Source organism: Azospirillum picis (assembly GCF_017876115.1).
Classification (GTDB): domain Bacteria; phylum Pseudomonadota; class Alphaproteobacteria; order Azospirillales; family Azospirillaceae; genus Azospirillum; species Azospirillum picis.
Genome location: NZ_JAGINO010000006.1, coordinates 170,211 through 224,054, shown reverse-complemented (window position 1 = coordinate 224,054; position 53,844 = coordinate 170,211). Strand labels below are relative to the sequence as shown.

The 53,844-nt window shown below is 68.4% G+C and carries 60 protein-coding genes and 5 tRNA genes (2 of these 65 running past the window's edge); 37 read left to right on the top strand and 28 right to left on the bottom strand.

Annotated elements, in window-relative coordinates:
• The 7 genes from J2850_RS11445 to J2850_RS11415 all read right to left on the bottom strand — a co-directional run.
• Positions 1–219, bottom strand: the beginning of a protein-coding gene (locus J2850_RS11445; RefSeq protein WP_209981676.1) for a hypothetical protein. It extends 438 nt beyond the left edge of the window; 219 of the gene's 657 nt are visible here — the first part of the coding sequence; the start codon lies at positions 217–219; its stop codon lies beyond the left edge, outside the window.
• 78 nt (positions 220–297) lie between these two features.
• On the bottom strand, positions 298–1,497 hold the full coding sequence (locus J2850_RS11440; RefSeq protein ID WP_209981674.1) for an AAA family ATPase: 1,200 nt from the start codon (positions 1,495–1,497) through the stop codon (positions 298–300).
• Between the two features lie 175 nt (positions 1,498–1,672).
• On the bottom strand, positions 1,673–2,749 hold the full coding sequence (aroC, locus tag J2850_RS11435; RefSeq protein WP_209981672.1) for a chorismate synthase: 1,077 nt from the start codon (positions 2,747–2,749) through the stop codon (positions 1,673–1,675).
• 140 nt (positions 2,750–2,889) lie between these two features.
• Positions 2,890–2,964: transfer RNA gene (locus J2850_RS11430), tRNA-Thr, on the bottom strand.
• A gap of 36 nt (positions 2,965–3,000) precedes the next feature.
• Positions 3,001–3,075 (bottom strand) — tRNA-Thr (locus J2850_RS11425).
• A 151-nt stretch (positions 3,076–3,226) separates the two neighbouring features.
• Positions 3,227–5,176: a polysaccharide biosynthesis protein gene (locus J2850_RS11420; RefSeq protein ID WP_209981670.1), complete on the bottom strand. Its 1,950-nt coding sequence runs from the start codon at positions 5,174–5,176 to the stop codon at positions 3,227–3,229.
• Between the two features lie 36 nt (positions 5,177–5,212).
• The gene (locus tag J2850_RS11415; protein ID WP_209981668.1) at positions 5,213–6,187 is read right to left on the bottom strand and encodes a UDP-glucose 4-epimerase family protein; all 975 of its coding nucleotides are present in this window, start codon (positions 6,185–6,187) and stop codon (positions 5,213–5,215) included.
• Between the two features lie 173 nt (positions 6,188–6,360).
• Here J2850_RS11415 and J2850_RS11410 point away from each other — a divergent pair, with 173 nt between their 5' ends.
• On the top strand, positions 6,361–7,410 hold the full coding sequence (locus J2850_RS11410; protein ID WP_209981666.1) for a glycosyltransferase family 2 protein: 1,050 nt from the start codon (positions 6,361–6,363) through the stop codon (positions 7,408–7,410).
• On the opposite strand, the gene J2850_RS11405 is transcribed toward J2850_RS11410, so the two are convergent.
• The 3 genes from J2850_RS11405 to J2850_RS11395 are packed head-to-tail and all read right to left on the bottom strand — an operon-like array spanning position 7,372 to position 10,241.
• Complete coding sequence (locus J2850_RS11405) at positions 7,372–8,208, bottom strand: glycosyltransferase family 2 protein (RefSeq protein WP_209981664.1); 837 nt, start codon at positions 8,206–8,208, stop codon at positions 7,372–7,374. The genes J2850_RS11410 and J2850_RS11405 overlap by 39 nt on opposite strands.
• 23 nt (positions 8,209–8,231) lie before the next feature.
• Positions 8,232–9,236: an MraY family glycosyltransferase gene (locus tag J2850_RS11400; RefSeq protein ID WP_209981662.1), complete on the bottom strand. Its 1,005-nt coding sequence runs from the start codon at positions 9,234–9,236 to the stop codon at positions 8,232–8,234.
• Between the two features lie 21 nt (positions 9,237–9,257).
• The gene (locus tag J2850_RS11395; RefSeq protein WP_209981660.1) at positions 9,258–10,241 is read right to left on the bottom strand and encodes an SDR family NAD(P)-dependent oxidoreductase; all 984 of its coding nucleotides are present in this window, start codon (positions 10,239–10,241) and stop codon (positions 9,258–9,260) included.
• 168 nt (positions 10,242–10,409) lie between these two features.
• On the opposite strand from J2850_RS11395, the gene J2850_RS11390 reads away from it, so the two are divergent.
• Positions 10,410–10,748, top strand: a complete 339-nt coding sequence (locus J2850_RS11390) for a hypothetical protein (protein ID WP_209981659.1) — start codon at positions 10,410–10,412, stop codon at positions 10,746–10,748.
• A gap of 22 nt (positions 10,749–10,770) precedes the next feature.
• Complete coding sequence (locus tag J2850_RS11385; protein WP_209981657.1) at positions 10,771–10,917, top strand: hypothetical protein; 147 nt, start codon at positions 10,771–10,773, stop codon at positions 10,915–10,917.
• Between the two features lie 9 nt (positions 10,918–10,926).
• Here the strand turns inward: J2850_RS11385 and J2850_RS11380 are convergent, their stop codons facing one another.
• On the bottom strand, positions 10,927–11,358 hold the full coding sequence (locus tag J2850_RS11380) for a GNAT family N-acetyltransferase (RefSeq protein ID WP_209981656.1): 432 nt from the start codon (positions 11,356–11,358) through the stop codon (positions 10,927–10,929).
• Between the two features lie 162 nt (positions 11,359–11,520).
• On the opposite strand from J2850_RS11380, the gene dcd reads away from it, so the two are divergent.
• The 3 genes from dcd (at position 11,521) to J2850_RS11365 (ending at position 14,012) form a co-directional block, all read left to right on the top strand.
• Positions 11,521–12,075, top strand: coding sequence for a dCTP deaminase (gene dcd, locus J2850_RS11375; RefSeq protein ID WP_209981654.1), 555 nt, complete (start codon positions 11,521–11,523; stop codon positions 12,073–12,075).
• A gap of 46 nt (positions 12,076–12,121) precedes the next feature.
• Positions 12,122–13,414: a UDP-N-acetylglucosamine 1-carboxyvinyltransferase gene (gene murA / locus J2850_RS11370; RefSeq protein WP_209981652.1), complete on the top strand. Its 1,293-nt coding sequence runs from the start codon at positions 12,122–12,124 to the stop codon at positions 13,412–13,414.
• A gap of 79 nt (positions 13,415–13,493) precedes the next feature.
• A complete protein-coding gene (locus J2850_RS11365; RefSeq protein WP_209981650.1) occupies positions 13,494–14,012 on the top strand; it encodes a DUF2948 family protein in 519 nt (172 codons plus the stop codon).
• An 87-nt stretch (positions 14,013–14,099) separates the two neighbouring features.
• Here the strand turns inward: J2850_RS11365 and J2850_RS11360 are convergent, their stop codons facing one another.
• Positions 14,100–14,456 carry a hypothetical protein gene (locus tag J2850_RS11360; RefSeq protein WP_209981648.1) on the bottom strand — a complete coding sequence of 119 codons (357 nt, stop codon included), beginning with the start codon at positions 14,454–14,456 and terminating at the stop codon, positions 14,100–14,102.
• Positions 14,457–14,591: 135 nt separating this feature from the next.
• Between J2850_RS11360 and J2850_RS11355 the strand changes: the two genes are divergently transcribed.
• Entirely contained in the window at positions 14,592–15,164 is a 573-nt protein-coding gene (locus tag J2850_RS11355) for a type 1 glutamine amidotransferase domain-containing protein (protein ID WP_209981646.1), read from the top strand.
• 156 nt (positions 15,165–15,320) lie between these two features.
• Here the strand turns inward: J2850_RS11355 and J2850_RS11350 are convergent, their stop codons facing one another.
• Complete coding sequence (locus J2850_RS11350) at positions 15,321–15,986, bottom strand: LuxR C-terminal-related transcriptional regulator (RefSeq protein WP_209981644.1); 666 nt, start codon at positions 15,984–15,986, stop codon at positions 15,321–15,323.
• 448 nt (positions 15,987–16,434) lie between these two features.
• Between J2850_RS11350 and J2850_RS11345 the strand changes: the two genes are divergently transcribed.
• From J2850_RS11345 to J2850_RS11285, 13 genes are all read left to right on the top strand, one after another.
• Positions 16,435–17,085, top strand: a complete 651-nt coding sequence (locus J2850_RS11345; RefSeq protein ID WP_307354365.1) for a LuxR C-terminal-related transcriptional regulator — start codon at positions 16,435–16,437, stop codon at positions 17,083–17,085.
• Between the two features lie 83 nt (positions 17,086–17,168).
• Positions 17,169–18,044 (top strand): urease accessory protein UreD, encoded by an 876-nt coding sequence (locus tag J2850_RS11340; RefSeq protein ID WP_209981640.1) that lies wholly within the window; start codon positions 17,169–17,171, stop codon positions 18,042–18,044.
• A 142-nt stretch (positions 18,045–18,186) separates the two neighbouring features.
• Complete coding sequence (locus tag J2850_RS11335) at positions 18,187–18,489, top strand: urease subunit gamma (protein ID WP_209981639.1); 303 nt, start codon at positions 18,187–18,189, stop codon at positions 18,487–18,489.
• Between the two features lie 13 nt (positions 18,490–18,502).
• A complete protein-coding gene (locus J2850_RS11330) occupies positions 18,503–18,808 on the top strand; it encodes an urease subunit beta (RefSeq protein ID WP_209981637.1) in 306 nt (101 codons plus the stop codon).
• 26 nt (positions 18,809–18,834) lie between these two features.
• The gene (gene ureC, locus J2850_RS11325) at positions 18,835–20,544 is read left to right on the top strand and encodes an urease subunit alpha (protein ID WP_209981635.1); all 1,710 of its coding nucleotides are present in this window, start codon (positions 18,835–18,837) and stop codon (positions 20,542–20,544) included.
• A 144-nt stretch (positions 20,545–20,688) separates the two neighbouring features.
• Positions 20,689–21,531, top strand: coding sequence for a glutamate racemase (gene murI / locus J2850_RS11320; protein WP_209981633.1), 843 nt, complete (start codon positions 20,689–20,691; stop codon positions 21,529–21,531).
• Positions 21,531–22,013, top strand: a complete 483-nt coding sequence (locus J2850_RS11315; protein ID WP_209981631.1) for an urease accessory protein UreE — start codon at positions 21,531–21,533, stop codon at positions 22,011–22,013. Before murI ends, J2850_RS11315 begins: the two co-directional genes overlap by 1 nt.
• Before the next feature lie 88 nt (positions 22,014–22,101).
• A complete protein-coding gene (locus tag J2850_RS11310; RefSeq protein WP_246512985.1) occupies positions 22,102–22,881 on the top strand; it encodes an urease accessory protein UreF in 780 nt (259 codons plus the stop codon).
• Complete coding sequence (gene ureG, locus J2850_RS11305; protein ID WP_209981629.1) at positions 22,878–23,522, top strand: urease accessory protein UreG; 645 nt, start codon at positions 22,878–22,880, stop codon at positions 23,520–23,522. Before J2850_RS11310 ends, ureG begins: the two co-directional genes overlap by 4 nt.
• A gap of 111 nt (positions 23,523–23,633) precedes the next feature.
• Positions 23,634–24,536, top strand: a complete 903-nt coding sequence (locus J2850_RS11300) for a PRC-barrel domain-containing protein (protein ID WP_209981627.1) — start codon at positions 23,634–23,636, stop codon at positions 24,534–24,536.
• A gap of 31 nt (positions 24,537–24,567) precedes the next feature.
• Entirely contained in the window at positions 24,568–25,008 is a 441-nt protein-coding gene (locus J2850_RS11295; RefSeq protein WP_209981626.1) for a YgaP-like transmembrane domain, read from the top strand.
• A gap of 262 nt (positions 25,009–25,270) precedes the next feature.
• Positions 25,271–26,056 carry an enoyl-ACP reductase FabI gene (fabI, locus tag J2850_RS11290; protein ID WP_209981624.1) on the top strand — a complete coding sequence of 262 codons (786 nt, stop codon included), beginning with the start codon at positions 25,271–25,273 and terminating at the stop codon, positions 26,054–26,056.
• Between the two features lie 248 nt (positions 26,057–26,304).
• Positions 26,305–26,715: a bacteriohemerythrin gene (locus J2850_RS11285; protein ID WP_209981616.1), complete on the top strand. Its 411-nt coding sequence runs from the start codon at positions 26,305–26,307 to the stop codon at positions 26,713–26,715.
• 180 nt (positions 26,716–26,895) lie between these two features.
• Here J2850_RS11285 and serB read toward each other — a convergent pair whose 3' ends face one another.
• Positions 26,896–27,795, bottom strand: a complete 900-nt coding sequence (gene serB / locus J2850_RS11280; RefSeq protein WP_209981614.1) for a phosphoserine phosphatase SerB — start codon at positions 27,793–27,795, stop codon at positions 26,896–26,898.
• A 202-nt stretch (positions 27,796–27,997) separates the two neighbouring features.
• Here serB and miaA point away from each other — a divergent pair, with 202 nt between their 5' ends.
• Both miaA and J2850_RS11270 read left to right on the top strand, forming a co-directional pair.
• Complete coding sequence (gene miaA / locus J2850_RS11275; RefSeq protein ID WP_209981612.1) at positions 27,998–28,990, top strand: tRNA (adenosine(37)-N6)-dimethylallyltransferase MiaA; 993 nt, start codon at positions 27,998–28,000, stop codon at positions 28,988–28,990.
• Positions 28,991–29,007: 17 nt separating this feature from the next.
• Positions 29,008–30,219 carry an aminotransferase-like domain-containing protein gene (locus J2850_RS11270; protein ID WP_209981611.1) on the top strand — a complete coding sequence of 404 codons (1,212 nt, stop codon included), beginning with the start codon at positions 29,008–29,010 and terminating at the stop codon, positions 30,217–30,219.
• Positions 30,220–30,387: 168 nt separating this feature from the next.
• Here the strand turns inward: J2850_RS11270 and mrdA are convergent, their stop codons facing one another.
• The 5 genes from mrdA to J2850_RS11245 all read right to left on the bottom strand — a co-directional run bounded on the left by mrdA (position 30,388) and on the right by J2850_RS11245 (position 35,759).
• Positions 30,388–32,277 (bottom strand): penicillin-binding protein 2, encoded by a 1,890-nt coding sequence (mrdA, locus tag J2850_RS11265; RefSeq protein WP_209981609.1) that lies wholly within the window; start codon positions 32,275–32,277, stop codon positions 30,388–30,390.
• A gap of 18 nt (positions 32,278–32,295) precedes the next feature.
• Positions 32,296–32,808 carry a rod shape-determining protein MreD gene (mreD, locus tag J2850_RS11260; protein WP_209981607.1) on the bottom strand — a complete coding sequence of 171 codons (513 nt, stop codon included), beginning with the start codon at positions 32,806–32,808 and terminating at the stop codon, positions 32,296–32,298.
• Positions 32,809–32,848: 40 nt separating this feature from the next.
• A complete protein-coding gene (gene mreC / locus J2850_RS11255) occupies positions 32,849–33,718 on the bottom strand; it encodes a rod shape-determining protein MreC (protein WP_209981605.1) in 870 nt (289 codons plus the stop codon).
• A 93-nt stretch (positions 33,719–33,811) separates the two neighbouring features.
• Positions 33,812–34,852, bottom strand: coding sequence for a rod shape-determining protein (locus J2850_RS11250; protein WP_012974729.1), 1,041 nt, complete (start codon positions 34,850–34,852; stop codon positions 33,812–33,814).
• 367 nt (positions 34,853–35,219) lie between these two features.
• Entirely contained in the window at positions 35,220–35,759 is a 540-nt protein-coding gene (locus tag J2850_RS11245) for a TIGR00645 family protein (RefSeq protein WP_209981603.1), read from the bottom strand.
• 259 nt (positions 35,760–36,018) lie between these two features.
• On the opposite strand from J2850_RS11245, the gene phoU reads away from it, so the two are divergent.
• Together phoU and hisE are read left to right on the top strand one after the other, a co-directional pair.
• Positions 36,019–36,741: a phosphate signaling complex protein PhoU gene (phoU, locus tag J2850_RS11240; protein WP_209981601.1), complete on the top strand. Its 723-nt coding sequence runs from the start codon at positions 36,019–36,021 to the stop codon at positions 36,739–36,741.
• A 138-nt stretch (positions 36,742–36,879) separates the two neighbouring features.
• A complete protein-coding gene (gene hisE, locus J2850_RS11235; protein WP_209981599.1) occupies positions 36,880–37,209 on the top strand; it encodes a phosphoribosyl-ATP diphosphatase in 330 nt (109 codons plus the stop codon).
• Between the two features lie 53 nt (positions 37,210–37,262).
• Here hisE and J2850_RS11230 read toward each other — a convergent pair whose 3' ends face one another.
• Complete coding sequence (locus tag J2850_RS11230) at positions 37,263–38,861, bottom strand: class I SAM-dependent methyltransferase (RefSeq protein WP_209981597.1); 1,599 nt, start codon at positions 38,859–38,861, stop codon at positions 37,263–37,265.
• Positions 38,862–39,085: 224 nt separating this feature from the next.
• Here J2850_RS11230 and J2850_RS11225 point away from each other — a divergent pair.
• Together J2850_RS11225 and J2850_RS11220 are read left to right on the top strand one after the other, a co-directional pair.
• A tRNA-Lys gene (locus J2850_RS11225) sits at positions 39,086–39,161 on the top strand.
• A 24-nt stretch (positions 39,162–39,185) separates the two neighbouring features.
• A tRNA-Lys gene (locus J2850_RS11220) sits at positions 39,186–39,261 on the top strand.
• A 77-nt stretch (positions 39,262–39,338) separates the two neighbouring features.
• Here J2850_RS11220 and J2850_RS11215 read toward each other — a convergent pair.
• From J2850_RS11215 to J2850_RS11205, 3 genes are all read right to left on the bottom strand, one after another.
• Entirely contained in the window at positions 39,339–39,755 is a 417-nt protein-coding gene (locus J2850_RS11215) for a bacteriohemerythrin (protein WP_209981595.1), read from the bottom strand.
• Between the two features lie 104 nt (positions 39,756–39,859).
• Positions 39,860–41,671: a M3 family oligoendopeptidase gene (locus tag J2850_RS11210; protein ID WP_209981593.1), complete on the bottom strand. Its 1,812-nt coding sequence runs from the start codon at positions 41,669–41,671 to the stop codon at positions 39,860–39,862.
• An 84-nt stretch (positions 41,672–41,755) separates the two neighbouring features.
• Positions 41,756–42,667, bottom strand: coding sequence for a LysR family transcriptional regulator ArgP (locus J2850_RS11205; protein WP_209981591.1), 912 nt, complete (start codon positions 42,665–42,667; stop codon positions 41,756–41,758).
• A 97-nt stretch (positions 42,668–42,764) separates the two neighbouring features.
• Here J2850_RS11205 and J2850_RS11200 point away from each other — a divergent pair, with 97 nt between their 5' ends.
• Positions 42,765–43,397 carry a LysE/ArgO family amino acid transporter gene (locus tag J2850_RS11200; protein WP_209981589.1) on the top strand — a complete coding sequence of 211 codons (633 nt, stop codon included), beginning with the start codon at positions 42,765–42,767 and terminating at the stop codon, positions 43,395–43,397.
• A 9-nt stretch (positions 43,398–43,406) separates the two neighbouring features.
• Here the strand turns inward: J2850_RS11200 and J2850_RS11195 are convergent, their stop codons facing one another.
• Positions 43,407–44,327: an NAD(P)/FAD-dependent oxidoreductase gene (locus J2850_RS11195; RefSeq protein WP_209981587.1), complete on the bottom strand. Its 921-nt coding sequence runs from the start codon at positions 44,325–44,327 to the stop codon at positions 43,407–43,409.
• Positions 44,328–44,504: 177 nt separating this feature from the next.
• Here J2850_RS11195 and J2850_RS11190 point away from each other — a divergent pair, with 177 nt between their 5' ends.
• A complete protein-coding gene (locus tag J2850_RS11190; protein WP_209981585.1) occupies positions 44,505–44,954 on the top strand; it encodes an Rrf2 family transcriptional regulator in 450 nt (149 codons plus the stop codon).
• Between the two features lie 38 nt (positions 44,955–44,992).
• Here the strand turns inward: J2850_RS11190 and J2850_RS11185 are convergent, their stop codons facing one another.
• Entirely contained in the window at positions 44,993–45,349 is a 357-nt protein-coding gene (locus J2850_RS11185) for a hypothetical protein (RefSeq protein WP_209981583.1), read from the bottom strand.
• A gap of 92 nt (positions 45,350–45,441) precedes the next feature.
• Between J2850_RS11185 and J2850_RS11180 the strand changes: the two genes are divergently transcribed.
• Both J2850_RS11180 and J2850_RS11175 read left to right on the top strand, forming a co-directional pair.
• Positions 45,442–45,876: a DUF3574 domain-containing protein gene (locus tag J2850_RS11180; protein ID WP_209981581.1), complete on the top strand. Its 435-nt coding sequence runs from the start codon at positions 45,442–45,444 to the stop codon at positions 45,874–45,876.
• Positions 45,877–46,085: 209 nt separating this feature from the next.
• Entirely contained in the window at positions 46,086–48,029 is a 1,944-nt protein-coding gene (locus J2850_RS11175) for a propionyl-CoA synthetase (protein ID WP_209981578.1), read from the top strand.
• Between the two features lie 76 nt (positions 48,030–48,105).
• Here J2850_RS11175 and J2850_RS11170 read toward each other — a convergent pair whose 3' ends face one another.
• Positions 48,106–48,759 carry a DsbA family oxidoreductase gene (locus J2850_RS11170; protein ID WP_209981576.1) on the bottom strand — a complete coding sequence of 218 codons (654 nt, stop codon included), beginning with the start codon at positions 48,757–48,759 and terminating at the stop codon, positions 48,106–48,108.
• Between the two features lie 205 nt (positions 48,760–48,964).
• On the opposite strand from J2850_RS11170, the gene J2850_RS11165 reads away from it, so the two are divergent.
• On the top strand, positions 48,965–49,420 hold the full coding sequence (locus tag J2850_RS11165) for a hypothetical protein (protein ID WP_209981574.1): 456 nt from the start codon (positions 48,965–48,967) through the stop codon (positions 49,418–49,420).
• 83 nt (positions 49,421–49,503) lie between these two features.
• Here the strand turns inward: J2850_RS11165 and J2850_RS11160 are convergent, their stop codons facing one another.
• A complete protein-coding gene (locus J2850_RS11160) occupies positions 49,504–49,896 on the bottom strand; it encodes a hypothetical protein (RefSeq protein ID WP_209981572.1) in 393 nt (130 codons plus the stop codon).
• 155 nt (positions 49,897–50,051) lie between these two features.
• Entirely contained in the window at positions 50,052–50,342 is a 291-nt protein-coding gene (locus tag J2850_RS11155) for a hypothetical protein (RefSeq protein ID WP_246512983.1), read from the bottom strand.
• 183 nt (positions 50,343–50,525) lie between these two features.
• On the opposite strand from J2850_RS11155, the gene J2850_RS11150 reads away from it, so the two are divergent.
• The 6 genes from J2850_RS11150 to J2850_RS11125 form a co-directional block, all read left to right on the top strand.
• Positions 50,526–50,753, top strand: coding sequence for a hypothetical protein (locus J2850_RS11150; RefSeq protein WP_209981570.1), 228 nt, complete (start codon positions 50,526–50,528; stop codon positions 50,751–50,753).
• A 190-nt stretch (positions 50,754–50,943) separates the two neighbouring features.
• Positions 50,944–51,020, top strand: a tRNA-Asp gene (locus J2850_RS11145).
• Positions 51,021–51,334: 314 nt separating this feature from the next.
• Positions 51,335–51,703 carry an NADH-quinone oxidoreductase subunit A gene (locus tag J2850_RS11140; RefSeq protein WP_045580751.1) on the top strand — a complete coding sequence of 123 codons (369 nt, stop codon included), beginning with the start codon at positions 51,335–51,337 and terminating at the stop codon, positions 51,701–51,703.
• Positions 51,694–52,239, top strand: coding sequence for a NuoB/complex I 20 kDa subunit family protein (locus J2850_RS11135; RefSeq protein ID WP_174470176.1), 546 nt, complete (start codon positions 51,694–51,696; stop codon positions 52,237–52,239). Before J2850_RS11140 ends, J2850_RS11135 begins: the two co-directional genes overlap by 10 nt.
• Positions 52,240–52,332: 93 nt before the next feature.
• Positions 52,333–52,962 (top strand): NADH-quinone oxidoreductase subunit C, encoded by a 630-nt coding sequence (locus J2850_RS11130; RefSeq protein ID WP_209981568.1) that lies wholly within the window; start codon positions 52,333–52,335, stop codon positions 52,960–52,962.
• A gap of 107 nt (positions 52,963–53,069) precedes the next feature.
• Positions 53,070–53,844: the 5' portion of an NADH-quinone oxidoreductase subunit D gene (locus J2850_RS11125; RefSeq protein ID WP_246512999.1), read on the top strand. It continues 374 nt past the right edge of the window; only the first 775 of its 1,149 coding nucleotides appear in the window; the start codon lies at positions 53,070–53,072; the stop codon falls past the right edge of the window.

The window sequence follows — 53,844 nt, the reverse complement described above, 5'->3', positions numbered from 1 at the left end:
GGTCGACAGTTCGCACTCGACCTGCCGGGTCGCCGGCCAGATCTGGCAGTAGAGCTTCCAGGCCTTGAAGCTCTCGTCGTATTCCAGGAAGGGCCGGCCGCCGGGCGGCGCCGGCAGGGGCTGCCGGGCCGGAGCGCCGGCAGTCGCCGGACCGCTGGCGAGAAACAGCAAGGCGCCACTCAAGGCCGTGAAGGAGAGGACATGGCGCAGTCCGTCCATTCCGCTTGCTCTCGTCATCGATGTTGCGCCCCTGTTGGAAATGCAGGTGAGCCGCTCGGCAATGGCAATGTTGGAGCGCTATTCGTCATCCGCCGCAATAGGAAAATCTGGCAGCGCACGTTTCATATATTCGTCGAACAAAGGAACGGTGAATGCCGTATCTCCATGGGATGGAGAATAGATCATTCCCTTCCTTATCAGCGAATTTCGAGTGGGTGCAACTGAAGTGACTTTTACGCCCAGTTTCTCCGCGATGTCCCCCGACCTGTGCTTGCCCCGCCCGAGTTCGGCAAGCGCGCGCATGTATTTCCTCTCGGCGGGAGTGCAGCGATCAAACCGGACTTTGAAGAAGCTCTGGTCCAGTTCATCTATTGCCGGCCCGCTCGCTTTCTCGACGTCTGCCAGGCTGATGGCGTTGCCATCGGCAACGTTCCAGGACTCATAAGCCCATTGTTGCAGGAAATAAGGATAACGCTCGGTAATGTGCAGGATTTTTTCGATTGCACGTCTGTCGAATGTTACTCCCTCGGCAATTGCCGGCTTTTCGATCGCCTGGATCGCCTCTTCCGTGCCCAGTGCGCCGATTTCCGGAAACCTGAACAGGCGTTCTGAATAGGATTTGGAATTGCCAGCCAAGGCCCGGATCTGTGGAAGTCCAGCGCCGATCAGCATGAATGGGAGCTGCTTCTGGTTGATGCGGTGGATGGACATGATGAGGGCGCTGAACTCGCTCGACGCCAGATACTGCATCTCGTCCACGAACAGCGCGACGGGTCGCCCGGCGGCCTTGGCCGCTTCGCCGATGGTGGCAATCAAGACCGGAAGATCGGCTTCGATGTTCCCGCTGTCGGCCAGTCCGGCTTCACTGTCGATGCTGATGCCGAATTCGACTTCACTGATTGTGACCCGCAGGCCGTTCAGGAAGCCCTTCAATCCCATGAGGCCGCGCCGCGCCTTCTCGCGGGCGTTTTCCACCATACTCAGTGTGTAAAGTATGGATCTCAGGCTGGGCGCCAGCAGTTCCGGAAGGGAGGCGCCCTCCCGCGCTTCGATGAATGCCGTCTTGTAGTTCAGCGTTTCCGCATCGTCATTCAGCTTATTAAGCAGGACGGTTTTCCCGACGCCCCGCAACCCGACCAGGATCTGGCTCTGCGTAGGTTTGCCGGCGGCAGTTCTTTGCAGCGCCGTCTTCCCGGACACGATGATGTCCGCTCTCCCGGCAAGTTCGGGGGGAGGTGTGCCGGCGCCAGGGGCGTACGGGTTTCTGACCGGATCCATGATCAAGCGATCTTAGGGAATTATAGTGCAAAACCACTATAATTTGCGGCCTCCGATCGCGCAAGCCGCAGGTCAAGCGACCTTAGGGACTTATAGCAACTATTCCCTATAAACCGCTAAGGTCGCTATCGGTGCCGAAACCGGGGAGGGCTAGGCCTCCCTTCCATCGCCGCCGTCACTCCCGCCGCTCGGCGCGCCGGCGCAGCAGGTGGTCGGCGAGCACGCAGGCCATCATCGCCTCGCCGACCGGCACCGCCCGGATGCCGACGCAGGGATCGTGGCGGCCCTTGGTCAGGATGTCGGCGTCGTGGCCCTGGGTGTCGACGGTCCGGCGCGGCGTCAGGATCGAACTGGTCGGCTTCACCGCGAAGCGGACGACGACATCCTCGCCGGAGGAGATGCCGCCCAGGATGCCGCCGGCCTGGTTCGACAGGAACTGCGGCCGCCCGTCCGGGCCCATGCGCATCTCGTCGGCATTCTGCTCGCCGGTCAGCTCCGCGGCGGCGAAGCCGTTGCCGATCTCGACGCCCTTCACCGCGTTGATGGTCATCATCGCGCGGGCGAGATCGCTGTCCAGCTTGTCGTAGAGCGGGTCGCCCAGCCCCACCGGCACGCCCGAGGCCACCACCTCCACCACTGCCCCGACCGAGGAGCCGTTCTTGCGGATGCCGTCGAGGTAGGCGGCCCATTCGCCGGCGGCGACGGGGTCGGGGCAGAAGAAGGGGTTGTTGCCGGTCTCGGCCCAGTCCCAGCGGCTGCGGTCGACCTTGTGCGGGCCGATCTGCACCAGCGCGCCGCGCACCTGGATGGCGCTTCCCAGGACCTTGCGGGCCACAGCGCCGGCGGCGACGCGGCAGGCGGTCTCCCGTGCCGAGGAGCGGCCGCCGCCGCGATAGTCGCGGATGCCGTATTTTTCCCAATAGGTGTAGTCGGCATGGCCGGGCCGGAACTTGGATGCTATGTCGCTGTAGTCCTTGGACCGCTGGTCGGTGTTCTCGATCAGCAGTGAGATCGGGGTGCCGGTGGTCCTGCCCTCGAACACCCCCGACAGGATCTTCACCTGATCCGGCTCCTGGCGCTGGGTGGTGTAGCGCGACTGGCCGGGCCGGCGCTTGTCCATCCAGGGCTGGATGTCCGCTTCCGCAAGGTCGAGCAGCGACGGGCAGCCGTCGACGACGACGCCGATGGCCGGGCCGTGGCTTTCACCCCAGGTGGTGAAGCGGAAAAGCGTGCCGAAGCTGTTGCCGGCCATGAGACATCCTCCCAAGACGATCCGCCTTTGCAGGGCGGCGCCGTTTCTTGCGGCCTTTCGGCGGCAAGGTCAAGGAAGCGATGCGCCGATCGTCGTCGGATCGCCGGCGGGGATTCTCGGAGGGAATTTTTAAAGGGGAATGGTGCTGCCAGAGAGGATTGAACTCTCGACCTCTCCCTTACCAAGGGAGTGCTCTACCACTGAGCTACGGCAGCGACCGGTTGCCCGTTCCGGGGCGGGGATCGGAGGAATGGTGCTGCCAGAGAGGATTGAACTCTCGACCTCTCCCTTACCAAGGGAGTGCTCTACCACTGAGCTACGGCAGCCCCGAAAGACCGATCATCGCCTGGGCGATGCGTCCGGGTGAGGCGTCCAGGCTGGCCGCCCCCCCGAAGTGGCGCGGGTTATGCCACAGGCTTTTCGGGGATGCAAGCGCTTAAAGTCACCCCCGCCGCCACTTTTTTTCCGCGGCTGGTTTCACGCTCCCGTGCCCTGGATCTGCGCCTCGGCCGGGGGCAGCACGGCCTCGGCGCGGAAGTCGGGAACCACGGTGCCGAGGATCGCCAGCACCCGCTCGCCGTCACCGGCACGGGCCGCCGCCTCCACCTCGCCGACGGCGCGGTTGACCAGCGCGTAGTCGATCAGGCGGGGGGAGGCGAGGAAGACGCCGTCGGCCTCGGTGCGGCTCGGCGCCTCGGCGGCGGTCAGGATTTCCTCGAACAGCTTCTCACCGGGGCGCAGGCCGGTGTAGGCGATCTCGATGTCGACCCCGGGGCGGTAGCCGGCCAGCCGGATCATCTGGCGGGCAAGGTCGGCGATCTTCACCGGCTCGCCCATGTCCAGCACCAGGATCTTGCCGCGGTCCTCGGTCCGCGTCACGCCGTGGGCGGACGCCTGCAGCACCAGCTCCACCGCCTCGCGCACCGTCATGAAGTAGCGGCGCATCTCGGGGTGGGTGACGGTCAGCGGCCCGCCCTTGGCGAGCTGGCGGGTGAAGAGCGGGACCACCGATCCGGAGGAGCCCAGCACGTTGCCGAAGCGGACGGTCATGTAGCGGGTCGCCGTCTCCCCCGCCTCGCGGGCTGGCAGCACGTCGAGTGCCTGGCAATAGGTCTCGGCGAAGCGCTTGGCCGCGCCCATGACGCTGGTCGGCCGGATGGCCTTGTCGGTTGAGATCAGCACCATGGCCAGGCAGCCGGCGCCGCGCGCCGCGTCGGCGACGTTGCGGGTGCCGACGACGTTGGTCAGCACCCCTTCGCAGGGATTGGCCTCGACCAGCGGCACATGCTTCAGGGCGGCGGCATGGAAGACCAGGGCCGGACGTTCCTCCTGGAACAGGCGCAGGATGCGGTCGCGGTCGCGCACGTCGGCGATGACCGCGCGGACGTCCAGGGCGGGGAAGCGCTCCCGCACCTCCATCTCGATGCTGTAGAGGTTGAACTCCCCGGCATCGAGCAGGATCAGCCGCTCGGGCCCCAGCGCCGCGATCTGGCGGACCAGTTCGCTGCCGATGGTGCCGCCGCCGCCGGTGACGATCACCCGCCGGCCGCCGACCAGGCCGGAGATGGCGCCGCGGTCCAGCGCCGCCTGCGGCCGGCCCAGCAGGTCCTCCAGCGCGATCGGCCGCACGTCGATGCCCTTGCCCTCGCCGAGCGCCGACTTGAACTCGGTGAGGCTCGGCAGCCGCGACAGCACCAGCCCCAGCGCCTCCGCCCGGTCGAGCAGGGTGCGCAGGTCCGGTCCCTTGATCTCGCCGGTCGGCTTGGTGACGATCAGCCGCTGCGGCCGCTCGCCCTTGCGCTCCAGCGTGCTGACCACCTGTTCCAGATCGTCGGGTCCGCCCAGCACCGGAACGCCGCGCACGGCATGGCCGACCCGCCGGCCCTTCTCGTCGAGAAGGCCCACCACCCGGTAGGCCGACTGGCCGGGCTGGTCGAGCGAGCGGATGAACAGCTCCGCGGCATCGCCGACGCCCAGCAGCAGCACGGGGATGCGCGGCACCCCTTCCACCGCCTCGGCCCAACTGAAGCGCCGGTCCTTCATGAAGCGGTAGGCAAAGCGCGGGCCGCCCAGCAGCAGCATCTGCACCAGCCACAGGATCGGCGGCAGCGAGCGCGGCAGCAGTTCCGCCCGCGTCAGCAGGAACATCGTCAGCACGAAGCACAGCACCGCCACGGTGACCGCGCGCACCACCTGGATCAGGTCGGGGATGGAGGCATAGCGCCAGATGCCGCGGTACAGCCCGAACAGCACGAAGACCAGCGCCGACAGTGCCACCAGCACCGGCAGGGCGATCGTCAGCGCCTCGGAATACAAGGGAAAGGTTGAACCGCCCACCCGCAGGTAGAGGGCGACGACCAGGGCGATCCCGGTCATCACCAGATCATGCAGGAACACCAAGAACGCCCGCGCGGACGGGATACGCATGCCGCTGAACCCTGTTGTCGTTCGACCGCCCGTGCCTCAGGGCAGCGGGGCTCGGCCGCGTGAAGAATTGAACCATTCCGCCGTGGCGCGCAACCCGGACGCAAGATCATGGGGCGGGCGCCAACCCAGCCTCTGGCGGATCGGCCGGTCGTCCACCGTCAGCGTTCCGGCCAGCCGGTCGAACACCGGCCGCGTCCCGGTCACCGTGGCCGCCAGCGCCATCAGCCCGCGCGGCACCGGCAGCAGGCGGGCGGGACGGCCGAGCGCCCGGGCGATGGCCCGAACCAGCTCCGCCGTCGACACCGGTTCGCCGTCCTGGACCAGGAAGGTCCGTCCGGCGGCGTCGGGGTGCTCCAGGGCGGTGAGGACGGCGTCGGCGAGGTTGCCGACATAGATGAGGCTGCGGCGGTTGTGGATGCCGCCCAGCGGCAGCGGCAGCCCGGTCGCCACCAGCTTCAGCAGGGCGCGCATGTTGCCGGCGGCGCCCGGTCCGTAGACCAGCGGCGGGCGGATCACCACCACCTCCATGCCGGTGCGGCCGGCGATGTCGGCAAGCCCGCGCTCCGCCTCCAGCTTGGAGACGCCGTAGGGCGTATGGGGGTCGGCCGGCGTCGCCTCGTCCAGCGGCGCCGGCCGGCTTTCGTCCACCATCGCCTTGACGCTGCTGAGGAAGACCAGCCGCTTCACGCCGGCGGCGGCGGCCTGCTCGGCCAGCCGCAGCGTGCCGGCGGTGTTGACGTGGCGGAAGGCCGCCAGCGGGTCGGTGGCGCGGTCGCGCATGACATGGACGCGCGCCGCCATGTGGATCACGGTGTCGATCCCCTCCAGCGCCGCGCGCCAGTCGGTGGCGGGGCCGATGTCGCCCACCGCGGCGACCTCCTCCCACGGCCCGTTCCGGCGATCGCCGGCGGAGGTGCGGACGGCGGCGCGCACGCGGTGTCCGCGTGCGGCCAGGACCGGGGCGGTGTGGCGTCCGACGAAGCCGGTGGCGCCGGTCAGAAGGACATGCATGGTGCGGGATCGTCCGGGCTGGAGGCGTCTCTGTGGCAGACCGCCCCTTTACTATCCTGTTTGGCCAGGCGGCGCCATGGCGCAAAGTCCAAGGTCCGTTTTCCGGCTTTCGATCAAGGGTGGGAATGGCTATAAGCGGTAGAGGGACGCGTGAACAAGGACGCTACCGGGACATGTCACATTCTATCGACGATACAGATGATCGGCACAGCCGCATCATCATCGTCAGCTTTAATTGCGCCGACTTCGTCAACCGCGTCATTGGCTGCCTGCTCGACCAGACCGATCCGGCCTTCGAGGTGGTGATCGTCGACAACGCCTCCAAGGATGTCGACGGCATCATGCTGCCCGACGATCCGCGTTTCCGGATGATCCGGCTGGACCGCAACGTCGGTTTCGCCGCCGCCAACAACATCGGCGCGGCCGGTGCCCGCGTCCCCTGGATCGTCACGCTGAATCCCGACGCCTTCCCGCGCCGCGACTGGATGGAGCGCCTGCAGGCCGCGGCCCGCGCGCAACCCGACGTCGCGATGTTCGGCTCGACCCAGCTCTTCTCCCATGATCCCCGCATGGTGGACGGGGAGGGCGACCAGTATTCCATCTTCGGCTTCGCCTGGCGGGTCAATTACCGCCGGGTGCTGAAGCCGCCCTACTACAGTGGGGACGTCTTCTCGCCCTGCGCCGCGGCCGCCATGTACCGGCGCGACCAGTACGAGGCGGTGAGCGGCTTCGACGAGGACTACTTCTGCTATTGCGAGGATGTCGACCTCGGTTTCCGCATCCGCCTGCGCGGTGGCCCGGCGGTGCAGGTCGGCGACGCGGTCGTGGAGCATGTCAGCAGCGGCGTGTCCAAGCAGTACGGCACCTTCGCCCAGTATCACGGGGTGCGGAACCTGATCTGGACCATGGTCAAGAACATGCCGCTGCCGCTGCTGCCGCTGGCCTTCGCCGGCCATTCGCTGCTGGTGGCCTATCTGGCGATCCGCAGCCTGGGCAGCGACCGCACCGGGGCGATCGGCCGCGGCATCCGCGACGCGCTGCGCGGCCTGCCGCGCATGATCGCCAAGCGGCGCGCCATCCAGCGCGACCGCCGGGCATCGCTGGCGCAGGTGGCGCGGATGATCGCCTGGAACCCGCTGCTGCTGAAGACGCGGGGCCGTCCGTCACCGGACCGCTCCCGCCGATCAGAGCAGGCGCCAGCCGTGCGTGTTGAAAAAGCGTAGGGCGGAACGGGCGAACATGCGGATGTGGGCGCCGCCCTTGCGGGCCGCCTTGCCGCCGAAATGCACCATGCGCACCTCCGGCACATAGGCGACGTCGCCGAGCGTCCCCGCCCGGCGGGACAGGTCGAAATCCTCGAAATAGAGGAAATAGCCGTCGTCGAAGCCGCCCAGCCGGACCAGCGCGTCGCGCCGGAAGAACATGAAGGCGCCGCTGACCTGCTCCAGCCCGGTGACGACGGCGTCGCGGGTGACGTCGCGCATCTCATAGCGGTCGAGCCGCCGCGCGAACATCCGCCGGACCGTGGCGGGCGCGAAGGCGCGCAGCCCGAGGTCCAGCACGGTCGGCCGCCGCTTGCACAGGAACTCCTGGTCGCCGGACGGCCCGAACACCTTGGGCGTCAGCAGCACCGTGGCGGGATGCGCCTCCATGTAGCGCCAGGCGGCCAGCAGCGCCTCCGGTTCCAGCAGGATGTCGTAGTTGAGGATCAGGTGGTAGGGCGCATCGCCCCGCCGGATCGCCAGATTGTGGCCGGCGCCGTAGCCGAGGTTGCCGTGGCCGGCCAGCAGCGTCACCGGCGGCCGGTTCTCCTGCGCATAGCGGTCGAACAGCGGCCGGAACGGGTTTGAGGCCGCGTCGCTGCCCGGCGGGGCGCCATTGTCGATGATCCACAGCCGGGTGCGCACGCCGGCCCCGGCGGCAAGCCGGCCCGCCGCGGCGCCGATGCTGTCGAGCGAGCGGGCGAGCAGGTCGGGATCGGGATGGTAGAGGACGACCGACAGGTCGAGGAAACCTGACATTCTTGCGCTTTTGCCCCTATGCCCTACGCCTTGGCCATGCGCTTCAGGGTCGCCAGCAGCAGGGCGACCGTGACGATTCCCGGCAGCAGCGTCCAGGCGCCGAAGCTGCCGGCGGCCAGCGCGGCCGCCAGCAGCAGCAGGCTGTAGCCGATGATGGTCAGCACCACGCGGTCATGCCGGCCGACGCCCTTGGCGGCCTTCTGGTAGAAATGCTCGCGGTGGGCCTGCCAGATCTTCTCTCCGCGCAGCAGGCGCCGCAGCAGGGTGATGGTGGCGTCGGTCAGGTAATAGGCGGGCAGGATCAGCGCCGCCGCCCAGTCGCCATGCGCCGCCAGCGTCGCCAGCAGGAAGGCCAGGATGTGGCCGAGCGGGATGCTGCCGACATCGCCCATGAACATGCGGGCGGGGCGCCAGTTGTGGGTGAGGAAGCCCGCCGCCGCCCCGGCGAGCGCCGCCCCGGCGACGCCGGTCAGCCCGAAATCGCCCATGGCGAGCGACACCAGCGCCACGCCGCCGCCGATCAGGATCGTCTCGCTGCCGGCCAGCCCGTCGATCCCGTCCATGAAATTGTAGAGGTTGACGAACCACAGCCACAGGAAGGCGGTCGCGGCGCGGTCCAGCCCCCAGGGCAGCCAACCCTGCCACACCAGCTCGTCCGTCGGCAGCGCCAGCAGGCCCAGCACCACCGCCATCGCCTGCACCACCAGGCGCAGCAGCGGCGACAGCGGGCGGCGGTCGTCGATCCAGGACACCGCCATCAGCGCCAGCGTGCCCAGCAGCACCACCGCGGTTTCCAGCGGCTTGCCGAAGGCGAGGCCGGCGGCGGCGAAGACCGGCACCACCGTCAGCATGACCGCCCAGCCGCCGCCGCGTGGGGTGGGGGCCTGATGGCTCGACCGCTCGTTGGGGATGTCGAGGATCCGGCTGGCCAGCAGCCAGCGCAGCACGCGGGTGGACAGGTACCAGCCGGCGGCGAGGCACAGCAGGAAGACGCCGGCCAGGGCGGACGAGTAGGCGGTGATGCTCATGATGGCGCAGGCCCCGGATGGTCAGACCTTGTGGTAGCCCTTGTACCACTCGACGAAGCGGGGAAGCCCGACCTCGATCGGGGTCTTCGGCTCGAAGCCGAGCAGTTGCCGGCTCAGGTCGATGTCGGCGGCGGTTTCCGGCACGTCCCCGGCCTGCATCGGCTCCATCACCTTGACCGCCTCGCGCCCCATCGCCCGCTCCAGCACGGCGATGAAATGCATCAGGTCCTCGCAGCGGTTGTTGCCGAGGTTGAAGATGCGGTGCGGGGCCCCGGTTTCGGCATCCCGGGGGGCGGGACGGTCGAGCGCAGCCAGGACGCCGGCGGTGATGTCGTCGATGTAGGTGAAATCGCGCTTCATCTTCCCGCCGTTGAAGACGCGGATCGGCCGCCCGGCCGTGATGGCGTCGGCGAACAGCCAGGTCGCCATGTCCGGACGGCTCCACGGACCGTAGACGGTGAAGAAGCGCAGGCCGGTCATCGGAAGCTGGTAGAGGTGGCTGTAGGTGAAGGCCAGCATCTCCGCCGCCTTCTTCGTGGCGGCATACACCGACACCGGGCTGTCCACCCGATCCTCGACGGAGAAGGGCATCTTGCGGTTGGCGCCGTAGACCGACGAGGTCGAGGCATAGACGAAATGCCGCAGCGCCGGCATGCGGCGCGCCGCCTCCAGCAGCGTGACCTGGCCGGTCACGTTGGCGTCGACATAGGCGTAGGGATTCTCGATGGAATAGCGCACGCCCGGCTGGGCGGCCAGATGGACGACCCCGGTGACGTCCGCGACTTGCGGCCACAGCCCCTCGATCGCCGCGCGGTCGGAGATGTCCGCCTTGACGAAGCGGAAGCCGGACCGGCCTTGCAGCCTGGCGAGCCGGGCCTCCTTCAACGCCACCGCATAGTAGTCGTTGAGGTTGTCGAGCCCGAGCACGGCCTCGCCCCGGTCGAGCAGCGCCGCCGCGACGTGCGACCCGATGAAGCCGGCGGCGCCGGTGACGAGGATTGTCATGCTGTCGAGCCCCTCTGCTCCGTTCCGCCGGACTTATGCCCCAGCCCCGACCATCGCGCCAGCCTCCTTCCACGCGCCGTGGCGCCCGGTTGCGCGCGCTTGACAGGGGCTCGGCCCTACCGGTCTACTGCGCGACCGCGATACACCAGGACCGATGGACCCATCCCGATGGCCCCCAAGAAGAACCCGCTGAACCTGAACCCGCTGCAACTGCGCACCCTGACCCTGCTGCAGGAGCTCGCCCGGCTGGAGAACAAGCCGGCGGAGGGCGAGGAGGGCGCTTTCCAGATCACCGCCCTGCCGCATGCCCACGGCAACCATTTCCATCTCGGCCATGCCGTCGTCGCGTCCAAGGACGCCACCGGCCTGCAGAACGAGGCGGTCTGGGTCATCCTGGAGCGCAAGGGCATCGTCAAGCGCACCCCCGGCGCCGCGATCCTGACGGCCGAGGGCGTCGGCTACGAGACCGGCTTGCGCGACCAGATCCTGCATCATTCCGACCACTGAGGCCGCAGGCGGAGACGCGTCGATGGACGACACCGTCGACACCGGGAAGACCCCGCCGGCCCCGGTGAAGCCGGCGGGCAGGCGTGACGAACGCCTCGCCGCCCGACTGCGCGAGAACCTGCGCAAGCGCAAGGAGCAGGCCCGGCAGCGGGAGCGGGAAGAGGGGTAGGGCGGCGCCTTACCCCAGCGACTTCCTGAACCAGATCTGGCGATGGCCCGGCGGGTAGCCGTCCATCTCGGCCCACACCTCGTACCCCTGCTTCGGGTAGAAGGCCGGTGCCTGGAAGTCGTAGGTGTAGAGTCGCGACCAGCGGCAGCCGCGTGTCCGCGCCTCGGCTTCCGCCGCCGCCAGCAGCCGTCCGCCGAGCCCGCTGCCGCGGGCGGAGTCGTCGACCCACAGCAGGTCGACATACAGCCACTCCCAGTTGGTGTAGCCGACCAGCCCGCCCTTCAGCCTGCCGTCCGGCGCGCGGGCGCTCGCCACCAGATCGCGGCGGTCGTAGGCACGGCCGAGCGACGCCTCGTTGTAGGCGCGCAGGCCGTCATGGATTCCGGCCAGGTCGGCGGGGGCGGGGGTGTCCGTCACGGACAGAATGGCATCGTCGCTCATGCCGGCCAGCCTAACCGCGGCGGCGGGCGTGACCAGTGCCGTGATAAAGAACCGTCCATGCGCCGGGGGCGGGCGTCGATTCCTTGAGCCTTGCCGCGCGCTCGGCTACAAACCAGCCTCAAGACCCTCCATCCAATCGTTACGCCAAGGAGTACCCCCGCGATGGGCATCATGCCGGATAGCTGGATCCGCGAGATGGCCGAGACCAAGGGCATGATCGAGCCCTTCGTCGAAACCCAGAAGCGCGAAGGCGTGATCTCCTACGGCGTGTCGTCCTACGGCTACGACGCCCGGGTCGCCGACGAGTTCAAGATCTTCACCAACGTCGACAACGCCCTCGTCGACCCGAAGCGCTTCGACGGCGGCAGCTTCGTCGACCGCAAGACCGACGTCTGCATCATCCCGCCCAACAGCTTCGCGCTGGCGCGCACCGTGGAGTATTTCCGCATCCCCCGCGACGTGCTGGTGATCTGCCTCGGCAAGAGCACCTATGCGCGCTGCGGCCTGATCGTGAACGTCACCCCGCTGGAGCCGGAGTGGGAAGGCCACGTCACGCTGGAGATCTCCAATACGACGCCGCTGCCCGCCAAGGTCTATGCCAACGAGGGCCTCTGCCAGTTCCTGTTCCTGAAGGGCGACAGCGTCTGCGAGGTCTCCTACGCCGACAAGTCGGGCAAATACATGGGCCAGCGGGGCGTCACCCTGCCGCGGCTCTGACCGCCGCCTTCCTCATTCACAGCGTATCCGCGAAAGCTCAGGTTTCATGGACAAGATCCGCATCCGCGGCGGCCGCCCGCTGAACGGCTCCATCACCGTCGGTGGCGCCAAGAACGCCGCACTGCCGCTGATGACGGCGTCGCTTCTCACCGACGAGTCGCTGACGCTGACCAACCTGCCGATCCTGGCGGACATCAACACGCTGTGCAACCTGCTGCTCCAGCATGGCGTCGCCATCCACATGGCCGGCGCCGGCGGCGACTGCGCCGGCCGCGCCGTGGAGTTCACCGCCCGCGACGTCACCAACACCACGGCGCCCTACGACCTGGTGCGCAAGATGCGCGCCAGCGTGCTGGTGCTGGGGCCGCTGCTGGCGCGCTGCGGCGAGGCCAAGGTGTCGCTGCCCGGCGGCTGCGCCATCGGCGCCCGGCCGGTCGACCTGCACATCAAGGGCCTGGAGGCGATGGGCGCCGACATCCGCCTGGAGGGCGGCTACATCGTCGCCAAGGCGCCGGCCGGCGGGCTGAGGGGCGGAGAGATCGTCTTCCCGAAGGTGTCGGTGGGCGCCACCGAGAACCTCCTGATGGCGGCGACGCTGGCCCGCGGCACCACCATCCTGGTGAACGCCGCGCGCGAGCCGGAGGTGACCGACCTCGCCGAATGCTTGGTCAAGATGGGGGCGAAGATCGCCGGCATCGGGACCGACCGGCTGGTGATCGAGGGTGTCGACCGCCTGCACGGCGCCCGGCACATGGTGGTCGCCGACCGCATCGAGACCGGCACCTACGCCATGGCGGCGGCCATCACCGGCGGCCGTCTCGACATCCTCAACACCCGGCTCGACCTGATCAAGGCGGCGGTCAAGGCGCTGGCCCCGGCCGGTGTCGCCTTCGAGGAGATCGACAACGGGATCCGCGTGTCGCGCGCCAATGGCGAACTGCACGGCGTCGACGTGATGACCGAGCCGTTCCCCGGCTTCCCCACCGACCTCCAGGCCCAGATGATGGCCCTGATGTGCACGGCGAACGGAGCCGCGATGATCACCGAGACGATCTTCGAGAACCGTTTCATGCACGCGCCCGAGCTGATGCGGATGGGCGCGCGGATCACCGTCCACGGGTCCTCGGCCCTGGTGCGCGGCGTGGAACGGCTGACCGGTGCGCCTGTTATGGCGACGGACCTGCGCGCTTCGGTGTCGCTGGTGCTCGCCGGGCTCGCGGCTGAGGGGGAGACGACGGTCAACCGCGTCTATCATCTCGACCGCGGTTACGAGCGGGTGGAGGATAAGCTTGCCGCCTGCGGCGCCGACATCGAGCGCATCCATGGCGGTGAGGAATAAGGCGGCAAGGAATAGGCCAGGACCGGCCGGCGGAAACCCACCCTCCGCCCGTCTGAGAGGTGCCATGACCGGAGGTGCCATGACCATGACCCCCATCCGCCTGCGCGCGGAGGATGCCGAGGACCTGAAGGTGGTCTCCGCCTGCCTGCAGGATGCCATCCTGCCGGTCGGCGACATGTGCTTCCAGCCCGCGGACAAGCGGTTCGTCATGGTGGTCAACCGCTTCCGCTGGGAAGCGGCCGATCAGCCACGTCCCGGCCCCACCGCCGATGACGATGATCTGGCTCCCTATGAGCGGGTCCATTGCGGCGTCCGGGTCGAGGGCGTGACCGCAGCCAAGCTGCGCGGGTTCGACATCAAGAACCGCGGCCAGTTGCTTGAACTGCTGTCGATCGAAATGGCGGAAGGCGGCAGGATCACCCTGAACTTCGCCGGCGGTGGCGGGGTCCTGCTGGAGGGGACGGCGCTGCGGGTGATGGTGGAGGATTTGGGCGAACCCTGGCCGACCGGTTGCCGGCCGTGCCACCCCGACGACACCGCGCCGGAGCCTTCCCCGGACCATCCCCAGGACCATCCCCAGGATCGCCGCGGCGTTTGATGCCGCCCCGGCCCATCCGCCGCGCCCGGCCTGGTCAGCCTCGGCCGAACAGGCAGGGCTGACGCGAGTCTGGGCGGGCCGGGCGCGTCAGCGCTCGGCCACCTGCGAGTCGTTGCGGATCGCGCGGATGACGTCCTTCGCGGTCTTCTTGTAGGTCACCGTGTCGACATCCTCGCCCGGCGCCAGTTGCGAGCGGTGGACGGTGAAGAAGCGGTGGCCGACGTCCAGCATCCCGCTGGCCTCGACCAGCACGGTGGCGTCGCTGCCCCGCTCGGCCGGGGCGACCGAAACGATCTGGCCCAGTTCCTCTCCGTGCACGCCGGTCACTTCGATGCCGACCAAGTCGTCATCGGTCGTCGGATCGGCGGCCAGCGCCGACTCGTGGATGGCAAAGGGCAGGGTGGCGGCCAGCGCAAGGCCGGCCAGCATGGTCTGGAACCGCATGATTCGGGCTCCCATCGCTGATGTGTGTCTCGTATGTCACAATCAACATGGGAATTGATGATGAGTTCCCGAGGAACCATCCAGGGTTAATCCGGTTGCCAGGGGTGGAAACCAACCGCGAAGGAGACCCTCTCCATGGCCCAGAAGCTGACCGGCAAGACCGTGGCCGTTCTTGCCACCGACGGGTTCGAGCAGGTCGAACTGACGGAGCCGGTGAAGGCCCTGCGCGATGCGGGCGCCACCGTGCATGTGGTCGCGCCGAAAGGTGGCGAGATCCAGGGCTGGAACCACCATGACCGTGGCGACAAGGTTGCCGTGGACGTGACGCTCGACCAGACCGATGCCGGGCGCTACGACGCGCTGCTGCTTCCGGGCGGCGTGATCAACCCCGATGCGCTGCGCCTGGAGCCGAAGGCGATCGAGTTCGTGAAGAGCTTCGTCACGTCGGCCCGGCCGATCGCCGCGATCTGCCATGGCCCCTGGACGTTGATCGACGCCGGCGGGGTGCGCGGCAAGCGCATGACCTCCTGGCCATCCCTCCAGACCGACCTGCGCAACGCGGGTGCGACCTGGGTGGACGAGCAGGTGGTCACCGACCACGGCCTCGTCACGTCGCGCAAGCCGGATGACATCCCGGCCTTCTGCCGCAAGATGATCGAGGAGTTCTGCGAAGGCCGTCACACCGGCCACCGCCACGCGGCGGAATAGGCGACCGGGAACGGGCGGTGCAGGCGGTGCACCGCAAGGGCACCGCCGCATGGCCCGGCGCCGAGGGAGAATGTGCCGGATGGCGGCGGAACCGTGCCGTCCGCGGGGGAGAAGGGCGCTCGTGCCGTTCGGCGGGCGCCGGCCAGACCCGGCGTGTTACGCCGTCACCAGCGGCGAGAGGCCGTTCTGGATCGCCCACACGGCCGCCTGGGTGCGGTTCTGGGCGTTGATCTTCCGCATCACGTTCTTGAAATGCATCTTCACGGTGGATTCCGTGATGTGCAGGTTGCGCGCGATGGCCTTGTTCGACTGTCCGGCCAGCAGGCAGCGCAGGATCTGCACTTCGCGCTTCGACAGGTCGCTGCTTGGCGGCACGGCGATCGGGGCCGGGCTGTGCGGGCGCTCGTTCACCGCAGACATCAGCAGGCCGGCGACATGGGTCGGATACACCACCTCTCCCAGCATCACCAGGCGGAGCGACCGCAGCAGGCTTTCGCTCGACATGCTCTTGTTCAGGTAGGCGTCCGCCCCGGCCTTCAGCGACTGTGACAAGCTGCGGTCGGCGATGGTGTCGGCGAGCACGGCGATCCGCGCCGAGGTTCCTTCGCGCAGCCGGCGTATTCCGGCGATCTCTTCCGGCATGCCGTCCTGCAACGCCAGGACGATCAGGTCCGGCTCGCTGCCCTCGGCAATGACGTCGAGTGCGTCGTCGGCGCTGGCCGCATGTGCACTGACCCGGAAAGGGCCACCGCCGATCAGCGTCGCAAGGGCCGCCGAGAACAGGCGGTCATGGTCCACCAGCATCACGTTCCATGTCTTCATCGATTGTCCTCCGCAAGGCTACCCGGCACCGGGCGGCGGCGGGTCCGCCCCTATCCGGTTCCTCACATGAAAGTGCCGGTCCAAGCCGGCCGGCCCGTACAGAGTCCGAACAGGGAAAATTCGATCAAAGTTGTTCGGAACAGCGGGCTTTACGCTTCATGTAGGAATGATTTATACGGTTCATTAACCAATGGCGCAAGCTGAGAACAGGAAAGTCACAGGCAGTAGACGGCATTTCATTGGAAATTGATCGAACCGTGGATCGTTCGATATTTCGAGGTAGAGACGCCATAGGACGGCGCGAATGAACCGCTTTCGGTTTGGGGTTTTTTGGTGTTCTTGGCCCTTCTGGAAAGCGGTCCGCTGAGGATAAGGGGACACGATGGAGTTCGAGCTTCAAGCGCGCGGCAGTTCGCGTAGCGCGGGCAATGCCACGCGGATTTTTCTGGTGGTCGACGAGCAGCCGATGGTGCGCCACGGCTTCGCTCTGTCCATCGGCGAAATCTGCCCCGACGCGCGCGTGCTGGAGGCCGGGTCGCTGGACGAGGCGCTCGCCGTCGGCCGCACCACTCCCGAACTGGCCCTGGTGTTGTACGATCCCGGACCGCCGCGGCCCGAGGAGGCCGGGGTGAACAGTGCGCACGACGGCTTGCGCCGGCTGAAGGACGCGCTGGGCGACGTGCCGGTGCTGATCCTGACCAATTCCGACGAGGTGGCCGACATCGTCGACAGCGTCCGCATGGGTGCACGCGGCTATGTGCTGAAGACGAGCCCGCCGGAAGTGCTCGAGCACGCGATCTCCCTGGCGCTCAGCGGCGACATCTTCCTGCCGCTGCCGCGGGCGGTGCTGAACGGTGCCCTGGCGGAGGCTGCGCGCAGCCACGACGACATCCTCGACCGGCTGACCGATCGCCAGCGCGACGTCTTCGAGCTTCTGCTGGCCGGCCATTCCAACAAGGAGATCGCCCGTGGCCTGGGCGTGCTCGAAGGGACCGTGAAGGTGCATGTCCGGGCCATCATGCAGAAGCTCGGCGTGCGCAACCGCACCCAGGTCGCCGTGGTCGCGGCCCGCCACGGCTGTTTTTCCGGCGAAGGCTGACCGGCGGCGCCGTTGCGTGAACGGCCCCGCTTCCGGCAGACTGCCCCGCGGATGCAGCGGGCGCGGACAGGGGGAGCGCGGGGTTGGTTCAGACGCTGGCGGCCGGCAGGCCGGGGAATGCGGGACGCGAAGAGAAGAAGGTCGCCGTCCATGGGGCCGCGACGGTGCGGTTCGAGCACCGCCATGGCGAGACCCGGCTGGCGACGCTCTATCACCATGATCCGCTGCGGGTCCTGATGCCGGCACCGCGCCGCGGCGACCTCCCGGTCGCCGTGCTCGCGACCACGTCGGGCGGCATGGTCGGGGGCGACCGCATGGACATCGCGCTGTCGGCGGGACCGGGGGCGAAGGCCCTGGTGACCACCCAGGCGGCCGAGAAGGTCTACCGCTCCACCGGCGAGGACTGCCGCATCGACACCGCGGTGTCGGTCGAGGACGGCGCTTGGCTGGAGTGGATGCCGCAGGAGGCGATCGTCTTCGAAGGAGCCCGACTGCGCCGGCTGACGAAGCTCGACCTGTCGGGCGACGGCCGGGCGGTCGCCGGCGAGATGCTGGTGTTCGGCCGCGCCGCCTTCGGCGAGACCGTGACCCGCGGCCTGATCCGCGATGCCTGGGAGGTCGCGCGCGACGGCCGGCTGATCTGGGCGGACGCCCTGCATCTTGAGGACGACATCGCGGAGGCGCTCGCCCATCCCGCCGGCTTCGGTGGGGCGGGCGCCTGCGCCACGCTGCTGCATGCGGCCGCCGGTGCCGGCCGGCATCTGGAGGCGGTGCGTGCCCTGGCCGAGCGGGTGGAGGGCGCCCGCGTCGGTGCCACCGCCTTCGAGGGCTTGCTGGTCGTCCGCATCCTGGGCGGCGACGCCCGCGCCGTGCGCCGCGCCTATGCGGCGATCTGGTCCGGCCTGCGCGCCGAGGCTGCCGGCCTGCCGACGCGGCTGCCGCGCCTGTGGGAGGTATGACTTGGGCGGCGTGAGGGCCAAGCTTTTCAAGCGGCTACGTCATACGACGCACTTGGCGCACCGCATCATCGTGGCATAATCGCCGCCAACCGACCGGCGGCAGCGCCGGGGACGAACAGGGCGGCGAAAGGGCAATCCCCCGATGAACCTGACAGGGCGCGAGAAGGACAAGCTGCTGATCGCCATGGCGGCGGTGGTGGCGCGGCGTCGGCTGGAGCGCGGCGTGAAGCTCAACCATCCGGAGGCGGTCGCCCTCATCACCGATTTCGTGGTCGAAGGCGCCCGCGACGGACGGACGGTGGCCGAACTGATGCGCGACGGCGCCACCGTGCTGACCCGCGAGCAGGTGATGGACGGCGTGCCGGAGATGATCCACGACATCCAGGTCGAGGCCACCTTCCCCGACGGCACCAAGCTCGTCACCGTCCACCAGCCGATCCGTTGAGGGGAGTGCCTCCATGAAACCCGGTGAAATCCTTCCCGCGGCCGGCGAGATCGTGCTGAACGACGGCCGCGCCACCGTGGAGATCGACGTCGCGAACGCCGGCGACCGCCCGATCCAGGTCGGCTCGCACTTCCATTTCCACGAGACCAATTCCGCCCTCGCCTTCGACCGCGAACAGGCGCGCGGCTTCCGGCTCGACATCCCCGCCGGCACGGCGGTGCGCTTCGAACCCGGCCAGACCCGCAGCGTCAGGCTGGTCGCCTATGGCGGCGACCGGGTGGTGATCGGCTTCAACCGCATGGTCAACGGCGCCCTCTGACGGGCCGACAGGGAAGGGCGAAGAACATGGCGCACCGCATCGACCGGGCCGAATACGCGGCCCTCTACGGCCCGACCACCGGCGACCGGGTCCGGCTGGCCGACACCGACCTCATCGTCGAGGTCGAGCGCGACCACACCGTCTACGGCGAGGAGGTCAAGTTCGGCGGCGGCAAGGTGATCCGCGACGGCATGGGGCAGTCCCAGCGCTCGCGCCACCAGGGGGCGGTCGACACCGTCATCACCAACGCGCTGATCATCGACCACTGGGGCATCGTCAAGGCCGACATCGGCATCACCGGCGGGCGGATCGCCGCGATCGGCAAGGCGGGCAACCCCGACGTCCAGCCCGGCGTCGACATCATCATCGGTCCGGGCACCGAGGTGATCGCCGGCGAGGGCAAGATCGTCACCGCCGGCGGCATCGACGCCCACATCCACTTCATCTGCCCGCAGCAGGTGGACGAGGCGCTGAACAGCGGCCTCACCACCATGCTCGGCGGCGGCACCGGCCCGGCCGCCGGCACCTCGGCCACCACCTGCACCCCCGGCCCCTGGCACATGGAGCGGATGCTCCAGGCCGCCGAGGGGCTGCCGATCAACCTCGGCTTCTTCGGCAAGGGCAACAGCAGCCGTCCCGACGCGCTGATCGAGCAGATCGCCGCCGGTGCCTGCGGGCTGAAGCTGCACGAGGACTGGGGTACCACGCCGGACGCCATCGACACCTGCCTGACGGTCGCCGACCAGCTCGACGTCCAGGTGGCGATCCACACCGACACGCTGAACGAATCCGGCTTCGTCGAGGACACCATCGCGGCCTTCAAGGGCCGCACCATCCACACCTTCCACACCGAAGGGGCGGGCGGCGGCCATGCCCCGGACATCATCCGGGTGGCGGGCCTCGCCAACGTGCTGCCCAGCTCTACCAACCCGACGCGGCCCTTCACCATCAACACGGTGGACGAGCATCTCGACATGCTGATGGTGTGCCACCACCTCAGCCCGCGCATCCCCGAGGACGTCGCCTTCGCCGAGAGCCGCATCCGCCGCGAGACCATCGCGGCCGAGGACATCCTGCACGACCTCGGCGTCTTCTCGATGATCTCGTCGGACAGCCAGGCGATGGGGCGGGTCGGCGAGGTGATCATCCGCACCTGGCAGACCGCCCACAAGATGAAGGTCCAGCGCGGCCGCTTGGCCCAGGAGAGCGGCGACAACGACAATGTCCGGGTCAAGCGCTACATCGCCAAATACACCATCAACCCGGCGCTGTCGCACGGCATCGGCCATGTCGTCGGCTCGGTCGAGGTCGGCAAGCTGGCCGACCTCGTGGTGTGGTCGCCGGCCTTCTTCGGGGTGAAGCCCGACATGGTGCTGAAATGCGGCACCATCGCCGCGTCGCTGATGGGCGATCCCAACGCGTCGATCCCGACGCCGCAGCCGGTCCACTACCGCCCGATGTTCGGCAGCTACGGCCGGGCGATGCAGGCCAGCAGCGTCACCTTCGTCAGCGCCAAGGCGATGGAGCTGGAGGTCGGCCGCCAGCTCGGCCTGCACCGCGAACTGATCGCCGTCCAGGGCACCCGCACCGTCGGCAAGAAGCAGATGATCCACAACGACGCCACCCCGCACATCGAGGTCGATCCCGAGACCTACGAGGTGCGGGCCGACGGGCAACTGCTGACCTGCGAGCCGGCCGACGTCCTGCCGATGGCGCAGCGCTACTTCCTGTTCTGAGGCGCAGTTTTTAATTCCCTCTCCCCCCCGGGGAGAGGGGTAGGGTGAGGGGGACGCGCTTCGAGGATCTCTTCGGCTGCGCCGAACCCCCTCATCCCAACCTTCTCCCCAGGGGGGAGAAGGAGTCTTAGGCAGGGTCTATTCGTGATCGGTGTATTCGATTCAGGACATGGCGGGTTGACGGTGCTGCGCGCCCTGGTGGACGCGGCTCCCGACCGGCCCTTCGTCTATCTCGGCGACCATGCCGCGGCACCCTACGGCCCGCGCAGCGAGGACGACATCTACCGGCTGACGATCGCCGGGATGGACCGGCTGTTCGACCAGGGCTGCCGGCTGATCGTCATCGCCTGCAACACCGCCGCCGCCGTGGCGCTGAGGCGCCTGCAGCAGGAATGGCTGCCGTCGGCCCATCCCGGCCGCAACGTGCTGGGGGTCCTGGTGCCGATGGTGGAGGCGATCACCCGCGTCCCCTGGATGATCGACACCGTGCCGCCCGACCATCTGGCCGAACCGCGCACCGTCGGCATCTTCGCCACCGCGGCGACGGTCAACTCCGGCTCCTTCCCGCGGGAGATCGGCAAGCGCGCTCCCTCGGTGCGGGTGGTGCAGCAGGCCTGCCCGGACCTGGTGCCGCTGATCGAGCGCGGCGCGCCCGACGCGGAGATCGAGCCGGCGGTCGTCGCCTATGTCCGCCTGCTGCTGGACAAGCTGGGCCGCCAGCCGCTGGATGCCGTGGTGCTCGGCTGCACCCATTACCCGCTGGTCTCGCACCTGTTCGCCCGCGCCCTGCCGGCCGGCGTGGAGGTGCTGTGCCAGCCCGCCCTGACCGCGCGCTCGCTCGATCAGTATCTGGAGCGCCATCCCGAATACCGGCCCGCTGCGGGCGACCCGGGCCTGCGCTTCTTCACCACCGGGGACGCGGCGCTGGTCAGCGACTTGGCCGGCCGCTTCTTCGGCCATCCGACCCCCTTCGAACGGCTGAGCTGATGACCGAAACGACCCGCCGCGCCACCCGAGTCCATGCCCGCGGCCACTGGCCGGCGGAGCGGCAGGCCGGTACCGTGACGCTGGCCTTCGACGACCGCTTCCGCCGGCGCATGGCGATGACCGACGATGCCGGCGGCGCCTTCCTGCTCGACCTGCCGCGGGCGGTGGCGCTGGACGACGGCGACGGGCTGGAAGTGGACGGCGGCGTCTTCCTGCGCGTCGTCGCGGCGCCGGAGGAGTTGATGGAGGTCCGCGTTCCCGGACCGGTCGAGGCGTTCGCCCGTGTCGCCTGGCATCTCGGCAACCGCCATCTGCCGGTGCAGATCGCCGGGGACACCATCCGCCTGCGCCGCGACCACGTGATCGAGGACATGCTGCGCGGGCTGGGCGCCGAGGTGCGCGACGTGATGGCCCCCTTCATGCCGGAGGGTGGTGCCTATGGCGGGCATTCGCATGGCGGCGGGCATGGGCACTCGCACTGAAAAGCCCCCTCTCCCCCCCGGCGTCAGCAATGCTGACGCCGCCGACAGGCAAAACGTAGTCTTGCCGATAGGCGGGGAGAAGGTTGGGATGAGGGGGTTCGGCGCAGCCGATGAAATCCTCGACGCGCATCCCCCTCGCCCCAACCCTCTCCCCGGGGGGGAGAGGGGACAAGATAGCGTCTCCACCCATGCCCTGACGCGGCTGCTCGCCTGGCTCTCCCCCAGCTTTCCGGTCGGCGGCTTCTCCTACAGCCACGGCATCGAGGCGGCGGTGGAACAGGGCTTGGTGCGCGACCGCGCCACGCTGACCGCATGGCTCGACGGCATCCTGCGCCACGGTGCCGGGCGGACCGACGGGATGCTGTTCGCGGCGGCCCACCGGGCCGTGCGCACCGGCGAGGAGACCGCCTTCGCCTGGGCGGTCGAGCGCGCGGACGTCCTGCGGGCTTCCTCGGAAACCGCGCTCGAATCGCGCGCCCAGGGCCAGGCCTTCCTCCTGGCGATCCGTGCCGCCTGGCCCCTGGACGGGCTGTCGCGCTGGGATGCGGTCATCGCCGCCGCCGGCCGTCCGGTGGCCTATCCGGTGGCGGTGGCGCTGGCCGCGGCGCTGAGCGGGGTGGCGGAAGGCCCGGCGCTGACCGCCTACCTGCATGCTTTCGCCGCGAACCTCGTCTCCGCCGGCGTGCGGCTGGTCCCGCTCGGCCAGACCGACGGGCAGCGGGCGCTGGCGGCGCTCGATCCAATTACCCACCGGGCGGCCCTGGCGGCGCTGGCGGCACCGCTGGACGACCTCGGCGGCCGGGCGATGGCCGTCGATTGGACCTCGATGATCCACGAAACCCAATATACGAGGCTGTTCCGCTCATGAGCGCTCTTCCCGCTATCGAAAAGAGCCACGCCGGTCCCTTGCGCGTCGGCATCGGCGGCCCGGTCGGCTCCGGCAAGACCGCCCTGACCGACGCGCTGTGCAAGCGCATGCGCGACGATTGGGAGGTCGCGGCGATCACCAACGACATCTACACCAAGGAGGATGCCGAGTTCCTCACCCGCTCCGGCGCGCTGAAGCCGGAACGGATCATGGGGGTGGAGACCGGCGGCTGCCCGCACACGGCGATCCGCGAGGACGCGTCGATCAACCTCGCCGCCGTCGACGAGATGAACGCGAAGTTCCCCAACCTCGACCTGATCTTCATCGAATCCGGCGGCGACAACCTGGCAGCCACCTTCTCGCCGGAACTGGCGGACATCACCATCTACGTCATCGACGTTTCGGCCGGCGACAAGATCCCGCGCAAGGGCGGCCCGGGCATCACGCGGTCCGACCTGCTGGTGATCAACAAGACGGACCTCGCCCCGATGGTCGGCGCCAGCCTGGAGGTGATGGACCGCGACGCCCGCAAGATGCGCGGCGACCGTCCCTTCGTCTTCACAAACGTCAAGGCGGGCGAGGGGCTGGACGCCATCCAGTCCTTCATCGTGCAGCGCGGCGGCCTTCCCCTGCCGGGCTGACCGTCCCCGTTCCGGCGACCGCGGGGAGCCGGCAGGGGGCCGGCGCGGGAACCTCCGGCTTGACCGTGCTGTTCATGCAGCATGAGACGATCCAAGCCGGAGGATGCCCCGATGAAGCGCCCCACCCTTGGCACGGCCCTGCTGCTGGCCGCGCTGGGACCCCTGTCCGTCGCCGCGCCGGCATTGGCGGCCGACGACTGCACGGCCGGCCTCGACCGGCTGGGACAGCAGGCGGCCGCTCTCGAGGCCGCCGGCCCCAACAGTCCTGCCCCGGTCACGCCGCAGGAGACCGCGCAGCTTCGCGCCCTGCAGCAGGCCGCCCAATCCGCGGCCCAGAAGGGCAATGCCCCCGCCTGCCAGGCGATCCTGGGCGAAGCGGCGGCCCTGCAGGAGTCCATTGCCCATCCGCGCGCGATGGCGGCCGACGACCTTGAGGACGCCAAGCTGCGCAGCCCGGACGGCAAGGATCTCGGCAGCATTTCCGAACTGGTCATCGATCCGGGCACCGGCCGCGTCGCCTACGCGGTGGTCGAACTGGGCGGCTTCCTCGGGATCGGCGAAGCCGACTTCGCGGTGCCGTGGGCACTGTTCTCTGCGTCGGGCGACGGCTATGTCCTGAATGTCCCGAAGGACAAGCTCACCAACGCCCCGCGCTTCGACGACAAGAACCGCCCGAACATGAACGACCGCCAGTGGGCGATGGCGGTGCACACCTACTACGGCGTGCCGCCCTACTGGATGCGGGACTCCGCGACCCTCGCCGCCATTGCCGGCACGACGGCGGGCGGCGGCGACACCGCGGCGGCACCCCTGCGCCAGGAGGTGCAGCGGCTGTCGCAGGAGGTGGCGCGGCTGAACCGGGAGCTTGAACAGGCGCGCGGCGCCGCCGGCTCGAGCGGCGCTCCGGCCCAGGGGCAGGGCGACGGCGCGGCCGGGTCCGCTTCGGGGACCGCGACAGGTTCCGGCGCGGCCTCGGGGAACGGTAGCCCACAGCCGCCGGTTTCCCAGCAGTGACGCACGAACCATCCGAGCCAGGAGCACCGAAATGGCACTCTCGTCCCTCACCGATTCCGCGCAGCGCCACCTGCGCGGGATGAACGACCGCATCGCAGGCCCTACCGGGGGCTACACCATCAACGTCGGCCACAACGAACGGCTGGCTTCGCTCGGCGGCGGACTGCTGCTGGCGGTGCTCGGCATGCGGCGGGGCGACTGGACCGGCGCCGCGCTGGCGTTGGCCGGCGGCGCCCTGGTGGCCCGCGGCCTGACCGGCTACTGCCCGGGCAAGTCGATGCTGGCCGACTGGTCCCACCGCGACGGGACGGGCCGGTCGGGCGGGGACCACGATGCGGGCCGGCACGCCTATTCCCGCCATCCCGGTGACATCTTCGAGTCCGCCGAGGAGAAGGAGGTCGTCGACGAGGCGTCTCAAGAATCCTTCCCGGCCAGCGACCCGCCCTCCTTCACGCCGGGCGTGACACGATAACGGAAATGTCATCAAGAAACGGCCTTCCGGACCAGCTCCGGGAGGCCGTTTTGACATGGATCAATGAAGTGCGGATGCAGGGAAGATTTCGGCTTTTATTGGGGCTGCTGCCATCAATGTTGCGCTTTGATTGATTCGCGCAGGTGAATTGCGCCCTGTTTTCGTTGCGCCGCTGCAAGGTCTGGTTTATGGTGCACTGCACAAGGGCCGGTCGCCGATGCAGCCGCCCCGCACCGTTCAACCGACCGCAGGATCGTCCGCCATGACCACGATCATTCCCGCCGCCGCCACGCTCGAAGGCAAGAAGGGGCTCGTCCTTGGCATCGCCAACGACCAGTCGATCGCCTGGGGATGTGCCCGCGCCTTCCGCGCTCTCGGTGCCGACCTTGCCGTCAGCTACCTGAACGACAAGGCCAAGAAGTTCGTCGAGCCGCTCGCCCAACAGCTCGAGGCCGAGATCTTCGAACCGGTGGACGTCACCGGTGAAGGCCAGATGAAGGCGCTGTTCGACAAGATCGCCGACAAGTGGGGCAAGCTGGACTTCGCCCTTCACAGCATCGCCTTCGCTCCGAAGGAGGACCTGCACGGCCGCGTCGTCGACTGCTCGCGCGAAGGGTTCCAGCAGGCGATGGACGTGTCCTGCCACTCCTTCATCCGCATGGCCCGCTATGCCGAGCCGCTGATGAAGGACGGCGGCTCGCTGTTCACCATGTCCTACTTCGGGGCCAACCGGGTCATCGACAACTACGGCGTCATGGGGCCGGTCAAGGCGGCGCTGGAAGCCAGCGTGCGCTATCTGGCAGCAGAGCTGGGGCCGAAGGGCATCCGCGTCCATGCCATTTCCCCCGGCCCGATCAAGACCCGTGCGGCGTCGGGCATCGCCCATTTCGACGAACTCATGAACAAGGCGGCCGAGCGCGCGCCCGAAGGCCGCCTGGTGACCATCGAGGAGGTCGGCTACACCACCGCCTTCCTCGCCACGGACGGTGCCAAGGGCATCACCGGCGACACCACCTACGTCGACTGCGGCTACTCGATCGTCGGCTGACGGGCGCCGGCTGACGGGCGCCGGCTGACAGGCGCCATCTGACAGGCGCCATCTGGCCGGCGGCGGTCCGGCTGTCGGACGGACGGGGCGGACGCGGCAGCGCGTCCGCCCCTTTTCGCGCTTGGCACCGGGTCGCCGGGGTGCGTCAAATTGCCGTGTGACTCCGTCGCCCGTTCTGGCCGGACGGCGACCCCGGCCATAATCCTTCCCCGGCGGCATGCCGCGACAGGGGAGGAGGCCGCAAGGTCATGGGCGCCATAATATGGCGACGGCAATTGAGCGTCGGTCAGCCATCGATCGATGACGACCACAAGCATCTGATCGAGTACCTGAACGAGCTGGATGCGGCGCTTTCGGCGCCGCGGTTCCAGCCGGCGCGCGTCGCGAGGATCCTGATCAAGCTCCTGGAATACACGAGGGAGCATTTCGCCCGCGAGGAACGGATCATGCAGATGGTGCATTATCCGAAGTTCGAGGAGCATGTCGCCATGCACCGCGCGGCGGAGCAGAAGGTCGGCGAGCTGTCCGCCCGCTTTTCGAACGAGCCGACGCAGGAGAACGCGGAGCGGCTCTACAAGTTCACGGCCGACTGGCTGGTCCGTCACATCATCCTGATGGACACGCAACTGACGCCCTATGTCCGCGGCATCTGGGCATGACGGGCGTCCTTCCCTGGAGTCTGCTTGGCGCTCATTGAGGCGCCACACAGACTCCAGGCTTTTGCTCTTCCATGTGATCCAGGTTCCAAGCGATACCGCTTGAAACGATCGCACTTCAGGTCCCGCAGCCGCGAGGGGGGCGGTTTTCCCGCCCCGTCAGCCGGCCATGCAACCAGCCGTTCAGCCGGTGAACTCCGTCGCGCGGTAGCCCTGGGCGAAGAGCAGGGCGGTCAGGTCGCCATGGTCGATCCGGGCGCGGGCCTCGGCGGCCACCACGGCCTTGGCATGGAAGGCGACCCCCAGGCCGGCGGCCAGCAGCATCGGCAGGTCGTTGGCGCCATCGCCGACCGCCATGGTTTCGGCCATCGGCACCCGGTGCTCGCCGGCATAGGCCAGCAGCGCCTGAAGCTTGCTGTCCTTGTCCAGGATCGGCTCGACCACCTTGCCCGTCATCTCGCCGTCCGCGACCTCCAGGTCGTTGCCGCGGTCGTCGTCGAAGCCGATCCAGGTCCGCACCCGGCCGGTGAAGCAGCGGAAGCCGCCGGACACCAGCACGCAGACGGTTCCGTTGGCCCGCATGGTGCCGACCAGTTGGGCGGCGCCCGGCATCAGCGTCGCCCGCTGCCAGACCTCGTCGATCACCGACTCCTTCAACCCCTTCAGCAGGGCGACCCGCTCGCGCACCGCCTCCTTGAAGTCGATTTCGCCGTTCATGGCGCGGGCGGTGATGGCCGCGATGTGGTCCTTCAGCCCGACGTAGTCGCCCAGTTCGTCCAGCATCTCCTGCTCGATGATGGTCGATTCCATGTCGGCGACCAGAAGCCGCTTGCGCCGTGTCGCCGCCGGCTGGGCGATGATGTCGAGCGGGGCGCCGGCCCCGCCCAGCGCATGGCGGATGGCGGCTTCCGCCTGTTCCGGCGCGAGGTTGCCGAAGGGCAGGTCGCAGGCCGTTCCCGGCGCCAGCCAGTCCGGCATCCCGGCATCCGCTCCCAGCGCGGTCAGCGCCGCTCTGGCGGTCTGGACGGCGGTCTCTTCAAGGATGGCGGTGCGGGGGGCGATCAGCGTGGCGACGGCGTTCATCGGCAGGGTATCCCGGACAAAAAAGGGGGCCTCTCGCGCGCTGCCTACCACAGGCGGGGAGCAGGGTCCAACGAAGCTTCGGCGTCGGTGGTGCGATCGCTGTTGCATTGGCGCGGCGCCGGCCCCATGGAAGGGGCATGGAACAGACACATCCGACCGCATGCCCGCCCGCCCGCCGGGGAGGCGATGGGGCGTGGCGGCCATGACCGCTCGCACCGACGTCGTCGTCATCGGCGGCCCGACCGCTTCGGGGAAGTCGGGGCTGGCGCTGGCCGTCGCCGAGGCCTTCGGTGGCACGGTGATCAACGCCGACAGCATGCAGCTCTATGCCGACCTCGACGTGCTGACCGCGAGGCCGCCGGCCGCCGATCTGGCGCGGGCGCCGCACCGGCTCTACGGCGTGCTGCCGGCGGCGGAGCGCGGCTCGGCGGCCCGCTGGCGGACGATGGCGCTGGAGGAGATCGACGTGGCCGCGGCCGCCGGCCGCCTGCCGGTGGTCGTCGGCGGCACCGGGCTGTACCTGCGCGCGCTGATGCAAGGGTTGAGCGAGGTCCCGGCGATCCCCGACGAGGTGCGGGCCGCCGCCCATGCCCGTCTGGCCGCCCGGGGCGGCGAGGCGTTCCGGGCGGAACTGGTCGCCCGCGATCCGGCCTCCGCCAAGCTCAACGCCGGCGACACCACCCGCCTGACCCGGGCCTGGGAGGTGCTGGAGGCGACCGGCCACCCGCTGTCCCATTGGCAGGGCCTTGCGGCGCAGGGTGCGCCGGAGGGCTTGCGCTTCACCGTGCTGGTTCTCGATCCGCCGCGCGACGAGCTCTACGCGCTCTGCGACCTGCGGTTCGGGATGATGATGGAACAGGGGGCGCTGGAGGAGGTGCGGCATCTTGACGCCCTGGCCCGCGACCGGCACCTCGCACCCGATCTCCCGGTGCTGAAGGCCCTGGGCGTGCCGGAACTGCGCCGGCACCTGCAGGGCGCGATCGCGCTCGACGAGGCCGTGTTCCTCGCCAGGCAGTCGACCCGGCGCTATGCCAAACGGCAGGTCACGTGGTTCCGGCATCAGATCATTGGCAAAACGGGCAATTTGCTGGTATCTCATACAGGACAGCATAGCTGCCATACCATCGATTCGATCTGTTCACCGGCGGTAAGAAATGCAATTCTCGGCCGCCTGAGAACGATACTAAATTACTGAACCGAAGGAGAAGCGACGTGTCGGTTGATTGGGGTCATGTGTTCGCCGGCCGCGTTGGGGGCATGACGGCGTCCGAAATCCGGGAGCTGCTGAAGCTGATCGACCGTCCGGAGATCATCTCCTTCGCCGGTGGCATTCCCGACCCGGACCTGTTCCCCAGCTCCGCCATCGCCCGGTCCTACGAGAAGATCTTCCAGTCCAACGCCGGTGCCGGCTCCGCCCTGCAATATTCCATCACCGAGGGCTACACGCCGCTGCGGGAATGGATCTGCGACTACATGGGCGGCAAGGGGGTGAGTGTCGGGCTCGACGGCGTGCTGATCACCAACGGCTCGCAGCAGGTGCTGGAGTTCGTCGGCAAGCTGCTGATCGGGCCGGGCGACAAGGTGGTGGTGACGCGGCCGACCTATCTCGGCGCGCTCCAGGCCTTCTCGCCGTACGAGCCCACCTACCTGTCCATCCCGATGGACGAGGAGGGGCCGGACATGGAGGCGCTGACCGCCGCGCTGGCGCAGAAGCCGAAGTTCTTCTATCTGGTCCCCGACTTCCAGAACCCCAACGGCACCACCGTGTCGCTGGCGCGCCGCCACGCCATCCTGGACGCCTGCGAGGCGGCCGGTGTCCCCGTGGTTGAGGATACCGCCTATTGCGAGCTGCGCTATGACGGCGAGCATCTGCCGCTCCTGGCGGCGCTGGATTGCGAGCGCAACGGCGGCGCGCTGACCAACGTCATCTTCGGCGGGACCTTCTCCAAGACGATGGTGCCGGCGATGCGCGTCGGCTGGGTCAACGCCGCACCGGAGGTGGTCAACCGCTTGGTGCTGATGAAGCAGGCCGCCGACCTGCATGCCAGCACGATCAACCAGATCGTCATGCACGACGTCGTCTCGCAGATCTTCGACAGCCACCTCAAGCTGCTGCGCTCCCAGTACAAGGAGCGCCGCGACGCCATGCTGTCGGCTCTGGAGGAGTTCGCCCCGCCGGGCATCACCTGGACCAAGCCGGAAGGCGGCCTGTTCGTGTGGATCGAGGCGCAGGAGGGCGTCGACGGCACCGACCTGCTGGCTCGCGCCATCAAGGAGGCCAACGTCGCCTTCGTGCCCGGGTCGGCCTTCCACGCCGACCGGTCGGGCAAGAACACGCTGCGGCTTGCCTTCTCGGTCACCAAGCCGGACCGCATCCGCGAGGGCATCCGCCGCCTGTGCGAGCTGCTGAAGACGGCGGCCTGACCGCGGCGCATCCGCCCGCCGGTATGAAAAAGGGCGGTCGCGCTTCGGTGCGGCCGCCCTTTTCTTCGCATTTGGAGTGTGAGTCACGTTTCAAGCGGTATCGCTTGGAACGTGACTCACACGGAAGATCAAAACTTGGAGTCCGCAGCCGGACGGCTGCCGCGGCCGTCAGCCCGGCGGGTCGAAGAGGCTTCCCGCCGCCGGCGTCTCCGCCACCGCGGCGCGACCGGGATCGCGCTTCTGCGTCTCCAGCAGGATGTCGCGGGCGATCGGCGCCGCCACCGCCGACCCGCCGCCGCCATGCTCGACGAACACCGCGCAGGCGTAGCGCGGCGCGTCGACCGGGGCGAAGGCGACGAACAGCGCATGGTCGCGCTCGCGCCAGGGCAGGTCCTCGTTCTTCTTCACGCCGCTGCTGCGCTCGGCCATGGTGATGCGGCGGACCTGGGCGGAACCGGTCTTGCCGGCCATCTCGTAGCCGACCTCGGTGATCCGCGACTTGAACGCCGTGCCGTTCGGGGCGTTGACCACCTCGGTCATCCCGCGCAGCACGATGTCGAGATTCTCCTTCTTGACGCCGATGCTGGGCCAGGCGGTCTGCTCGCCGCTGACCGTCTTGATCTGCTTGGTCAGGTGCGGCATGACGGCGAAACCGCCGTTGGCCAGCCGGCAGGTCATCACCGCCAGTTGAAGCGGCGTCGCCAGCACGTATCCCTGGCCGATCGACGCCACCAGCGTCTCGCCCATGTCCCAGTTCTTGCCGAGCGTTCCCTTCTTCCAGGCGATCGAGGGGATCAGTCCGGCCCGCTCGTGCGGCAGGTCGATGCCGGTGCGGTGGCCCAGTCCGAAGCGGTTGGCCATCTCTGCGATGCGGTCGATGCCGATGCGCCGCGACACGTCGTAGAAGAAGACGTCGCAGGAATGGCGGAGCGCCCCGACGAAATCGACGGTGCCATGCCCGCCGCGCTTCCAGCAGTGGAAGCGGTGGTCGCCCAACTCCAGGTGGCCGGGGCAGAAGACGGTGTAGCGGTTGCTGACGATTCCCGATTCCAGCGCCGCCAGCGCCGCCATCATCTTGAAGGTGGAGCCGGGCGGGTATTGGCCGACCACTGCCTTGTTGTTCAGCGGCGTCGCCGGGTTGGACAGCAGCTCCTCCCAGAGCTCGGCGCTGATGCCCATGGTGAACTGGTTGGGGTCGTAGCTGGGGTGCGAGCACAGCGCGTAGATGCCGCCGGTATGGACGTCCATCACCACCGCGGCCGCGCTGACGTCCTGCGACAGGCGCTGCTGCACGAAGTGCTGGAGCTGCATGTCGATGGTGAGCTGCACCTCGCGGCCGGACTGGCCCTCGTCCCGCGACAGTTCGCGGATGACGCGGCCGACGGCGTTCACCTCGAGCTGGCTGGTGCCGGCGGTGCCGCGCAGCACCTTCTCGTGGAATTTCTCGATGCCGGCCTTGCCGATGCGGAAGCCCGGCAGCGAAAGAACCGGGTCGCTGTTGCCGCTCAGCTCCGCCTCCGACACGGCGCCGACGTAGCCCAGGATGTGGGCGGTCGCCTCGGCCTGCGGGTAATGGCGTAACTCGCCGACCTCGATCGACACGCCCGGCAGGTCGGGGGTGTTGGTCTCGATGGTGGCGACCTGTTCCCAGGTCAGGTTCTCGCGCACGGTGACCGGCACGAAGCGGCGCTTGCGGTGAAGCTCGCGCAGCACGCGGCGGCGGTCGCCGTCGGTCAAGGGCACGATCCGCGAGATCTTGTCGAGCGTCTCCTGGATGTTGTGGGTGCGCTCCGACACCACGACGACCCGGTAGTTCTGCTGGTTCGCCGCCAGCGGAACGCCGAAGCGGTCGACGATGTTGCCGCGCGACGGGGCGATCAGCCGCAGGCTGATCCGGTTCTCCTCCGCCAGCATGGTGTAGCGGGCCGACTCGACCACCTGGAGATAGTAGAGGCGCCCGACCAGCGCCGACAGCCCGGCCAGCTTGATGCCGCCCAGCACGAGCGCACGGCGCCCCAGCAGGCGGGAACGGTCGGTGTCGCGTTCGATGGAACTCATGAGACCCGTCGGGACCCTTTACCCGTTCAAGAACGCCCGGTGGACGCGGATCAGCAGCCATCCCACCGCCGGGAACGCGGCCACCGTCAGCAACCCCTGGAACAGCGCCGGCAGGATCGACAGCGCGGCGCCGTTCAGGACCGAGAAGGACAACCATTGCAGGACCACCGCGCCGGCCATCACCAGGGTGAAGCCGAACAACAGCAGCGCGAAGGTGCTGGCCAGGAAGACCCTGCGCTGGTTCAGCACCGCCCATTGCGTCACGACCAGCAGCAGGGCGTTCACGCCCAGCGGGCCGCCGGTCAGGAAATCCTGCAGCAGGCCGATCACGAAGGCCACCCCCGGACGCATCAGGTCAGGCCTGTGGATCGTCCAGTAATAGACCGAGATCAGCGTCAGGTTCGGGGCGACCGGCGCATAGCCGGGCATCGGAACCGGAACCATCCCGACCAGCACCATCATCACGGTCACGGCGAAGGGCGCCAGATTGCGCCCGGCCTTGTCGAGCCGTTGCCAGAAGGTGGCGGTCATATCTGCGGCACCCCGAGCGGACCGGTCCCTTCAGCGGACCTCACCGCGACTCCGGCGACGGTTCCAGGTCCGCGGCGGGCAATCCGTAATCGACCAGACGCAGATGCTCGATCCGCGCGAGGTCGGTGCTGGGCAGCACGCGCACGCCGCGCTCGCTGACCGCGGTGACCACCCCAACCGGCAGGCCGGGCGGGAAAAGGCCGCCGTCGCCCGACGTCACCACGCGCTCGCCGACCTGCACCGGAGAGTCCGGCGGCAGGTAGAGAAGCTTGGCCTGGTCGGAATTGTCGCCGGCCAGGATCGATCGCTGGCGGGAGTTCGCCAGGATGACGGGCACGCGGGCGTTGATGTCGGTCAGCAGCAGGATGCGCGACGACCATTCGCCGACCTCGATCACCCGGCCGATCAGGCCCGCGCCGCTCAGCGCCGCCTGTCCCTTGCGCACCCCGTCGCGCCGCCCGGCGGTCACGACCAGCGTCCGCACGAAGGAGCTGCCGGGGGTGGCGATGACGCGGGCCGCGATGTAGGAGACCGACGGTTCGGGGGTGACGTGCAGCAGGCCGCGCAGGCTGTGGTTCTCGGACTCCAGCCGCAGGGCCGCCTGCTTCCACTGCAGCAGCCGCGCGTTCTCGGCCCTCAGCCGCTGGTTCTCGTCGAAGGCGTTCTCGAGCTCGACCGCGGATTCCACCACCCGCGCCGCGGTGGCGGCGGGACGCGAGATGGCATCGAGGATGGGCGCGAAGGCGTCCGTCACACGGGCGCGGGCGCTGTCCACCGATACCGACTCGATCTTGCCCACCATCATCAGGGCGATCGACGCCAGGACCAGGAGGAGGAAGGAGAAGCGCTGCGCGAGAGCGCGCAAGGGCGCGGCAAGGCGGATGACGGAGCCGGATGAGCGTGACTTCACAGGAAATTCCCGTCCAGATACGCGGTCCGTCCCCGGCCCTCACCGCCCGGGCGGGCAGGGAGCCGGAGGCCTTCCAACCAAGGGATACACCAATCAGTAAGCGCTGACCAAGACGTTTCGCAGCGTCTTCATCTCCTCCAGCGCGCGCCCGGTACCGAGCGCCACGCAGGACAGAGGGTCGTCGGCGATCGACACCGGCAGGCCGGTGGCGTGGCGCAGGACGAAGTCGAGGTTGCCCAGCAGGGCGCCGCCGCCGGTCAGCACGATGCCCTTGTCGACAATGTCGGCGGCCAGTTCCGGAGCGGTGTGCTCCAGCGCGACCTTCACCGCCTCGACGATGGCGGACACCGGCTCGGCCAGGGATTCGGCGATCTGGCGTTCGGAGATGATCAGTTCCTTGGGCACGCCGTTCATCAGGTCGCGGCCCTTGATCTCGAGGATGCGGCCTTCGCCGTCCTCGGGCGGGCAGGCGGAGCCGATCTCTTTCTTGATGCGCTCGGCGGAGCCCTCGCCGACCAGCAGGTTGTGGCTGCGGCGGATGTAGCCGATGATCGCCTCGTCCATCTTGTCGCCGCCGACGCGCACGGAGCGCGAGTAGACGATGCCGCCCAGCGACAGCACGGCCACCTCGGTGGTGCCGCCGCCGATGTCGACGACCATCGAGCCGGTCGGCTCGGTCACCGGCAGGCCGGCGCCGATTGCGGCGGCCATCGGCTCCTCGATCAGGAAGACGCGGCGGGCGCCTGCGGCCTCCGCCGACTCCTGGATCGCCCGGCGTTCCACCGCGGTCGAGCCCGACGGCACGCAGATGATGACCTGCGGGCTGGCGAAGCTGCGGCGGTTGTGAACCTTGCGGATGAAATGCTTGATCATCTCTTCCGCGACTTCGAAATCGGCGATGACGCCGTCGCGAAGCGGCCGGATGGCCTGGATGTTCCCGGGCGTGCGGCCGAGCATCATCTTCGCCTCGTCACCGACGGCGAGGACCTGCTTCTTGCCGCGCACGTTGGCGATGGCGACGACGGACGGTTCGTTCAGGACGATGCCGCGGCCCTTGACATAGACCAGGGTGTTGGCCGTCCCCAGATCGATCGCCATGTCGGCGGACAGAACGCCGAGCAGTTTGGAGAGCATGGAGCTGACGAACTCTATCAAAGCGGTTGAGACGGCCGAGCCGGCGGAGTGGCATAGCATGTCCGCCGACGGTTCCATAGTCGAATGCGTCCGCACGCTCAAGCACGGAGTGCGCCCGGCGGACCGGACCTTTTCGCGCGCCCTTGGCCGGTCCGGAAACCGGCCCGGAAGCCGGATGCCGGCGCCGGTCGCCGTACGGTGCCTGAAGGCGAAACTGGCGGATCAGGGTTAATTTTCCGTCAACGGATATGCCGTTCGGTCAAGCCCATCCCGAGCCGCCGCATCGCCCGCAAGCCGATGTGACGGTGGTGTGTCTAACCCGTGTTGCCGCGGTACTGCAACGGGCTTTTGGCGTTGCACAATCGCCTCAGTGATGCTCCGCCGCCTCTGCGGCGCTTTTTCCGGCCGGTTTGGCATGGTGCCCTTCCAGCCGGTCCATGCAGGCGAGCAGGACTCCGGAAACGACGAAGGTCATGTGGATGATGACCAGCCACATCAGCTCGTCGCGCGAGGTCTGGTCGAGATTCATGAACGCCTTCAACAGGTGGATGCCCGAGATGGCGACGATCGAGGCGATCAGCTTCAGCTTGAGGCCGCCGAAATCGACCTTGCCCATCCAGTCCGGCCGGTCCACGTGATTGGCCACGTCGATCTTCGAGACGAAGTTCTCATAGCCGGCGAAGATCACCATCAGCAGAAGGTTGCCGGCGAAGGACAGGTCGATCAGCGTCAGGACCGCCAGGAGCACGTCCTTCTCGGACATCTCCAGGACATGGGGGACCATATGGATGATCTCCTGCAGGAACTTCACCAGCAGGGCACCCAGAGAGACCACGAGCCCGAGGTAGAAGGGGGCGAGAAGCCAGCGGCTGGCGAAGATCACTTGCTCAAGACGGCGTTCGATCATGGCGGGAACCGGAAGGGATGGAGAGGGGTTTGAAGCGCCCGGGCGGCGCGGCCAGGACCGAGGATCTCGCAATGCTGCAACGCAAAATCAATCGGCAAATCGAGCGCTCGCCGGTTCGATGGGCGGGCTTGCGGCCGCATCCGATCATCCGGCGATCATCTGGCCGGGAATTGTCGCCTCCGCCTCCTGTCATCGTACGGTAACGTCCGTACGCTATGGTCGCGGCCTTATGGGAACCGCCGTGAAAGGGATGGCGACGATGAAGACCTCCGCTCCGCACATCGTGTCCGCGTTCGAGGATGCGTTGAAGCGCCTCAAGTCCGCCATCGTCCAGATGGCCGGCGCTGCGGAGACGCAGATCGACCAGGCGTTGACCTGCCTGGCGCAGCGCAACCCCGAGCTGGCGCGGGAGATCGTCGAATCGGATGCCCGCCTCGACTCCTTCGAGCACGACATCGAGGCCCATTGCATGCGGCTCCTGGCCCTGCGACAGCCGGTGGCCGACGATCTGCGCGAGGTGGTCGCGGCATTGAAGATCGCCGGCAGCCTGGAGCGCATCGGCGACCATGCCGCCAACACCGCCAAGCGGGCGGTCGCGCTGTTCAGCCTGACCGGCGCCGGCTCTCCTTCCGGCCTTCCGCAGCTCGGTCGGCTGGTGCGCGAGCGGCTGGGTGACGTCGTGGACGCCTATGTCGACGGCGACTCCGAGGCGGCGCTGCGGATCTGGCGGACCGACGACGAGGTCGATGCGCTCTACACCAGCCTCGTTGCCGAGGTGGAACGGTCGGCCGCCGCAGCCCCTCACCAGTTCACGGTGCACATGCACCTGATGATGATCGCCAAGAACCTGGAGCGCATCGGCGACCACGCCACCAACATCGCCGAGGTGGTCTATTTCGCCAGCACCGGCCGGCCCCTGCTGGAGGAGCGCCCCAAGGCCGACCATTCCTACGCGCCGGTTGCCACCCCGGCGGCCGAATAGCGGTTTCCGCGGCGGGCTCGCACGGTATAAGGCGATGGTCCGGCGGGGCACCGGGCCTATGGGGTATGGCGCTCGCGCCGCCGAACCGTCACCTTAGCGCAAGGATCCCTCAACCTTGCCGCCGAGCCCAGCCCGCTTATGACCGATGACCTGATCCGCCTCTACGACGCCATCCTGGAACGCCAGCGCCTGAACCCGGCGGACTCCAGGACCGCGCGCCTGCTCGCCGCCGGGCCAAAGAAGATCGCCAAGAAGGTGGGGGAGGAGGCGGTGGAGGTGGCGCTGGACGCCATGAATGACGACCGCCAGGGCGTAATCAACGAGAGCGCCGACCTGCTCTACAACCTGTCGGTCCTTTGGACGACCTTGAACATCCACCCCGACGACGTCTTTGCCGAGATCCGGCGCCGCGAGGCGCTTTACGGCATCGCCGAGAAGCTGCCGAAGGCCGCCACCGGCGAGCGGTGAGGCGCGCCGGACGACTTTCCCGCCATCATGCTTTCGCCGTCACGATTTCGCCGTCACGTGGCACCGAGCCGCTCCAGCAGCGGGCGGCGCCGGGCAGCGAATCCCGAATGCCGCCGCGCCAGTTCGGCACGGTTGGCCTCGTCACCGACGCAGGCCTCTCCGTCCCGTCCCAGGCGGATGCCGTCGGCGGACAGCTGGCGCCAGGCGAGGGCAGCGGGGTCCTCTCCCAGACGTTCCGCCAACAGGAACAGCGCCTCGATGCGCGAGACGGGCACGCCGGCTCCCAGCAGCGGCGAGGCGAGCTGCCCCGGAGTTTCGCCGAAGCGGTGGCGCTCCAGGGCGGCGGCATTGAAGCGGGCGGCCTGCTCCCGGCGCTCCGCCGATCCGTCCTCCGGCATCACCGGCGCTGCCAGCGTCAGGCTGGTCAGCAGGACGAGCGCGCGCAACACTGCCTGCCCGTCCCGGGCCTCGTCCTGCCGCGCCAGGGCGGGCAGGGCCAGCAGCTCCTCCAGGCTCCGCGGCTCCCCGGCCAGCGCCTCGGCCAGCGGACGGTAGAGCGCGGGCGGGAAGGTCAGGCGGCCGGCCGGGGTCGATGCCGTCTCCGGCAGGTCGTCCGGTTCCACCAGCAGGGTGAAGCGCGTGGCCCCGAGCAGCGACCGCCGTTCGGCCGGCGACAGCCGCTCGCCGCCCTTGACGAAGAGATCGCGGCGGAAGCTGCGGTTGCTCATCATGTCGCGCAGGGTTTCGGCCTGCGCCGGGTCTGCCGCCTCGGCCGCCAAATCCCTCTGCACCGGCGATAGGACGAGATCGTCGAGCTGTTCCATGGGCACCGCGGCGCCGGCGAACTCCAGCTTGGCCGCCGCCATCTCCCGCGCCACGTCGCCGTGGTAGAAGGCGGTCCAGTCGGCGTTCAGGTATTCGTGGGCGATGTAGTTCGCAGACTTGTGGCGGAGCTGCTCGATCCGCTCGACGACGCCGTCAGTGTTGGCCAGCCAGCCGCCGCCCCGGCCGGCCATGCGCGCCGCGAAGTCGATCGCCCGGGCGATCCGCTCGGGCAGCGGCCCGCTGTCCGCGGCGCAGCGCTCGACCAGGAGGCGGCGCAGGGGCATATGGGGCAGGGTGCCGGGCAGGGCGTTGTAGCTGACGAAGACGACGCCGCCGGGTGCCAGGCGGCGGCGAAGCAGGCCGAGCAGGATCGCCCGGTTCTCGGCGCTCACCCAGGACCAGACGCCGTGCAGGGCGACCGCATCCAGCGGCGGACCCTCGCGCCGGGCATAGTCGGCGAAGCTCTCCTCCAGGAACAGGGCGTTGGCAAGGCCGGCATCGGCGGCAAGGCGCCGGGTGCCGGCGATGTGCGACGGGTTGAAGTCCATCGCCTCGAACCGGGCGGCGGGATGGGCAGCGGCCAGCAGCGCCGTGGTGAGGCCGTGGCCGCAGCCCGGCTCCGTCATGACGAAGCGGCCGGTGCGCAGCGCCTCGGGCGGGCGCCATCCGCCCAGCGTCAGCGCGAAGCACAGCAGAGCCGGTGACCAGTCGCGGTAGACGGCGCGGATGTAGTCGATCCCGCCGACATAGCCTTCGGTCCAGCCCCCCGTCGTCGCCCCCGCCGTCGTTGCACCCGCCGCCGTTGCTGCCGCCGTCGGTCCAACCATCGGCCAACGCTCCCATCCGTCCGAGAAAAGACGCCGCAGATGTAGCCGCCACCCACCGGCGGGGCCACCGAAATGCGCAGGCAAAAAATTCACATGGGCTGCGATTTTGCTATCGACAGGTCAGGACACCTTCGATATAAACCGCGCCACACCGGCCGGGACAACGGCTTGGCCGGTGCGATGAACAGTCGGCTGTTTCAGCCGGCGCCATCGTTCCAAGAGATGGGCGCATAGCTCAGTTGGTAGAGCAGCTGACTCTTAATCAGCGGGTCCAAGGTTCGAGTCCTTGTGCGCCCACCATCTCTTGAACACTCCCATACGGATGGGCGCATAGCTCAGTTGGTAGAGCAGCTGACTCTTAATCAGCGGGTCCAAGGTTCGAGTCCTTGTGCGCCCACCATCCATAAGGGGCCGGAACCGAGCAGGTTCCGGCCCCTTTCCATTTCCGGGTCCTTGCGGTGCCCGCGCCGCCGGCCGCTAAACCGCCGCCACCTGCCTTGCCGCCTTCTGCTTCGCCTCCGCCTGGGCCAGGAAATCGGCGGTCACCCGGTCCATCGTCGCCAGATGGGTGTGGAACCAGTCGGGGAAGTGGAAGCGCAGGTATTTGCGCGCCCGGTCCTCGCTGCCCTCCTCCAGTTCCGCCTCCAGGGCGGCGAGAACGGCCAGAACGCGGCTGTGCTCGTCCTTGTGGCAGTGCAGCGCGAAGAAGCCGTGTTCGGTCATCAGCGCGTTCTCGCGGGCGAAATGCTCGCGCAGATGCCGGGCGAAGGCGGTGAACGGCGCCGCGAGCTCGCCGGCGGCGGCGTCGCGGGCGGTTTCCCATAGGCCGAGCGAGTCGGCGTGGTCGCGGTCCATCACCGCATGGCCGAGAAGGATGGTGTCGGGCGCGAGCATGAGTCGGGATCCCTGAACGGCGGTTGCTGAAAGAAAATGGCCTTCGGAGGCGATGCTCCGAAGGCCACCATAACCGCATGGCGATCAGGGTCTCTTGACGCGCGTCAAGCCGCCTCGCCGGCTTCCAGCTCGTCGATGAAGCCGCGGATGACGCCCAGCCCCTTCTGCCAGAAGGCGGGGTCGGAGGCGTCCAGCCCGAACGGGGCCAGCAACTCCTTGTGCCGCAGCGTGCCGCCGGCCGTCAGCATGGCGAGATACTTCTCGGCGAAGCCCTTCTCTGCGTCCTGGTAGACGGCGTAGAGCGAGTTCACCAGGCAGTCGCCGAAGGCGTAGGCGTAGACGTAGAAGGGCGAATGGATGAAGTGCGGGATGTAGGACCAGTAATGGCGGTAGGTCTCGTCGAAGCGCAGCGCCGGCCCCAGGCTCTCGGTCTGCACGTCCATCCAGATTTCGCCGATGCGCTCCGAGGTCAGTTCGCCGTCGCGCCGCTCGGTGTGGACACGCCGCTCGAAATCGAAGAAGGCGATCTGGCGCACCACCGTGTTCAGCATGTCCTCGACCTTGCCGGCCAGCATGATGCGACGGCGCTTCGGGTCGGTCTCGGCGTCCAGCAGGGCGCGGAAGGTCAGCATCTCGCCGAACACCGAGGCGGTTTCCGCCAGGGTCAGCGGGGTGTCGGACAGGAAATGGCCCTGCTTGCCGGCCAGGATCTGGTGCACGCCGTGCCCCAGCTCGTGGGCGAGCGTCATGACGTCCCGGGTCTTGCCCTGGTAGTTGACCAGCAGATAGGGGTGGACGCTGGGCACCGTGGGATGGGCGAAGGCGCCCGGCGCCTTGCCGGGGCGGACCGGCGCATCGATCCAGGCATTGTCGAAGAAGCGCTTGCCCAGCCCGGCGAGGTCGGGAGAGAAGCGGCCGTAGGCGCCCAGCACGATGTCGCGCGCCTCGTCCCAGCGGATGCTGCGGTCGGCATCGTCGGGCAGCGGGGCGTTGCGGTCCCAATAGTCCAGATGGTCCTGGCCGAACCACTTGGCCTTCATCCGATAGTAGCGGTGCGACAGGTCCGGATAGGCGCCCTTGACCGCGGCGACCAGCGCGTCGACCACCTCGTCCTCGACGCGGTTGGACAGGTTCCGGGACGAGGTCGGCGTCGGGTAGTTGCGCCACTCGTCCTCGATCTCCTTGTCCTTGGCCAGCGTGTTGGTGATCAGCGCGAACAGGCGCGCATTCTCGCCCAGCACCTTGCCCACCGCCTCGCCGGCCTCGCGGCGGACGGCGGGGTTGCGGTCGGACAGGCGGTTCAGCGCTTCGGCGCAGGTCAGTTCCTTGCCGCCCATCGGGAAGCGCAGGCTGGCGATGGTTTCGTCGAACAGCCGGTTCCAGGCGGCGCGGCCGACGACGTGCTTCTCGTGCAGCAGCCGCTCGATCTCGTCGGAGAGCTGGTGCTCGCGGTAGAGGCGGACGTCCCGCAGCCAGGGGGCGTAGCGCTGGAGCGCCGGTGATGCCTTGAGCTTGGCCGCGAGGTCCGCTTCGTCGAGCCGGTTGATCTCCAGCGTGAAGAAGATCAGGTGGGCGGAGATGTCGTTCACCCGCTCCTGCATCGACTGGTAGAACTTGGCGATCGTCGGATCGGTCATGTCGCCGTTATAGACGAGGCCGGCATAGGACATGATGCGCGACAGAGTCTCGTCGATCGACTCGTTGACGCGGATCGCTTCCGCCAGCTCGTCGGCTTTCAGCGCGGCGAGCTTGCCGGCATAGCGCTCACGGAAGGCCTTGCAGTCCCGTTCCATCCGGTCGAGGTCGCCCTTCAGCTCCGGCGACTCCATTCCGGGATAGAGGTCGCTCAGGTCCCAGTTGGGAAGCGCGCCCAGATCGTGTGTGTCGGTTGCGGCCGCGGCGGCGCTGCTGGTCATCGAGTCCCTCCAGAGATTGGTTGAATCCATATAAGCGCGCACGCGGCGGCGACAAAGTCCTCTTCGGTCATGTGCCCGTCCGCCTTAACCGTCGCGGCCGCCCTGCGGCGCTGAGGGCTGGTGGAGCACGTCCCGTCCAGCCCGCAGGACGGCGCGCGTCAGGTCGGCCAGAACGCTTCCCGAGATCCGGCTCTGCTGCCAGAAGAGCGGCACGTCGAGCGGCCGGCCGGGAACCAGTTCCACCAGCCGGCCCGCCGCCAGGTGCCCGGCAACCAGCAGGTCGGGGTTCATCCCCCACCCGAGCCCGGCAAGCGCGCCATCGACGAAGGCCTGGCTGGCCGGCAGCCAGTGGGTCGGCGGGACCGGCGCCTTGCGCGACACCGTCGCCAACCATTGCGCCTGCAGCCGGTCCTTGCGGTTGAAGGTCAGGCAGGGGGCGCGGGACAGCGACTCCTCGTCGACCCCGCGGGGGAAATGGCGGCGCATGTAGTCCGGGCTTGCCGTGGCGCGGTAGCGCAGGGCACCCAGCGGATGGCTGGAGCAGCCGGGAACCGGGGCGGCGCTGGCGGTGACGGCCGCCACGACCTCGCCCTGGCGCAGCCATTCGGCGCTGTGGTCCTGGTCGTCGAGCACCAGGTCGAACAGGCAGCCGGGCATCCCGGTCATCGCGGCGATGAACCAGGTGGCGAGGCTGTCGGCGTTGACGGCGATGCGCAGGATCAGCGGCGCGTCGGCCGGGGGCAAGCCGGGCAGGGTGTCGCGCAGGTCGCTCTCCAGCAGCGCGACCCGCTCCACATGCTGGCAGAGGCGAAGCCCGGCGGCGGTCCCGGTGCAGGGCTGCCCGCGCACCACCAGGACGCTGCCCAGCCGCTCCTCCAGCAGCTTGACCCGCTGCGACACCGCCGAGGGGGTGACGTGGAGCTGTTGCGCCGCGCGCTCGAAACTGCCGGTGCGGATCACCGCCGCCAGCGCCGACAGCAGGGGATAATCCAGCATGGTTCAGCTTTGCTTAATCGGGCGAAGGAAGATTAAGTACCTTAGCTGCGGGGGCGGTGATAGCGGAAGGGAAATGCCCCCGTGAGCCGGAGCCGCGATGCCCATCTCTCCCCTTTCCCCGGACGCCTTCCTTCCGGCTTTCCTGCCGGGCCTCTTCCTGGGGCTCAGCCTGATCGTCGCCATCGGGGCGCAGAACGCTTTCGTCCTGCGTCAAGGGCTGCGCAACGAGCATGTGCTGGCGATCTGCGCCACCTGTGCCCTGTCCGATGCCGTGCTGATCCTGATCGGGGTCAGTGGCTTTGCCGAGGCCGGGATGCGCTGGCCCTGGCTGGAGCCGCTGATGCGCTATGCCGGCGCCGCCTTCCTGCTGGCGTACGGGGTGCGGAGCGCCCGTTCGGCACTCGGCGGCGGGGGAGCGCTTGAGCCGTCGCAGAGAACGGCCGGCGGGCTGCTGCCGGCGCTCCTGACCTGCCTGGCGCTGACGTGGCTGAACCCGCATGTCTATCTCGACACGGTGGTGCTGGTCGGCTCGGTTTCCGCCCGCTTCGCCCAGTCCCGCGCCGCTTTCGCGCTGGGGGCGATGACCGCGTCGTTCCTGTTCTTCTTCTCGCTGGGTTACGGCGCCCGCCTCCTCCGTCCGCTGTTCGCCCGGCCGGCCGCCTGGAAGGTAATGGATGGGGTGATCGCGCTGGTGATGTGGGCGATCGCCGCCGGGCTGCTGCTGGGATAGGACGATCGGTCAGGACCTGGATGGCGGTGCCGGTGGCAGCCCGTTGCCACCAAAGATCAGGGAGCGGTGCAGTGCGACGCCGGCCTGGGCTCCATCGCTGACGGCGAAGGTCACCGACCCGGCGGCCCGCGCCGCGTCCCCGCAGGCGAAGACGCCGGGGACGCTGGTTTCCTGCATCGGGTCGGTTTCGATATAGGGACCGAGCGGTCCCTCCTGGAGCGCACAGCCGAGCTGTGCGGCCAAAGGGCTGGCCGCCGAGGTTCGCGGCATGACGAAAAGCCCGTCGAAGGAGAGGAGGCGCCCGTCGTCCATCGACAGATCGGCCGTTCCGCCGATGGACCGGATGGTTCCGGCCTCCACCGTCACCCCGCGCCGCGCCAGCTCGGCGCTCTGGCCGGCATCCGGCTCGAAGGCGCCGTTCAGCAGGAGCGTCGTCGCCCCCCAGTCCGGCAGCATCAGTGCGTGGTGCATGGACAGCGGCGAGACGGCGATCACCCCGATCCGGCCCTGGTTCAATTCGTAACCATGGCAATAGGGGCAATGGAACGCCGACCGCCCCCAGCGCTCCGCCAGTCCCGGAATCGGCGGGAGATGGTCCTGCACGCCGGTGGCGAGGATCAGCCTCAGGGAGTCGTACCGGGCTCCGGCGCCATCGACGACGCTGAACCCGCCGGGACCGGCGTCTGCCCGTTCGGCGCGGCCCGCCTGCCAGGTGACCGTCCTGTAGAGCATCAACTGGCGGCGGGCCTCGGCGGCGATTTCGGCCGGCGGCCGGCCATCCTGGCCCAGGAAGCCATGCGACTTATGGGCGAACCGGTTGCGACGCACCCCCTCGTCGATCACCAGGACGGACCGCCGGGCGCGGGCGAGCTGCAGGGCGGCGGCAAGGCCGGCGTAGCTGCCGCCGACAACGATCGCGTGCCAGATCATCTTCTTCGCTCCTTGCGGGATGGTGCCTGCTCCGCGGGAGGGCCCGGCGGAGCGGTTTCGGTCAAGCATTCGAAACAACATAAGTTACGTGATCGGAGGGCGTCAATCGGTCATGTAACCTGGGAAGTGGCATGGATGTCCCCGACGGATGGGGAGCGCGACTGGAGGGAGACAACGGTGCGACAGGACAGCCGCCTTTCCCGCATGCTGCATGTGCTGATCCACATGGGCCGGTACGAGGAGGCGGTGACCTCCGAGACCATCGCGGCGATGCTGAGCACCAATCCGGTGGTCATCCGCCGGACGATGGCCGGATTGCGCGAGGCCGGCTATGTGCGGTCCGAAAAGGGACATGGCGGGGGCTGGCGGCTGGCGCTTCCCCTGGGGCGGATTTCGCTGCTCGACGTCTACCGCGCGCTGGGAGAGCCGCCGGTCTTCGCCATCGGCCTATCGATCGACCATGCCGGCTGCCTGGTCGAACAGGCTGTCAATGCGTCGCTGCAAGGCGCCATGGCCGAGGCCGAGGCCATCCTCGTCGCCCGGTTGGGCCAAGTTACGCTTGCCGACCTCGCGGCCGACGTCGACCGCCGGCATGAGGGCGCCGGCTGCAATCCGGGGCCGGTGTAAGCCACGACCCGATCTGGCCCGGGTGGGCCGGTCTCGCTCTAGCTGCCGGAGGTTTCCTGTGCCCGGCGGATCGCCGCCTCCAGGCACTGCAGGTGAAGCTTCTTGCGGGCGAGCTGGCGGGCGCGCCGCTCTTCCAGATCGGTGGTGGCCATCACCTCGATGGTGCAGCCACGCCAGCCGTTGGCGTCGAGCGCGCGGGCGACTTCCGCGTAACCGAAATATCCCTTGTCCGGCTGCTCCCAGGGGGCACGGAAGTCGGCGCGGCGCAGCACGAAGCGGTTGGACTGGCTGCCGCCGCCGAGATTGGTCAGGCGGGCGACGATCAGCCGCTCGCCGTTGCCATGAACGACGGCCAGGATCGGGCGGATTCCGGTGATGGGTGGATCGACGGCCATGATCCATGCATAACGGTCCGGCGCCTTCCTGACCAGTGCGTCGCGAGCCGCCTGCTGCCGACCGCCCTCCCGTTCCCAGAGGAGCCCCGCCGATGCGTTCCTTGCCCATCCGGCCCGTCCTGCTGTCGGTCCTGCTGTCCTGCACCGCCCTGCCGGCGCTGGCGCAGCGGATGGATCCGTCCGATTGCACGGCCTACGCCGCCAACGCGATGATCGAGGCGCAGCTTTTCTTCGGCCGCAACATCGGCAACGATGTCGGCGTCAGCGAACGAGACTGGAACGATTTCCTAGACGGCGAGGTGACGCCGCGCTTTCCCAATGGCCTGACCGTCACCGAGGCGTCCGGCCATTGGCGCGACATCGAATCCGGACGCCCGGTGCGCGAGCCGAGCAAGGTCGTCACCCTGCTGGCCGGCGGCGATCCGGCGACGCTGCGGCTGATCCACGAGATCGTCGACCTCTACAAGGACCGCTTCCACCAGCAGTCGGTGGGCCTGGCGATCCGGCCGGTCTGCGTGTCCTTCTGACGTCCACGCCGGCGGGCTGGCTGGCCGGCGCGTTTCCGGAACAGGATTTCGCGAAAGCGGAATGCGGCTCCCCGCCGCACCCCCGACCTTCTGACATTTGCCTGTGCTTATGCTTTTGTCGCAGATTGTGGATGCCGCGGAGCGCATCGTTGCGCGGCGGAGAGGAAATGCACACAGAATAATACCCAAATAGAATGAGGGACGCCCGAATGACCCCGACCCCGAACCCGGCCCCAAGCACAGCCGAGACCTACGACCTGATGTATGCCCGCTCCCTCAGCGATCCGGAGGGGTTCTGGGGCGATGCGGCGAAGGACATCACTTGGTCCAAGCCGTGGGACAAGGTGCTGGACGACAGCAATGCGCCCTTCTATCGCTGGTTCGCGGGCGGCGAGTTGAACACCTGTTACAATGCGGTCGACCGCCATGTGGAGGAGGGCCGCGGCGCCCAGGCGGCGATCATCTACGACAGCCCGGTCACCGGGATCGTCCAGACCATCACCTATGCCGACCTGCAGGACCAGGTCGCCCGTTTCGCCGGCGCGTTGCGCGCGCAGGGCGTCGGGAAGGGCGACCGCGTGCTGCTCTACATGCCGATGATCCCGCAGTCCGTAGTCGCCATGCTGGCCTGCGCTCGGCTTGGTGCCGTGCATTCGGTGGTGTTCGGCGGCTTCGCGCCGCACGAGCTGGCGACGCGCATCGACGATGCCAAGCCCAAGGCGATCGTCTCCGCCTCCTGCGGCATCGAGCCGAACCGCGTCGTCAAGTACAAGCCGATGCTGGACGCCGCCATCGAGCAGTCGGCGCACAAGCCGTCCAGCGTCGTCATCTTCCAGCGCCCGCAGGAGACCGCGGCCCTGATCGAGGGGCGCGACGTCGACTGGAACGAGGCCGTCTCCCTGGCCGAGCCCGCGGCCTGCGTGGCGGTGAAGGCGACCGACCCGCTCTACATCCTCTATACCTCCGGCACGACCGGCCAGCCCAAGGGCGTGGTGCGCGACAATGGCGGCCATGCGGTGGCGCTGCGCTGGACCATGACCAACATCTACGGCGCCAAGCCCGGTGAGGTCTATTGGGCGGCGTCGGACGTCGGCTGGGTGGTCGGCCATTCCTACATCGTCTACGCCCCGCTGCTGGCCGGCTGCACCACCGTGGTGTTCGAGGGCAAGCCGGTCGGAACTCCCGATCCCGGGACCTTCTGGCGGGTGATCGAGCAGCACAAGGTCGCCACCCTCTTCACCGCGCCGACCGCCTTCCGCGCCATCAAGCGCGAGGATCCGGACGCCACCTATCTGAAGAAGTACGACCTGTCGCATTTCCGCGCCCTGTTCCTGGCCGGCGAGCGTTCGGACCCCGACACCCTGCATTGGGCGGAGGACAATCTGAAGGTCCCGGTGATCGACCACTGGTGGCAGACCGAGACCGGCTGGGCGATCTCCGGCAATCCGCTGGGGGTGCATCTCTTCCCGATCAAGTACGGCTCGGCCACCCGTCCGATGCCGGGATGGGACGTGCGGGTGCTGAACGCCGAGCTGCGGGAGGTGCCGCGCGGCGACATCGGCGCCATCTGCGTGAAGCTGCCGCTGCCTCCCGGCACGCTGCCGACGCTGTGGAACGCCGACGAGCGCTACAGGAAGTCCTACCTGGCGGACTATCCCGGCTACTACCAGACCGGCGACGCCGGCTTTGTCGACGACGACGGCTATGTCTATGTCATGGCCCGTACCGACGACATCATCAACGTCGCCGGCCACCGCCTGTCGACCGGTGCCATGGAAGAGGTGCTGTCCAGCCACAAGGACGTCGCCGAATGCGCGGTGATCGGCGTCGCCGACGACCTGAAGGGGCAGGTGCCGCTGGGCTTCGTCTGCCTCAAGGCCGGTGTCGGCCGCCCGCACGAGGAGATCGTCCGCGAGGTGGTTCAGATGGTGCGGGAGCAGATCGGGCCGGTCGCCGACTTCAAGCGCGCCCTGGTGGTCGACCGGCTGCCCAAGACACGCTCTGGCAAGATCCTGCGCGGCACCATGCAGAAGATCGCTGACAGCCAGGACTACAAGATGCCGGCGACGATCGACGATCCGGGCATTCTGCCGGAGATCGCCGAGGCGCTGCGCAGCCTGGGCTACGCCAAGGCTGCCGCCACGCCGGCCTGAGGGGTGGAGGGGGCGTTCGGGTTGGCCGACGCGCCTCCCGGCCCCGCCTCTCAACTCTGCCGCCCAGCCCCGCCGCTCAGCCGGAGACCACCGACAGGTTTTCCGGCTCAGCGCTGCCGAGGTCGAGCAGGGGAAGGAAGCTCGCCGGCTCCTGGGCGCCGGACAGCGCGTAGCGGCGGTTGAAGATGTAGCATGGCACCGCCTGCAGGCCCATCTGCCGCGCCAACGCGTCGGCGGCGAGCACCGAGGCCGATTCGGCGTCGCTGCCGAGCTGGCGCCGCGTCTCGCCGAAATCCAGCCCGACTCCGGCGGCCACGCTGGCCAGTGCATCGAGGTCGCCGATATCGACGCCATCGACGAAGTAGGCGGCGAACAGCGCGTCGGCCATCGCGTTCGCAACCCCATGGCGCCCGGCAATGCGGACCAGCCGGTGGGCGTCGAAGCTGTTGGGCGTGCGCGGGATACGGTCGAGCAGCAGCGGCAGGCCATCGCGGGCGGCCGTGTCCTCGACCACCCGGTAGATCTGGCGCGCCCGCTCCGCGCCGCCGAACTTGGCGGACAGGTAGTCGTCCCGCGACATGCCGCCCTTCGGCATGTCCGGGTTCAACTGGAAGGGCTGCCAGCGGATTTCGGCGCGCAGGGTCGGGCGCTGCGCCAGAGCCCGGTCGAGCCGGCGCTTGCCGATGTAGCACCAGGGGCAGATCAGGTCGGCGAAGGTTTCGATCAGCATGTTCTCCACTATCGGCGAGCGGCCGGTCCCGGGCAATGGCTTCTTCCGGAAAGCTCCGTTGCACCCCTTCCCGGCAATGCAACCCTTTGTTAACCGAGTTGGGCGGACAGTCCGCCATGGTTCCGCCGCATGCGCCTTGCCGGCCCTTTCCGAAGGCGGGCCGGCAAGGCGCAGGCGACGGACATTCCACGGTGTGCGGTGGCCGATGAGCAGTTCCTACGTCGACGGCAAGGTGCGCGAGGCGATCATGGCGGCCAAGGGCAGCCGGACCAACGCGCAGAAGATCCTGATGGCCTGGGCGGTGGACGACCCGGATCTGCTGCGCGGAATCGCCCAGCCCTTCCTGAAGGCGATCGCCGCCGCCGCCATCGAGCGGGCCGGCCGACCGCCCGTCCGCGACCAGGCCGCCCGGCCGGCCGCTTCCAAATCCGCCGGCGGCGCCCAGCCTTCCGCCTCCGGCCTCAGCCGCGATGCCCTGGAAAGCCTGCTGAACCGCCTGGGCCGCGATGACGAGGACCAGGCCGACCCGCAGGGACGGGCGGCATCCGCGGCCGCACCCGCCAAGGGCGGGACGGTTCGCCAAGCGCCGCCGAACGGCCCGTCGCACGAAAAGGCGATGATGGCGATCGCCAAGGCGTTCGTCGCGAAGAAGGTCAGGTAACGGCGGGAAGAGCCGGTCTCCGCCGCGGTGCGGGGAGGGCGGTGCGGGGAGGGCGGTGCGGGAAGGACGGTGCCGGCCGGCCGTTACGGCGTGGCGTCGTCGAACCAGCCGCGGCGGCGCGGGAGTGTGCGGATGTCCGGCGGCGGGCTGGCCAGCGCGGTGTCGCCGTTGCGGTAGGGGTCGGGGGTGTGATGGCACTCGACGTCGGCCAGCGTGCGGAAGCAGTAGATGCGCGACCGGTCGACCACCACCTTGTCCGGGCAATAGTCGCCGGTCTGCTCGAAGGAGATGATCGAGCAGTCGCGGCCGGTGGCGGCCGAGACGATGTGGTCGCCGATGGTCTTCTTGGTTGCGTTCAGCGTCACCACGTCGGCACCCGCGGCGGCCAGGCCGACCGGGGAGGTGCAGGCGGGAAGCGCCAGCAAAAGGCAGGCCGGCAGCCATGCCCGCATCAACACCATCGCCTTAGCGCCCATCGTCCATCAGGCTCCCCCAAATCGCCGGCTCCCCATCGATCCCCTGGCGGCGATCCATGGACGGCATCCTCCGACAGCATTGCGCGCCAGTGCGGTTAACAAGCCGTGAATTCCCCATCCGGACGGGCCGCAGGCCCAAGGCGGCAGCCGTCCGGTCAGCGCAGGAGCGCGCAGATGCGCGAGCGGCACTGCACCACCACGAAGGCATCCTTGTCCTCGGTGCAGCCGACCTTGAACACGGTCGACCCTTCGCGCCCCACCGTATAGCGCAGCACCTCGACCTTCGCCGGCGTGCAGTTGCCCATGGACTTCGCGATCTCCTTCGCCTCCGCCTGGGCCGCCGATACGTTGGGGGCGGCGGCGGCCGTTCCGGCGGCCAGCAGGGCGGCGGCAACGGCAGCCAGCCGCGCCATGTGCCGGAGAGGGAAGGGGAGGCTGCGCAACATCGCTCGCTCGCATGTGGGACCGGGCGACTATCGCATGGACGAGGACCTATCGAAAGAGGTGGCCGCCAATTGTCGCAACGGGCGATTTCCCGCGCCCGCGGTCCGCAAGCTGCTATCCTGGCGGCCGGTGCTGCGCCGCCATGGACCATCGGTGGCGGGCCGGCGCGTTCGTGGGAGGATGGCATGGATGGCAATGAACGGCGGCTGGGCGACCGCATCCTCGGCGCCCTGGAACTGGCGCTCGAACAGAAGCACCTCGATGTCGCGGAGCATCTGGCCCGTGCGTTGGAGGAAACGCTGACGAGGTTCGGCGGCTCCGACGCCGTCGACCATCGCCGGTTGTCGAGCGGCATGGTCCAGGCATTCGAGCGGCTGGATGCCCTGCGGCGGCAGGAACACCAGGTGACCTGACGGCCCCCTTTCGGAACGTCCGCGCCAAGTAACTTTTTGCAAGTCGACCGCAAATGGTCATTGACAGGCAGGCGCCGGCCCGACTAAAAACCGCCCACCGAACGACGGGGGCCACGGACGGTCCCGGTAAAAACAGACGGTGCTGCAAGGTCTTGGCCGGCGCGCCCCATGTTTTGAAACGTCGCTCTGCGCGGGTGTAGCTCAGTTGGTTAGAGCGCCGGCCTGTCACGCCGGAGGCCGCGGGTTCAAGTCCCGTCACTCGCGCCACTCTCTCTTTGAAAATCGCTGACGATGGCCAGTAAGGCGCAAGGACTCGCAAGCCGCGGGTCCTTTTCTGCATGCGCATCGTCTTTGCTTTGCCGCCTTTTAAAAACGTGGTATTACCAAGCTCTGTCACGGCGCTCCGCTTGTCCTTCCGCGTCGTGAAAAGCGATTCAAAGCGCTTTCCTTGCCCACGGTCTCGGCATATATTCCGGCCCGTCTGATGGGCTAATCCAAGGCATGGCTGCCACGGCATCGCGCTTCCACCGATTTCCCGGTTGGAACGGCGCCCGTGGCCGTGGGCTTATGGGAGGAACGCGGTGTCGACTCCGCTGATCATTGAGTATCTTCCGATCCTGGTGTTTCTGCTGATCGGCATCGCGCTGGCCGCGGTGATGGTGGGGGCATCCTACGTCATCAGCCCGAAGAACCCGGACGCCGAGAAGGTCTCCCCCTACGAGTGCGGCTTCGAGCCGTTCGAGGACGCGCGCACCAAGTTCGACGTGCGGTTCTACCTGGTCTCGATCCTGTTCATCATCTTCGACCTGGAAGTCGCCTTCCTGTTCCCCTGGGCGGTTGCGCTGGGCGATATCGGGCTGTTCGGCTTCTGGTCGATGATGCTGTTCCTCGGCATCCTGACCATCGGCTTCATCTATGAGTGGAAGAAAGGAGCTCTGGAATGGGAGTAGAGGTCGCCAAGCCGCTGGCGCCGATTCCGCCCGGACCGGAACAGGACGCCTACATCCGCGCGGTCTCCGACGAGATCCAGGACAAGGGCTTCGTGCTGGCGAAGTACGAGGACCTGCTGGCCTGGGCCCGGACCGGCTCGCTGTGGCCGATGACCTTCGGCCTGGCCTGCTGCGCGGTGGAGATGATCCACGCCTACATGAGCCGGTATGACCTGGACCGTTTCGGCGTGATCCCGCGCCCCAGCCCGCGCCAGTCCGACTGCATGATCGTCGCCGGCACCCTGACCAACAAGATGGCCCCGGCGCTCCGCAAGGTCTACGACCAGATGCCGGAGCCGCGCTGGGTCATTTCGATGGGGTCCTGCGCCAACGGCGGCGGCTACTACCACTATTCCTATGCGGTGGTGCGTGGCTGCGACCGGATCGTGCCGGTGGACATCTATGTGCCGGGCTGCCCGCCGACGGCGGAGGCGCTGATCTACGGCATCCTCCAGCTCCAGAAGAAGATCAAGCGCGGCAACCGCATCGCCCGCTGACACGACCAGGCGGGCGGGCCCGCTCCCTTCGCGGGGGGCGGGCCCGTCCGGTCGAGGCGCGCTGAAGACAAGTAGGAAGGCAGGGTCCCACCCATGTCCGAACAGGCGTTGAAGGAACTCGGGGACGTCATCGCAGCCAAGCTCGGCAGCGGCGTCCTGAAGGTCGAGGTGAGGCTCGGCGAATTGATGGTCACCGTCGAGCGGCCGGCCATCCTGGCGGTGCTGACCGCCCTGCGCGATGACCCGGCCACCCGGTTCGAGCAGCTGACCGACATCACCGCGGTCGACTATCCGGACCGCCCGGAGCGGTTCGAGGTCGTCTACCAGTTGCTCAGCTACACCCACAACCGGCGCATGCGCGTGAAGCTGTCGACCGACGAGGACACGCCCGTCCCGTCGGCGGTTCCCGTCTTCAGCGCCGCCAACTGGTTCGAGCGCGAGGTGTGGGACCTGTTCGGCGTCTTCTTCGAGAACCATCCGGACCTGCGCCGCATCCTCACCGACTACGGGTTCGAGGGGCATCCCTTCCGCAAGGACTTCCCGCTGACCGGCTACGTCGAAGCCCGCTACGACGAGGACCAGAAGCGCGTGGTCTACGAACCGGTCCGCCTCACCCAGGACTTCCGCGCCTTCGATTTCCTCAGCCCCTGGGAAGGCATGACCAACGTCATGCTGCCCGGTGACGAAAAGGCCGCCCTCCAGGACGGGAGCAAGAAGCCGTGAGCATGACCGTTTCGAGCGAATCGGCGACCGGCGTCGTCGCGACGGGTCCCGGCGGCCCGATCAGCGCCACCGGGCCTGAGACCAAGACGCAGATCAAGCCTTACACGATGAATTTCGGGCCGCAGCACCCGGCCGCCCACGGCGTGCTCCGTCTGGTGATGGAGCTCAACGGCGAGGTGGTGGAGCGCTGCGACCCGCACATCGGCCTGCTGCACCGCGGCACCGAGAAGCTGATCGAGTACAAGACCTACGTCCAGGCCGTGCCGTATTTCGACCGGCTGGACTATGTCAGCCCGATGTGCATGGAGCACGCCTACGTGCTCGGCATCGAGAACCTGCTGCAGATCAAGGCGCCGCTGCGTGCCCAGTACATCCGCGTGCTGTTCTCCGAGATCACGCGCATCCTGAACCACATCCTGTCGATCACGACGGGCGCGCTCGACGTTGGCGCGATCACCCCGGCGCTGTGGGGCTTCGAGGAACGCGAAATCCTCATGGAGTTCTACGAACGCGTGTCGGGTGCCCGCCTGCACGCCAACTATTTCCGGCCGGGCGGCGTTGCCTGGGACCTGCCGGACGGCCTGCTGGACGACATCTGGGCCTTCACCGAGCGTTTTCCGAAATTCATGGAAGACCTCGACAACCTGCTGACCAACAACCGCATCTTCAAGCAGCGGACGGTCGACATCGGCATCGTCACCAAGGAGCAGGCGCTCGACTGGGCCTTCACCGGCCCGATGCTGCGCGGCTCGGGCGTCGCCTGGGACCTGCGCAAGTCGCAGCCCTACGAGGTGTATGACCGCATGGACTTCGACGTGCCCGTCGGCCTGACCGGCGACTGCTGGGCGCGCTACCTGGTGCGCATGGAGGAGATGAAGCAGT

Coding starts and splice junctions, on each gene's coding strand:
- J2850_RS11410 (WP_209981666.1), top strand. CDS start 6,361: ATGTCACATTCTATCGACGATACAGATGATCGGCACAGCCGCATCATC.
- phoU (WP_209981601.1), top strand. CDS start 36,019: ATGAAGACCTCCGCTCCGCACATCGTGTCCGCGTTCGAGGATGCGTTG.
- J2850_RS11365 (WP_209981650.1), top strand. CDS start 13,494: ATGACCATGACCCCCATCCGCCTGCGCGCGGAGGATGCCGAGGACCTG.
- J2850_RS11155 (WP_246512983.1), bottom strand. CDS start 50,342: ATGTTGCGCAGCCTCCCCTTCCCTCTCCGGCACATGGCGCGGCTGGCT.
- mreD (WP_209981607.1), bottom strand. CDS start 32,808: ATGACCGCCACCTTCTGGCAACGGCTCGACAAGGCCGGGCGCAATCTG.
- J2850_RS11175 (WP_209981578.1), top strand. CDS start 46,086: ATGACCCCGACCCCGAACCCGGCCCCAAGCACAGCCGAGACCTACGAC.
- J2850_RS11380 (WP_209981656.1), bottom strand. CDS start 11,358: ATGAGCGACGATGCCATTCTGTCCGTGACGGACACCCCCGCCCCCGCC.
- murA (WP_209981652.1), top strand. CDS start 12,122: ATGGACAAGATCCGCATCCGCGGCGGCCGCCCGCTGAACGGCTCCATC.
- J2850_RS11335 (WP_209981639.1), top strand. CDS start 18,187: ATGAACCTGACAGGGCGCGAGAAGGACAAGCTGCTGATCGCCATGGCG.
- J2850_RS11180 (WP_209981581.1), top strand. CDS start 45,442: ATGCGTTCCTTGCCCATCCGGCCCGTCCTGCTGTCGGTCCTGCTGTCC.
- ureC (WP_209981635.1), top strand. CDS start 18,835: ATGGCGCACCGCATCGACCGGGCCGAATACGCGGCCCTCTACGGCCCG.
- J2850_RS11295 (WP_209981626.1), top strand. CDS start 24,568: ATGGCACTCTCGTCCCTCACCGATTCCGCGCAGCGCCACCTGCGCGGG.
- J2850_RS11230 (WP_209981597.1), bottom strand. CDS start 38,861: ATGGTTGGACCGACGGCGGCAGCAACGGCGGCGGGTGCAACGACGGCG.
- J2850_RS11355 (WP_209981646.1), top strand. CDS start 14,592: ATGGCCCAGAAGCTGACCGGCAAGACCGTGGCCGTTCTTGCCACCGAC.
- ureG (WP_209981629.1), top strand. CDS start 22,878: ATGAGCGCTCTTCCCGCTATCGAAAAGAGCCACGCCGGTCCCTTGCGC.
- hisE (WP_209981599.1), top strand. CDS start 36,880: ATGACCGATGACCTGATCCGCCTCTACGACGCCATCCTGGAACGCCAG.
- J2850_RS11130 (WP_209981568.1), top strand. CDS start 52,333: ATGTCCGAACAGGCGTTGAAGGAACTCGGGGACGTCATCGCAGCCAAG.
- J2850_RS11440 (WP_209981674.1), bottom strand. CDS start 1,497: ATGGATCCGGTCAGAAACCCGTACGCCCCTGGCGCCGGCACACCTCCC.
- J2850_RS11160 (WP_209981572.1), bottom strand. CDS start 49,896: ATGGGCGCTAAGGCGATGGTGTTGATGCGGGCATGGCTGCCGGCCTGC.
- J2850_RS11315 (WP_209981631.1), top strand. CDS start 21,531: ATGACCGAAACGACCCGCCGCGCCACCCGAGTCCATGCCCGCGGCCAC.
- dcd (WP_209981654.1), top strand. CDS start 11,521: ATGGGCATCATGCCGGATAGCTGGATCCGCGAGATGGCCGAGACCAAG.
- J2850_RS11395 (WP_209981660.1), bottom strand. CDS start 10,241: ATGACAATCCTCGTCACCGGCGCCGCCGGCTTCATCGGGTCGCACGTC.
- J2850_RS11310 (WP_246512985.1), top strand. CDS start 22,102: ATGAGGGGGTTCGGCGCAGCCGATGAAATCCTCGACGCGCATCCCCCT.
- miaA (WP_209981612.1), top strand. CDS start 27,998: ATGACCGCTCGCACCGACGTCGTCGTCATCGGCGGCCCGACCGCTTCG.
- J2850_RS11350 (WP_209981644.1), bottom strand. CDS start 15,986: ATGAAGACATGGAACGTGATGCTGGTGGACCATGACCGCCTGTTCTCG.
- J2850_RS11415 (WP_209981668.1), bottom strand. CDS start 6,187: ATGCATGTCCTTCTGACCGGCGCCACCGGCTTCGTCGGACGCCACACC.
- J2850_RS11150 (WP_209981570.1), top strand. CDS start 50,526: ATGGATGGCAATGAACGGCGGCTGGGCGACCGCATCCTCGGCGCCCTG.
- J2850_RS11360 (WP_209981648.1), bottom strand. CDS start 14,456: ATGCGGTTCCAGACCATGCTGGCCGGCCTTGCGCTGGCCGCCACCCTG.
- J2850_RS11420 (WP_209981670.1), bottom strand. CDS start 5,176: ATGCGTATCCCGTCCGCGCGGGCGTTCTTGGTGTTCCTGCATGATCTG.
- aroC (WP_209981672.1), bottom strand. CDS start 2,749: ATGGCCGGCAACAGCTTCGGCACGCTTTTCCGCTTCACCACCTGGGGT.
- J2850_RS11300 (WP_209981627.1), top strand. CDS start 23,634: ATGAAGCGCCCCACCCTTGGCACGGCCCTGCTGCTGGCCGCGCTGGGA.
- J2850_RS11285 (WP_209981616.1), top strand. CDS start 26,305: ATGGGCGCCATAATATGGCGACGGCAATTGAGCGTCGGTCAGCCATCG.
- J2850_RS11245 (WP_209981603.1), bottom strand. CDS start 35,759: ATGATCGAACGCCGTCTTGAGCAAGTGATCTTCGCCAGCCGCTGGCTT.
- J2850_RS11200 (WP_209981589.1), top strand. CDS start 42,765: ATGCCCATCTCTCCCCTTTCCCCGGACGCCTTCCTTCCGGCTTTCCTG.
- J2850_RS11135 (WP_174470176.1), top strand. CDS start 51,694: ATGGGAGTAGAGGTCGCCAAGCCGCTGGCGCCGATTCCGCCCGGACCG.
- J2850_RS11165 (WP_209981574.1), top strand. CDS start 48,965: ATGAGCAGTTCCTACGTCGACGGCAAGGTGCGCGAGGCGATCATGGCG.
- fabI (WP_209981624.1), top strand. CDS start 25,271: ATGACCACGATCATTCCCGCCGCCGCCACGCTCGAAGGCAAGAAGGGG.
- J2850_RS11390 (WP_209981659.1), top strand. CDS start 10,410: ATGGCCCCCAAGAAGAACCCGCTGAACCTGAACCCGCTGCAACTGCGC.
- J2850_RS11210 (WP_209981593.1), bottom strand. CDS start 41,671: ATGACCAGCAGCGCCGCCGCGGCCGCAACCGACACACACGATCTGGGC.
- mrdA (WP_209981609.1), bottom strand. CDS start 32,277: ATGAGTTCCATCGAACGCGACACCGACCGTTCCCGCCTGCTGGGGCGC.
- J2850_RS11205 (WP_209981591.1), bottom strand. CDS start 42,667: ATGCTGGATTATCCCCTGCTGTCGGCGCTGGCGGCGGTGATCCGCACC.
- J2850_RS11250 (WP_012974729.1), bottom strand. CDS start 34,852: ATGCTCTCCAAACTGCTCGGCGTTCTGTCCGCCGACATGGCGATCGAT.
- J2850_RS11195 (WP_209981587.1), bottom strand. CDS start 44,327: ATGATCTGGCACGCGATCGTTGTCGGCGGCAGCTACGCCGGCCTTGCC.
- J2850_RS11385 (WP_209981657.1), top strand. CDS start 10,771: ATGGACGACACCGTCGACACCGGGAAGACCCCGCCGGCCCCGGTGAAG.
- J2850_RS11405 (WP_209981664.1), bottom strand. CDS start 8,208: ATGTCAGGTTTCCTCGACCTGTCGGTCGTCCTCTACCATCCCGATCCC.
- serB (WP_209981614.1), bottom strand. CDS start 27,795: ATGAACGCCGTCGCCACGCTGATCGCCCCCCGCACCGCCATCCTTGAA.
- J2850_RS11400 (WP_209981662.1), bottom strand. CDS start 9,236: ATGAGCATCACCGCCTACTCGTCCGCCCTGGCCGGCGTCTTCCTGCTG.
- J2850_RS11185 (WP_209981583.1), bottom strand. CDS start 45,349: ATGGCCGTCGATCCACCCATCACCGGAATCCGCCCGATCCTGGCCGTC.
- J2850_RS11215 (WP_209981595.1), bottom strand. CDS start 39,755: ATGCTCGCGCCCGACACCATCCTTCTCGGCCATGCGGTGATGGACCGC.
- J2850_RS11170 (WP_209981576.1), bottom strand. CDS start 48,759: ATGCTGATCGAAACCTTCGCCGACCTGATCTGCCCCTGGTGCTACATC.
- J2850_RS11330 (WP_209981637.1), top strand. CDS start 18,503: ATGAAACCCGGTGAAATCCTTCCCGCGGCCGGCGAGATCGTGCTGAAC.